This window comes from Pseudomonas brassicacearum (assembly GCF_918698105.1).
Taxonomy (GTDB): domain Bacteria; phylum Pseudomonadota; class Gammaproteobacteria; order Pseudomonadales; family Pseudomonadaceae; genus Aquipseudomonas; species Aquipseudomonas brassicacearum_F.
In genome coordinates this window covers 1-55,172 of record NZ_CAKKMI010000031.1, presented here as the reverse complement: position 1 = coordinate 55,172, position 55,172 = coordinate 1, and the positions used below count along the sequence as shown (strand labels likewise).

At 63.2% G+C, this 55,172-nt stretch carries 58 protein-coding genes (1 of these 58 running past the window's edge); 25 read left to right on the top strand and 33 right to left on the bottom strand.

The genetic code is table 11. The features are described 5' to 3' along the window. The 11 genes from sctV to LQ215_RS14535 form a co-directional block, all read left to right on the top strand. A protein-coding gene (gene sctV, locus LQ215_RS14585; RefSeq protein ID WP_230150817.1) for a type III secretion system export apparatus subunit SctV crosses the window boundary here: on the top strand, positions 1-331 show its 3' end. 1,757 nt of this gene lie to the left of the window's left edge; only the last 331 of its 2,088 coding nucleotides appear in the window; the start codon falls outside the window, past its left edge; its stop codon occupies positions 329-331. Between the two features lie 157 nt (positions 332-488). Further along, the gene (locus tag LQ215_RS14580; RefSeq protein WP_230150816.1) at positions 489-1,382 is read left to right on the top strand and encodes an FHA domain-containing protein; all 894 of its coding nucleotides are present in this window, start codon (positions 489-491) and stop codon (positions 1,380-1,382) included. Next, positions 1,382-2,740: a FliI/YscN family ATPase gene (locus LQ215_RS14575; RefSeq protein ID WP_230150846.1), complete on the top strand. Its 1,359-nt coding sequence runs from the start codon at positions 1,382-1,384 to the stop codon at positions 2,738-2,740. The genes LQ215_RS14580 and LQ215_RS14575 overlap by 1 nt, the downstream gene beginning before the upstream one ends. Continuing rightward, positions 2,727-3,146, top strand: a complete 420-nt coding sequence (locus tag LQ215_RS14570; RefSeq protein WP_230150814.1) for a hypothetical protein — start codon at positions 2,727-2,729, stop codon at positions 3,144-3,146. Before LQ215_RS14575 ends, LQ215_RS14570 begins: the two co-directional genes overlap by 14 nt. Continuing rightward, positions 3,139-3,708: a type III secretion protein gene (locus LQ215_RS14565; RefSeq protein WP_230150812.1), complete on the top strand. Its 570-nt coding sequence runs from the start codon at positions 3,139-3,141 to the stop codon at positions 3,706-3,708. Before LQ215_RS14570 ends, LQ215_RS14565 begins: the two co-directional genes overlap by 8 nt. After that, positions 3,705-4,808: a type III secretion system cytoplasmic ring protein SctQ gene (gene sctQ / locus LQ215_RS14560; RefSeq protein WP_230150809.1), complete on the top strand. Its 1,104-nt coding sequence runs from the start codon at positions 3,705-3,707 to the stop codon at positions 4,806-4,808. Before LQ215_RS14565 ends, sctQ begins: the two co-directional genes overlap by 4 nt. Next, on the top strand, positions 4,805-5,458 hold the full coding sequence (sctR, locus tag LQ215_RS14555) for a type III secretion system export apparatus subunit SctR (RefSeq protein WP_063323918.1): 654 nt from the start codon (positions 4,805-4,807) through the stop codon (positions 5,456-5,458). Before sctQ ends, sctR begins: the two co-directional genes overlap by 4 nt. A 9-nt stretch (positions 5,459-5,467) precedes the next feature. Next, a complete protein-coding gene (gene sctS / locus LQ215_RS14550; RefSeq protein WP_003206603.1) occupies positions 5,468-5,722 on the top strand; it encodes a type III secretion system export apparatus subunit SctS in 255 nt (84 codons plus the stop codon). Then, a complete protein-coding gene (sctT, locus tag LQ215_RS14545) occupies positions 5,722-6,519 on the top strand; it encodes a type III secretion system export apparatus subunit SctT (protein ID WP_230150807.1) in 798 nt (265 codons plus the stop codon). Before sctS ends, sctT begins: the two co-directional genes overlap by 1 nt. Positions 6,520-6,534: 15 nt before the next feature. Next, positions 6,535-7,635, top strand: coding sequence for a type III secretion system export apparatus subunit SctU (sctU, locus tag LQ215_RS14540; protein WP_230150804.1), 1,101 nt, complete (start codon positions 6,535-6,537; stop codon positions 7,633-7,635). Positions 7,636-7,751: 116 nt separating this feature from the next. Continuing rightward, the gene (locus tag LQ215_RS14535; RefSeq protein WP_230150801.1) at positions 7,752-8,270 is read left to right on the top strand and encodes a type III effector; all 519 of its coding nucleotides are present in this window, start codon (positions 7,752-7,754) and stop codon (positions 8,268-8,270) included. 177 nt (positions 8,271-8,447) lie between these two features. Here LQ215_RS14535 and LQ215_RS14530 read toward each other — a convergent pair whose 3' ends face one another. The 14 genes from LQ215_RS14530 to LQ215_RS14465 form a co-directional block, all read right to left on the bottom strand. Then, positions 8,448-8,897 (bottom strand): type III secretion system chaperone, encoded by a 450-nt coding sequence (locus tag LQ215_RS14530; protein WP_230150798.1) that lies wholly within the window; start codon positions 8,895-8,897, stop codon positions 8,448-8,450. 222 nt (positions 8,898-9,119) lie between these two features. Then, positions 9,120-9,497 (bottom strand): hypothetical protein, encoded by a 378-nt coding sequence (locus LQ215_RS14525; protein ID WP_230150796.1) that lies wholly within the window; start codon positions 9,495-9,497, stop codon positions 9,120-9,122. A 6-nt stretch (positions 9,498-9,503) separates the two neighbouring features. Next, positions 9,504-9,713: an HrpT family type III secretion system protein gene (gene hrpT, locus LQ215_RS14520; protein ID WP_024619913.1), complete on the bottom strand. Its 210-nt coding sequence runs from the start codon at positions 9,711-9,713 to the stop codon at positions 9,504-9,506. Further along, the gene (sctC, locus tag LQ215_RS14515; protein ID WP_230150793.1) at positions 9,710-11,860 is read right to left on the bottom strand and encodes a type III secretion system outer membrane ring subunit SctC; all 2,151 of its coding nucleotides are present in this window, start codon (positions 11,858-11,860) and stop codon (positions 9,710-9,712) included. Before sctC ends, hrpT begins: the two co-directional genes overlap by 4 nt. Next, positions 11,853-12,290, bottom strand: coding sequence for a type III secretion system chaperone (locus LQ215_RS14510; protein WP_230150790.1), 438 nt, complete (start codon positions 12,288-12,290; stop codon positions 11,853-11,855). Before LQ215_RS14510 ends, sctC begins: the two co-directional genes overlap by 8 nt. Then, complete coding sequence (locus LQ215_RS14505; RefSeq protein ID WP_024618899.1) at positions 12,277-12,501, bottom strand: type III secretion protein; 225 nt, start codon at positions 12,499-12,501, stop codon at positions 12,277-12,279. The genes LQ215_RS14510 and LQ215_RS14505 overlap by 14 nt, the downstream gene beginning before the upstream one ends. 874 nt (positions 12,502-13,375) lie before the next feature. Next, positions 13,376-13,969 (bottom strand): type III secretion system stator protein SctL, encoded by a 594-nt coding sequence (sctL, locus tag LQ215_RS14500; protein WP_230150787.1) that lies wholly within the window; start codon positions 13,967-13,969, stop codon positions 13,376-13,378. Continuing rightward, a complete protein-coding gene (locus tag LQ215_RS14495; RefSeq protein WP_230150784.1) occupies positions 13,947-14,537 on the bottom strand; it encodes a hypothetical protein in 591 nt (196 codons plus the stop codon). The genes sctL and LQ215_RS14495 overlap by 23 nt, the downstream gene beginning before the upstream one ends. Beyond that, positions 14,534-15,421 (bottom strand): type III secretion system inner membrane ring lipoprotein SctJ, encoded by an 888-nt coding sequence (sctJ, locus tag LQ215_RS14490; RefSeq protein WP_230150783.1) that lies wholly within the window; start codon positions 15,419-15,421, stop codon positions 14,534-14,536. Before sctJ ends, LQ215_RS14495 begins: the two co-directional genes overlap by 4 nt. A 14-nt stretch (positions 15,422-15,435) precedes the next feature. Further along, positions 15,436-15,810, bottom strand: a complete 375-nt coding sequence (gene sctI, locus LQ215_RS14485; RefSeq protein WP_230150782.1) for a type III secretion system inner rod subunit SctI — start codon at positions 15,808-15,810, stop codon at positions 15,436-15,438. 52 nt (positions 15,811-15,862) lie between these two features. Further along, on the bottom strand, positions 15,863-16,774 hold the full coding sequence (locus LQ215_RS14480) for a harpin HrpZ family protein (RefSeq protein ID WP_230150781.1): 912 nt from the start codon (positions 16,772-16,774) through the stop codon (positions 15,863-15,865). A gap of 57 nt (positions 16,775-16,831) precedes the next feature. Further along, positions 16,832-16,960 (bottom strand): hypothetical protein, encoded by a 129-nt coding sequence (locus LQ215_RS29595; protein ID WP_356641742.1) that lies wholly within the window; start codon positions 16,958-16,960, stop codon positions 16,832-16,834. 173 nt (positions 16,961-17,133) lie between these two features. After that, positions 17,134-18,057 (bottom strand): sigma 54-interacting transcriptional regulator, encoded by a 924-nt coding sequence (locus LQ215_RS14470; protein WP_230150780.1) that lies wholly within the window; start codon positions 18,055-18,057, stop codon positions 17,134-17,136. 405 nt (positions 18,058-18,462) lie between these two features. Continuing rightward, positions 18,463-19,038, bottom strand: a complete 576-nt coding sequence (locus LQ215_RS14465) for a DUF6436 domain-containing protein (RefSeq protein ID WP_230150779.1) — start codon at positions 19,036-19,038, stop codon at positions 18,463-18,465. Positions 19,039-19,146: 108 nt separating this feature from the next. Here LQ215_RS14465 and LQ215_RS14460 point away from each other — a divergent pair, with 108 nt between their 5' ends. After that, positions 19,147-20,094, top strand: a complete 948-nt coding sequence (locus LQ215_RS14460) for an alpha/beta hydrolase (RefSeq protein ID WP_230150777.1) — start codon at positions 19,147-19,149, stop codon at positions 20,092-20,094. Between the two features lie 96 nt (positions 20,095-20,190). On the opposite strand, the gene LQ215_RS14455 is transcribed toward LQ215_RS14460, so the two are convergent. After that, positions 20,191-20,934, bottom strand: coding sequence for a DUF2059 domain-containing protein (locus tag LQ215_RS14455; RefSeq protein WP_230150775.1), 744 nt, complete (start codon positions 20,932-20,934; stop codon positions 20,191-20,193). Positions 20,935-21,074: 140 nt separating this feature from the next. Between LQ215_RS14455 and LQ215_RS14450 the strand changes: the two genes are divergently transcribed. Continuing rightward, entirely contained in the window at positions 21,075-21,707 is a 633-nt protein-coding gene (locus LQ215_RS14450; RefSeq protein WP_230150773.1) for a 2OG-Fe(II) oxygenase, read from the top strand. Positions 21,708-21,709: 2 nt separating this feature from the next. Beyond that, a complete protein-coding gene (locus LQ215_RS14445) occupies positions 21,710-22,201 on the top strand; it encodes a DUF523 domain-containing protein (protein WP_230150771.1) in 492 nt (163 codons plus the stop codon). A 176-nt stretch (positions 22,202-22,377) separates the two neighbouring features. Here LQ215_RS14445 and LQ215_RS14440 read toward each other — a convergent pair whose 3' ends face one another. After that, positions 22,378-23,751 (bottom strand): GTPase/DUF3482 domain-containing protein, encoded by a 1,374-nt coding sequence (locus LQ215_RS14440; RefSeq protein WP_230150769.1) that lies wholly within the window; start codon positions 23,749-23,751, stop codon positions 22,378-22,380. Beyond that, a complete protein-coding gene (locus tag LQ215_RS14435) occupies positions 23,744-25,111 on the bottom strand; it encodes a DUF2868 domain-containing protein (RefSeq protein ID WP_230150767.1) in 1,368 nt (455 codons plus the stop codon). The genes LQ215_RS14440 and LQ215_RS14435 overlap by 8 nt, the downstream gene beginning before the upstream one ends. A gap of 86 nt (positions 25,112-25,197) precedes the next feature. On the opposite strand from LQ215_RS14435, the gene LQ215_RS14430 reads away from it, so the two are divergent. After that, a complete protein-coding gene (locus LQ215_RS14430; protein WP_230150764.1) occupies positions 25,198-25,710 on the top strand; it encodes a dihydrofolate reductase in 513 nt (170 codons plus the stop codon). 119 nt (positions 25,711-25,829) lie between these two features. Here the strand turns inward: LQ215_RS14430 and LQ215_RS14425 are convergent, their stop codons facing one another. Then, positions 25,830-27,221, bottom strand: a complete 1,392-nt coding sequence (locus LQ215_RS14425; protein ID WP_230150762.1) for an L-cystine transporter — start codon at positions 27,219-27,221, stop codon at positions 25,830-25,832. Between the two features lie 242 nt (positions 27,222-27,463). Between LQ215_RS14425 and LQ215_RS14420 the strand changes: the two genes are divergently transcribed. Further along, positions 27,464-28,519, top strand: coding sequence for a haloacid dehalogenase-like hydrolase (locus LQ215_RS14420; protein WP_230150759.1), 1,056 nt, complete (start codon positions 27,464-27,466; stop codon positions 28,517-28,519). Positions 28,520-28,855: 336 nt separating this feature from the next. On the opposite strand, the gene ilvD is transcribed toward LQ215_RS14420, so the two are convergent. From ilvD to LQ215_RS14400, 4 genes are all read right to left on the bottom strand, one after another. Then, positions 28,856-30,697 (bottom strand): dihydroxy-acid dehydratase, encoded by a 1,842-nt coding sequence (gene ilvD / locus LQ215_RS14415; RefSeq protein WP_223472126.1) that lies wholly within the window; start codon positions 30,695-30,697, stop codon positions 28,856-28,858. A 268-nt stretch (positions 30,698-30,965) separates the two neighbouring features. Then, positions 30,966-32,171 carry an MFS transporter gene (locus LQ215_RS14410; protein WP_230150758.1) on the bottom strand — a complete coding sequence of 402 codons (1,206 nt, stop codon included), beginning with the start codon at positions 32,169-32,171 and terminating at the stop codon, positions 30,966-30,968. Positions 32,172-32,385: 214 nt separating this feature from the next. Further along, positions 32,386-33,582, bottom strand: coding sequence for a class I SAM-dependent rRNA methyltransferase (locus tag LQ215_RS14405; protein WP_060740176.1), 1,197 nt, complete (start codon positions 33,580-33,582; stop codon positions 32,386-32,388). Between the two features lie 122 nt (positions 33,583-33,704). Next, positions 33,705-34,244 (bottom strand): type 1 glutamine amidotransferase domain-containing protein, encoded by a 540-nt coding sequence (locus LQ215_RS14400; RefSeq protein ID WP_230150755.1) that lies wholly within the window; start codon positions 34,242-34,244, stop codon positions 33,705-33,707. 232 nt (positions 34,245-34,476) lie between these two features. Here LQ215_RS14400 and LQ215_RS14395 point away from each other — a divergent pair, with 232 nt between their 5' ends. The 3 genes from LQ215_RS14395 to LQ215_RS14385 are packed head-to-tail and all read left to right on the top strand — an operon-like array spanning position 34,477 to position 36,511. After that, complete coding sequence (locus LQ215_RS14395) at positions 34,477-35,292, top strand: HDOD domain-containing protein (protein ID WP_230150840.1); 816 nt, start codon at positions 34,477-34,479, stop codon at positions 35,290-35,292. Positions 35,293-35,322: 30 nt separating this feature from the next. Next, entirely contained in the window at positions 35,323-36,135 is an 813-nt protein-coding gene (gene mutM / locus LQ215_RS14390; protein ID WP_230150753.1) for a bifunctional DNA-formamidopyrimidine glycosylase/DNA-(apurinic or apyrimidinic site) lyase, read from the top strand. Between the two features lie 55 nt (positions 36,136-36,190). Beyond that, complete coding sequence (locus LQ215_RS14385; RefSeq protein WP_018609455.1) at positions 36,191-36,511, top strand: hypothetical protein; 321 nt, start codon at positions 36,191-36,193, stop codon at positions 36,509-36,511. A 150-nt stretch (positions 36,512-36,661) separates the two neighbouring features. Here the strand turns inward: LQ215_RS14385 and LQ215_RS14380 are convergent, their stop codons facing one another. From LQ215_RS14380 to LQ215_RS14360, 5 genes are all read right to left on the bottom strand, one after another. Continuing rightward, positions 36,662-36,913: a YfhL family 4Fe-4S dicluster ferredoxin gene (locus tag LQ215_RS14380; RefSeq protein ID WP_003206534.1), complete on the bottom strand. Its 252-nt coding sequence runs from the start codon at positions 36,911-36,913 to the stop codon at positions 36,662-36,664. A gap of 135 nt (positions 36,914-37,048) precedes the next feature. Next, entirely contained in the window at positions 37,049-37,528 is a 480-nt protein-coding gene (gene coaD, locus LQ215_RS14375) for a pantetheine-phosphate adenylyltransferase (protein ID WP_003177462.1), read from the bottom strand. Positions 37,529-37,643: 115 nt separating this feature from the next. Further along, a complete protein-coding gene (locus tag LQ215_RS14370; RefSeq protein ID WP_230150751.1) occupies positions 37,644-39,239 on the bottom strand; it encodes a GMC family oxidoreductase in 1,596 nt (531 codons plus the stop codon). A gap of 143 nt (positions 39,240-39,382) precedes the next feature. Further along, entirely contained in the window at positions 39,383-39,928 is a 546-nt protein-coding gene (locus LQ215_RS14365) for a twin-arginine translocation pathway signal protein (protein ID WP_230150749.1), read from the bottom strand. 27 nt (positions 39,929-39,955) lie between these two features. Next, positions 39,956-41,386, bottom strand: coding sequence for a coniferyl aldehyde dehydrogenase (locus LQ215_RS14360; protein ID WP_230150747.1), 1,431 nt, complete (start codon positions 41,384-41,386; stop codon positions 39,956-39,958). A gap of 148 nt (positions 41,387-41,534) precedes the next feature. Here LQ215_RS14360 and LQ215_RS14355 point away from each other — a divergent pair, with 148 nt between their 5' ends. Beyond that, positions 41,535-42,212, top strand: coding sequence for a TetR/AcrR family transcriptional regulator (locus LQ215_RS14355; RefSeq protein WP_230150745.1), 678 nt, complete (start codon positions 41,535-41,537; stop codon positions 42,210-42,212). Positions 42,213-42,239: 27 nt separating this feature from the next. After that, positions 42,240-43,094, top strand: a complete 855-nt coding sequence (locus LQ215_RS14350; protein WP_230150744.1) for a sulfurtransferase — start codon at positions 42,240-42,242, stop codon at positions 43,092-43,094. Between the two features lie 78 nt (positions 43,095-43,172). On the opposite strand, the gene LQ215_RS14345 is transcribed toward LQ215_RS14350, so the two are convergent. The 6 genes from LQ215_RS14345 to LQ215_RS14320 all read right to left on the bottom strand — a co-directional run bounded on the left by LQ215_RS14345 (position 43,173) and on the right by LQ215_RS14320 (position 50,596). Then, complete coding sequence (locus LQ215_RS14345) at positions 43,173-44,165, bottom strand: hydrolase (RefSeq protein WP_230150742.1); 993 nt, start codon at positions 44,163-44,165, stop codon at positions 43,173-43,175. A 78-nt stretch (positions 44,166-44,243) separates the two neighbouring features. Beyond that, positions 44,244-45,704, bottom strand: coding sequence for a M16 family metallopeptidase (locus LQ215_RS14340; RefSeq protein WP_230150741.1), 1,461 nt, complete (start codon positions 45,702-45,704; stop codon positions 44,244-44,246). Then, on the bottom strand, positions 45,697-47,034 hold the full coding sequence (locus tag LQ215_RS14335; RefSeq protein ID WP_230150739.1) for a M16 family metallopeptidase: 1,338 nt from the start codon (positions 47,032-47,034) through the stop codon (positions 45,697-45,699). Before LQ215_RS14335 ends, LQ215_RS14340 begins: the two co-directional genes overlap by 8 nt. Positions 47,035-47,140: 106 nt before the next feature. Next, the gene (gene rsmD / locus LQ215_RS14330) at positions 47,141-47,758 is read right to left on the bottom strand and encodes a 16S rRNA (guanine(966)-N(2))-methyltransferase RsmD (RefSeq protein ID WP_230150737.1); all 618 of its coding nucleotides are present in this window, start codon (positions 47,756-47,758) and stop codon (positions 47,141-47,143) included. After that, positions 47,758-49,248, bottom strand: a complete 1,491-nt coding sequence (locus tag LQ215_RS14325; protein ID WP_230150735.1) for a M16 family metallopeptidase — start codon at positions 49,246-49,248, stop codon at positions 47,758-47,760. Before LQ215_RS14325 ends, rsmD begins: the two co-directional genes overlap by 1 nt. Continuing rightward, positions 49,241-50,596, bottom strand: coding sequence for a M16 family metallopeptidase (locus LQ215_RS14320; protein ID WP_230150733.1), 1,356 nt, complete (start codon positions 50,594-50,596; stop codon positions 49,241-49,243). The genes LQ215_RS14325 and LQ215_RS14320 overlap by 8 nt, the downstream gene beginning before the upstream one ends. Positions 50,597-50,940: 344 nt before the next feature. Between LQ215_RS14320 and ftsY the strand changes: the two genes are divergently transcribed. The 4 genes from ftsY (at position 50,941) to rpoH (ending at position 55,030) form a co-directional block, all read left to right on the top strand. After that, entirely contained in the window at positions 50,941-52,374 is a 1,434-nt protein-coding gene (gene ftsY / locus LQ215_RS14315) for a signal recognition particle-docking protein FtsY (protein ID WP_230150732.1), read from the top strand. Then, on the top strand, positions 52,371-53,042 hold the full coding sequence (ftsE, locus tag LQ215_RS14310; RefSeq protein ID WP_003177474.1) for a cell division ATP-binding protein FtsE: 672 nt from the start codon (positions 52,371-52,373) through the stop codon (positions 53,040-53,042). The genes ftsY and ftsE overlap by 4 nt, the downstream gene beginning before the upstream one ends. After that, positions 53,039-54,061 carry a permease-like cell division protein FtsX gene (gene ftsX / locus LQ215_RS14305; protein WP_230150729.1) on the top strand — a complete coding sequence of 341 codons (1,023 nt, stop codon included), beginning with the start codon at positions 53,039-53,041 and terminating at the stop codon, positions 54,059-54,061. Before ftsE ends, ftsX begins: the two co-directional genes overlap by 4 nt. A 114-nt stretch (positions 54,062-54,175) precedes the next feature. Beyond that, positions 54,176-55,030, top strand: a complete 855-nt coding sequence (gene rpoH, locus LQ215_RS14300; RefSeq protein WP_003177476.1) for an RNA polymerase sigma factor RpoH — start codon at positions 54,176-54,178, stop codon at positions 55,028-55,030. Positions 55,031-55,172 lie beyond the last annotated feature (142 nt).

The window sequence follows — 55,172 nt, the reverse complement described above, 5'->3', positions numbered from 1 at the left end:
CCTGCACGTGTGGCTGTTGACGCCGGAAACCGAAGGCCTGTTGCGCGATGCGCTGCGCCAGACCCAGACGGAAACCTTCTTTGCCCTGGAAAGCCTGCATACCCGCGCATTGGTGATGCAGTTGCGCGAAGGTTTCCCGTTGCGCGCCAAGCGCGTGGCCGTGCTGTTGGTGGCGCAAGACCTGCGGGCGCCGCTGCGCGATCTGTTGCGCGACGAATTCAATCACGTGCCCGTGCTCGCCTTCAGCGAGTTGCACAGCAACGCCCAGGTCACCGTGCTGGGGCGCTTTGACCTTGAGCAGGAACAACTACGGATGGAGGATGCCGCGTGACGGGCTTGTCTTGGCACGCCAGCCGCGGTGCCTCCACGTAACGATGCAAACCCAGGTGCGTTCGCTGGCCTGGCTGTGACAGAAGACGGGGGCCGCCGGTGCCTCGTCGTACTACCGGATCGTGGGCGAGCGTCTGGCGCCCCTTGAGGAATTGACCATGTTCGAACTGCGAGTCTTGAGTGGTCTGCACCGAGGTGCGGCGTTGCCGCTGGTGGGTGAGCAATGGGTGGTTGGCGCGGCGGAAGAGGCCGACCTGGCGCTTTACGATCCGGGCATCTGTGGGCGTCACGTGGGCCTGCGGCAGGTGCAGGGCCAGTGGTTGCTGGAACGGCTGGAGGGCACGGTTTGCGATGGACAAGGCCAGCCTTGGGCTGCGGCCGAGCCCTTGCAGAGCAATGTCCCGTTTGCGGTGGCAGGCGTCTGGCTGTGCCTGGCCCCGGCCGATCAACCCTGGCCCGAAGAGGCAGCGCTGGATGATGCCGCGCATCTGGCGCCGGAGCGGGAAACCCCCAGGCCCGCCGTGCGGCCGTCGTGGCCCAAGCGCCTGGCCATTGCCGCGGCGGTGATCACCGTTGCCTCCAGCGCCTGGGCCTTTACCAGCCAGCCGGCGCAGACCGTGGCGCGCAGCCCGGCCCAGCAGCTCAAGCAGAGCAAGGTGGCCTTGGACAATGTCGAGTCGGTCCGCCTGGAGCTTGATCGCATGCTCCAGGAACGTGACTTGGGCGCCGGTGTGCGGGTCGAGAGCCAGGGCGACCGGCTGGTCCTGGTGGGCGAGTTGCCGCGCCAACGCCTGGCGATGGTCGAACGGCTGATCGAGCGCTTCCACGACCGCTACGAAACGCAGATCGGGATCGCGGCCAACGTCAAGGAACGGCTGACGAAGCTGCCGTTTCAGATCGCCCAGATCGTGGGTGGCAAGCATGGCCATGTGGTCACCGCCGACGGACGTCGGTTGTTCCTGGGCGACCAGATCGATGGCCTGCGCTTGACCGCCATCGACAGCGGCAAAGTCACCTTCGAGGGCGACCAACGCTACGAGGTCACTTGGTGATGATGCAGGCGGCCAGTGCGCGGCTGGAGGCCTGGGAGGCCGGGCAACTGGCGCACTTGCGTCGCTTCGCGCCGGTCATGGTGCGCGGGCGGGTGCAGCGGGTCAGCGGCATCTTGCTGCAGTGCCGACTGCCGGGGGCGCAGATCGGCGACCTCTGCCGGGTCGAGCGCGACGCCCGCGAGCCGCTGCTCGCCGAAATTGTCGGCTTCGACCAGCACGATGCCTTGCTCAGCGCCCTGGGCGGCCTGGAGGGCGTCCGGGTCGGTGCGGCGGTGGAGCCGCTGGGCATGCCCCATCGGGTGTGCGTGGGACCGCAGCTGCTGGGCCAGGTGCTGGATGGCTTCGGCCGGCCGCTGGTGGACGGCGGCGCGGGAGCCTTCGCCGACGCGCACGTGCCGCATGCAGCACAGGTGATTGGCGAGGCCCCGGCGCCCACCGCCCGACCGCGCATCCAACGACCCTTGATGACCGGCGTACGGGCCATCGACGGCCCACTGACCCTCGGCGAAGGCCAGCGAGTGGGGCTGTTCGCCGGCGCCGGTTGCGGCAAGACCACGCTGCTGGCGGAGATCGCCCGCAACGTGGACTGCGATGTCATCGTGTTCGGCTTGATCGGCGAGCGTGGGCGCGAGCTGCGCGAATTCCTCGACCATGAGCTGGATGACGAGCTGCGTGCCCGTGCGGTGCTGGTGTGCGCCACCTCCGACCGCTCCAGCATGGAACGCGCCCGTGCGGCGTTCACCGCGACGGCATTGGCCGAGGGTTTTCGTGCCCGGGGCCAGCGCGTGCTGCTGCTCATCGACTCGCTGACCCGCTTCGCCCGGGCCCAGCGTGAGATCGGCCTGGCCGCCGGCGAGCCGTTGGGGCGCGGCGGCCTGCCGCCGTCGGTCTACAGCCTGCTGCCGCGCCTGGTCGAGCGGGCCGGGCTGACCAACGAGGGCGCCATCACCGCGTTGTACACGGTGCTCATCGAGCAGGATTCCATGAACGATCCCGTGGCGGACGAAGTGCGTTCGCTGCTCGACGGTCACATCGTGCTGTCGCGCAAGCTCGCGGAGCGCGGCCACTACCCGGCAATCGATGTGCTGGCCAGCCTGTCGCGCACCTTGGCCAACGTGGCCGAGGCGGAGCACCTGCGGGCGGGCATCAATCTGCGTCGATTGCTCTCGGCTTATGAGCAAATCGAACTGATGTTGCGCCTGGGCGAATACCAGGCCGGCGCCGACCCCTTGACCGACCTGGCGGTGGAGTCGCATGGCGCCCTGGACGCCTTCCTGCGCCAGGACCTGCGTGAGCCGGAGCCGTTTGCGTCCACGCTCGCCCACCTGCAGCAGTTGACCGCTTATGTCCCGGGCTGATCTGGACGCCCTGGCGCCGATACGCCGCCACCGCGAAGCGCAAGCCGAGCGGGCGTGGCGCCAGCAGCGTGAGCTTTTGCGTGAGCGCGAAGCCGCGGTTGCCGCCGCGCGCGCGCAGATGCAGGCGACTCGTGAGCAGCAGGTGGTGCAGCGCGAGGCGTTGTACGGCGAGCACCGTGGCCGGGCGTTGAGCGTGTGCGAACTCAATGCCTGGAGTACCCAGGAACTTCGTTTGATCGGCGAGCTGGCCGAGCAAGCGCGGGCCGTGCAGGCACTGGACGCTGAACAGGCGCAACAGGCGCAGCACACGGCCGCTGCCCAGCAGCGGCTACAAGGGCGCCGGCGAGATCTGGAAAAGCTCAGCGCAATGATGGAGTACTTGGTGGAGACCCCCAGCGATGAATGAACGCAGCGTGCGCGGTGGGCCGACACCGCACGGCAACACTTCGTCGACTCCCGTCCGGCATCCGCCGCGGGCGTATGAGCAACCGCCTGCCCAGGTGAGCCGGGCAAGGCTTCCGGCGGCGCGCGAGTCCGCCCCTGCCACCGGGCGCGACCCCGACGTGACGGCGCAGCGCAGCGATGGCTACTGGTTTCGCCAATGGGTCGATGCGCCACGGGGCGGCACGCAGGATGACAATGCCGGCACCGGTTCGCTGTCGGGCCTGGTGAATCTTTCGAGCGGCGAAGAGGAGGCGTTTGTCGACCAGCTCACGCCACGCTTGCGCGCCACGCTCGATTCGCAATTGGACCTGCTGCTGCATCTGCCCAACCTGGGCCGCATCAAGGTATCCGCCCGGCGGCTGGGCGCGGCGTGCGGGTGGGACATCGGCCTGAGCAGCGAAAGTGCAGACGTACAGGCGCGGCTGTCGAGTCGATCCGGTCGTCTCGAAGACACACTGAGCCAAAGCCTGGGCCAGCCGGTGAGCGTGCGCGTGGCGCGCGAAGAAGAGGTGAGCCCGACATGACCGTCCATGCATTGGCGCTGCCGACTGTAAGCAGCGAGGACGCCACCGCCCGGCGACTATTAGGCATTGGCGTCCGGTTGCCCTTCGAGGTGGCGGGCGAGGCGGGCCTGCTGGAACTGACCCCGGGTGGCACCGCTGGGGGGACGCCGTGTGTGCTGGCGTGCGCCCATGGTGTCTTCGCCCTGGAAGAGCCCGGCGCGGTGCTCAGCCTGTTCGGTGAATGCCCGGTGGTCTTGCCTGCCGAACCCGGACCGGATGACGCGTGGTTCTGGTCGCTGTTCCAGCAGACCCTGAGTGAGCCCCTGCGCCAGGCATTCGGTTTTATCAAACCAGCGGCCGGGCCCGCGGTGCAGGGCATTGCCTGCCGGCTCGACGTGAGCGTGGGTGCGGCCCGCGTCACGAGCTATCTGGAAATGACCGGGGCGGGCCTGCTGGGACTGCTTCGCGCTGCGCCCTGGCAGAGGCCAGCCGCGCCAGGGATCGCGGGCTTCGTGCTGCATGTTCCGTTGGAACTGGGACACCTGGCGCTGGCCGCCGGGCAGTTGGCGACGCTGCGCCCCGGTGATGTGTTGGTGCCGCAAACCGCTCTGTTCGATTCATCCGGCCAAGGGCTGATTCGCCTGGGCCGGCATTGTTTGCAGGTGCGGGTACACAGCCGTGCCGCGCCGTTGCGCCTGACCTTGCTCGCTCTGGAGGAGACCGTTATGAGCACCACCGCCGACACCGACATCCTGACGCCGGACTGGGACGATAGCACCGGCTACGAACCTGACGCCCACGCCGCCGAGGCGGCCGAGCACCCGCTGTCGGCCTATGCCGCCGCTGAAACCGAAGAGGCGCCAATGACGGAGCCGGTCGCGGCCGAAATCCCCGAGCGCTTCGACGACCTGCCGCTGGCGCTGACGATACGCTGCGGTCATTTGCACCTGACCTTGGGCGAGCTGCGCACTCTGGCGCCTGGCGCGGTGCTGCAAGTGCAGGGCGTGGCACCGGGGACCGCGGCGCTGTTCTATGGCGAACGTGCCCTGGCCCATGGCGAGCTGGTCGAGGTCGATGGCCGGTTGGGCCTGCAAATCGCACACGTGGATGTGGCTGGATGAGCTTCCAGGGGGTCGACCCCTTTCTGCTGGCGCTGTTCATCGGTGGGATATCGTTGGTCCCTCTGCTGCTGATCATCTGCAGCGCCTTTCTCAAGATCGCCATCGTCTTGACCATCACCCGTAACGCCATCGGTGTGCAGCAGGTGCCACCCAATATGGCCCTGTATGCCATTGCCCTGGCCGCGACGTTGTTCATCATGGCGCCGGTGGGCCACAACATCGCCGAACAGCTGAAGGAGCAGCCACTGGATTTCAGCAGCACCGAGGCGTTGCAAGGTTCTGCACTGAACGCGGTGAAACCGTTGCAGGCCTTCATGTCGCGCAATACCAACCCGGACATCCTCGCCCACCTGCTGGAAAACACCCAGCGGATGTGGCCCAAGGAGCGCGCCGAGCAGGCCAGCCGCGATGACCTGATGCTGCTCATCCCTGCCTTCATGCTGTCGGAGCTCGAGGCCGGCTTCCAGATGGGATTTTTGATCTATATCCCGTTCATTGTCATCGACCTGATCGTGTCCAACCTGCTGCTGGCGCTCGGCATGCAGATGGTCGCGCCCATGACCATTTCGTTGCCGCTCAAGCTGCTGATTTTTGTCCTCGTGCAGGGCTGGACGCAATTGCTCGACAGCCTCTTCTATTCCTATCTTTGAGGACGTGCGATGGACGCGCTGACGTTGTTTAAGGAAGGCATGCTGCTGGTGGTCCTGCTCTCCGCACCGCCCTTGATCGTGGCGGTGATCGTCGGTGTGCTGACGTCCCTGGTGCAGGCCTTGATGCAGATCCAGGACCAGACCTTGCCCTTCGGCATCAAGCTGGTGGCGGTCGGGTTGACCTTGCTGGTCACGGGCCGCTGGATCGGCGTGGAGTTGCTGGGACTGCTGCGCCGGGCATTCGAAATGATGGCCAACACCTGATGACGGCCCAGGCTTTCGGCCCGTACTTCGACTTGCTGCTGTCGATCGCGCTCGGCATGGCGCGCATTTACCCGGTCGCATACCTGGTCCCGGTGTTTTGCTTCCAGCACCTGCGAGGCTTGCCGCGCCATGCCGTCGTGTTTGCCTTGGGCATGTTGCCGGCGCCCGGTATTCGCCAGGCGCTGATCGACGCCCAGGTCAATTGGTTGTCGCTGGTCGGGTTGATGTTCAAGGAGCTGGTGCTGGGCTTCTTGCTCGGGGTGCTGTTGGCGATGCCGTTCTGGTTATACGAATCGGTGGGCGCCTTGCTGGACAACCAGCGCGGTGCGCTGATCGGTGGCCAGTTGAACCCGGCGCTCGGCAGCGACACCACGCCCCTGGGCCTGCTGTTCAAGGAGATGACGATCTTGCTGCTGGTCGCCACCCTGGGCATTGGTACGTTGACCCAGGTGATCTGGGACAGCTACCTGGTGTGGTCGCCCACCGTTTGGTTTCCATTGCCTGGCGCGGATGGCTTCGGCGTGTTTCTCGGGCTGCTCGGCGAAATGTTCATGCACATGATGCTCTACGCGGCGCCCTTTATCGGCTTGCTGTTGCTGGTGGAGTTCAGCCTGGCGCTGCTCAGCCTGTACAGCCCGCAATTGCAGGTGTTCGTCCTTGCCATGCCGGCCAAGAGCCTGATCGGCCTGGGCTTCCTGCTGTTCTACCTGCCCACGATGTGGGACGCGATGACGGGCCGGCTTGGTCGCTATGGCGAAATCCGGCATCTGCTGCACCTGTTGTTGCCGTCACCCTGAAGGAGGGCTTCGGCCATGAGCGAAGACAGTGGCGAAAAGACCAAGCGGGCGACACCGAAGAAGATTCGCGACGCGCGCAACAAGGGCCAGGTCGGCCAAAGCCAGGACTTGAGCAGCCTGCTGGTGCTTGCCGCGATCACCGAAGTGGCATTGACCCAGGCCGACGACAGCATGCAGGCCCTGGGAGACATGGTGGCGTTCCCGCTGCATCGGCTGGATGTCGACTTCGTGCGTGCCTTCGAGGAAACCTTGGCCCATGCCGGTGGCGTGCTGCTCAATTTCACCTTGATGACCGTGGGGTTGGCGATCGTCACGCGCCTGGTGGCCGGTTGGATTCAGTTCGGTTTCCTGTTCGCCCCCGAGGCCCTTCAGCCGGACCCGAACCGCTTGAACCCGATGAACCAGGCCAAGCAGATGTTCTCCGGCCAGGCGCTGATCAACCTGTTCATGGGGCTGGTCAAGGCCGTGTTCATCGGCACCGTGATTTACCTGGTGACCCTGCCGGCACTCGGCTCGTTGATCAGCCTGGTGAACGGCGACCTGCACAGTTATTGGCGTGGGCTGGCCAGCCTGTTTCGGCACATCATGCACGTCTGCCTGGGCGTATTGCTGGTGCTGGCGATCCTCGACTTCGGTCTGCAGAAATATTTCTTCGCCAAGCGCCTGCGCATGAGCGAGGAGGAGGTGCGCAAGGAATTCAAGGAAATGGAAGGCGACCCTCACGTAAAAATGCATCGCCGCAGCCTGGCCCGGCAATTGGTCGACCAGCCCGCCAACAAAGAGACCAAGCCGGTGGAAGACGCCGACATGCTGGTGGTCAACCCGACCCACTTTGCCGTCGCGCTGTTGTATCGCCCCGAGGAAACGCCGCTGCCGCAGTTGATCGTCAAAGGCGTCGATGCCGAGGCCCGGGCGCTGATCGAGCGGGCCAAGGCGGCGCGGGTCCCGGTCATCCAGTGCATCTGGCTGGCGCGCACGATCTACCGCGAAGACGTCGGTGGTTATATCCCCCGGGAAACGCTCCAGGCGGTTGCCCACATTTATCGGGTGTTGCGCGAACTGGATGATGAGGCCAAGGGCGAGGTCATTGAGATCCCGGAGTTGAACCAGCGTTGAGGTCGATGGAACCGATGCGCATGCGCGTGCCACTCAGGGAATGAGCCAGGCTCGCCTGGGCGATGCCAGCTTGCCGACAGTATCCGCCGCAAACTATCGACTCATGGAGATCTCCCATGCCTGAACCCAACGCATTGACAAGCCCCTTGAGGGGCACTGGTGCCCTGCACGGCGCCGACAGCTTATCGCCATCGCGCTCACCCTCGCTGAGCCAACGCCCCCGCGAGGCGCAGCAGCGCGAAGGCACCCAAAGCCTGCATGGCCGGGGGCGTTCCTCCTCGACGCCACCGGCGGTGCATCAGCGTGGCCGCACCCGAACGCGGGACACCAATCACTCGGCGGCGCCGAATGACACGCAACCGCTGGATGACGCACAAACGTCCAACCGCACTTCGGAGTCTCGCACGCCGGACTCTTTCATGAGCGAAATGGAAACCCGTCAAAAGCAGTTGATGGAAAAGCAGTTCCAACTGCAAATGGGCATGGAAGAACGCCAGAGCGCCATGTTGCTCGTTAAAAGCTCCGCCGACATGGCCAAGCTGATGAGCGATACGGTGACGGAGGTCACCAAGGGCTTCATGGACAGTGCAAGGAAAGTCATGCAGGAGGGTGGCGAGGCGATGAAGCTTCGATAAAGCGATGAGCCTGCATAAACCTGTGTAGGAGCTATGTAGGAGCTGTGTAGGAGCTGTCGAGTGCAACGAGGCTGCGATCTTTTCAACGACACTTGAGTCTCAAGCGAAAGATCAAAAGATCGCAGGCTTCGCCAGCTCCTACAGAGCCCAACGGTAATAATTCCAGGCCACGGGCGCCTATCCCAATCGGGTGCGGCTTGTGTTAAGTGAGGCCGGACGCGGACCGCCCGGCATTGCAGGCACCGCCAAGCGCGCCCGAATGTCGCCGACCTGGGCGATGAAGCCGACGATCCAATGGCAGAACCGCGCCTCGTCGAGCATCGCCAGTGGACAATGGGCACACAGGCGAACGCTGCCCTTATCGTCCAGGGCCAGCCAACTGCCACCGAGCAGATCCAGTCGAAAGTTGAGTTCCAGCAAGCGCTTGTGCAAGCCGGGCGCATGGGCCGGTACGTCGATCGAGCTATGGAGGATGGCGACATCGCCGTGATCGGGCAACTCGATGACCACGGCTTCGCGGTTGCTCGCGTCATACAGCGCGCACACGCCACCTTCCAACTGCAAGTGCGCATGCAAATGTTCCGCGAGGGCCGAGATCAAGCGCTGGGCAAGCGGTGCGACGGTCATGGAAAACCTCCCTCATAAAGTCTCTGTATGAATCGCTGTGGCCAGAGATTGCTCCCGCTGGGCCGTACGAGCTTTGCAGGAGCTGCGTAGGAGCTGTCGAGTGCAACGAGGCTGCGATCTTTCCCCACACACCTGAATCTCAAGCGAAAGATCAAAAGATCAAAAGATCGCAGGCTTCGCCCGCTCCTACAGACCCAGCGCAAGCAGCCTCTGACCGCAGGTTCAATACGTGGCCGAGTAATCGTCGAGGTCTTCCAGGCCCAGCAGCGACAGCTGACGGGACTGGATTTCATCGAGCAGTTCAGTGGATAGCGGCGGGTCGGGCAACGCCTGCCAGACCACGAGCGCTCGCTGCGGATCGAGAAATACGAACAGCTGCGCGTAGTCGGTCGGCTGGGCGAAACGCCGTTCCAGTGCATGCTGGATCTGGTTGGCATGCAGCGCCTGGCTTTGTATTTGTAAGGCGAGCCCCACGCTGTGAGGCTCGCGCCGCAGGCAGAACTCGATGCCTGGGGCTATTTCCCAATACGTCGCGATGCCGGCGATGATGTTCTTCTGGAAGGCCTGGCGAGTGCTTACGCTGTGTACCGAAAAAGACATAGCGTTTCAGTTCTCCAATGGGACGACCGTATGGTCCAGTGGGTGTTCGGGGGAGCCAAGACCGCCGCGCATGCCGGGTGACCACCAGATCACCAGCCGACCGTTGTCCGGTTCGGCGCGGCTGCAGGCATCGCCCTGGCAGCCCGAACGGTTTGCGCAGCCGGCGAACACCGGCAGGCTCAGCAATAAAACGAGCAGCAGTGGCGTGCGACTCATGGCAGGGTCCTCGCGCTGGTTTGCAGGAGAGAAGGGCGCTCGCCGCCTGGCGTGCGCGTGGGTTGCTTCATGACCACGAACACTTCCGTCTCCTCACCGGGCTCAAGCCACACCTTCGGCCAGGCGGTGGTGGCCAGGGTCCAGCGGCTGCCGCAGCTTGCCTCGTCGAAACGCAGGCGCCGCTGCTCGTCGTTGCGTATCACACCCACGGCAATGCCGTAATCGGGGCCGGCGAACCATTGGGCCCGGGCGGCGTCCAGCGATAATCCGGGTTGCAACGCGCACAAGGTGTCGGGCGAATAAGGAATCGATGGGGCTTGCTTGAACGTGGCTGGAATGTTGCCGTCGGCGAGTTGGGCGAGCACGTCGCTGACCTCGATACGACCGACGGGACGGGTGCCGTTGCGACGCTCTTCCAGGCGGGCCATGGCGCTGTCGACCTGTTCGCGGTCAAGGGCGGAGATGTAGCGGGCCGGGTCGACCTGGTCACCGATCAGGCGCGGCGTCAGGATGAAGACCCGCTCGCGGCGGCTGGTTTCGCGGGTGGTCGAGGAAAACAGCAACGGCCCGATCAGCGGGATGCGACCCAGCCATGGCACCCGTTCGAGGTTGTCGCCGGTCTCTTCGGTATGAAAACCGCCTACCACCAATGACCGGCTTTCGCCCATGACGGCCTGGGTGCTGACCACGCCCCGGCGCACGCTGGGCGTCTGCTGGCCGACTTCCGAGGGTTCGATGCGGCCGTCCTCGATGTCCAGGGACATCTGGATCTGGTTGCGGCCCCCGGTCTCGATGGCATGGGGCACGACTTGCAAGCTGGTGCCTGCCGTGATGGGTTCGACGGTGGCTACGCGCTCGCCGATGGCGGAGATGTACTCGGTGCGGCTGAAGTCGATGACCGCCGGCTGGTTCTCCAGGGTCAGTACCGACGGGTTCGCCACCACCGAGGCCAGGCCACGGCCCTCCAGGGCCCGCAGTTGCGCGGAAAAATCGCCGTAGTCCTGAATGAACACCGTCGAGCTGGCGCCAGGTCGAATCATCGAGGCGCCGCCGATCAGATCGCCGCTCTCGACGTTCCAGTTCGAGGCCAGCTCGGCCAGTTGCGTGCGGTCGATGTCGAGGATGATCGCATCGATCTCCACCAGCTTGCGCGGCACGTCCACATCGCGAATCAGCGGCGTGTAGATCTCCCGTCGCTTGGGCGCGTCGTAGATGAGCACCGCGTTGTTGCGCACGTCGGCTTCGACGCGGATCTTGCCCCGGCCACCTCCACCGCTGTTCGCGCCGGACGGTACGCGGCTGGTGTTCGGCCGACCCATGCCGTTCATGGCCAACTGTTCGATATTGCCCATGGTCATGGACTGCTGGTTCTGCATGTTCTGGAACGACGCCTGGGGCGAGGCTGTCTGCATGCCCCCCGACACGGCGCTGCGACTTTCCAGCAAACCTTTCAGGATGCTGGCGACCCCGGGAATGACCAGCGTTTCGCCGCGGTACTTGACGTTGCGGTCGGCGGCGGTGGCATAGCGCAGCGGGAAACTGATTACTTCTTGCTTCTCTTCGGGTGTCTTGCGCACTTCGGCAAACTGCGCCACCAGGCGCACATAGCGCTCCGGGCCGGAGACCAGGACCACGCCTTCGTCGGGCAATTCACCCCAGCCGAAACGCGGATCCAGCAGACCAATGTCGGTCAAGGCTTGCTTCATGTCCGGCACGGCATCGGCGGACACTTCCAGGCGCGTGGAGTCCTGGTTCTGCAAGGGACTGACGTACAAGGTGTTGCCGTACATGAACCACTGGAAGCGATTTTCCAGGCCGAGCCTGTCGAGAAATGCCTGGGGGCTTTCGGCGCGCATTCGCCCGTCGACGGTGCCTTTCACCGTGCCGTCGATCACCAGCTGCACGGCGAAGGTATTGGCAAAGTCGCCGAGTACCTTGGCCAGCGGTGTGCTCTGGGCGTCGTAGGCATAAGGCGTGTTCTTCCAGTCGGTCGGTATGGCCGCCTCTGCCGGCATGCCCGCGCCAAGCGCGCCGGCCAATGCCAGTGCGATCAGCGAAGGTTTTGCCCAGCGGCGTGCGATCAACGGGCGAAGGTGTACCTTGCCTGCGGTCATCAAGCGGTACGGTGCAAGCCACCTGTTAGGCATGGCGGATTCCTGTTCCGAGCAAATGAGGGTGCGAGAGGCGTCGCGCCACTGGCGCGGCAACGGCACGTTGGTCTTTATTGAGAATCGATTGCCAGGTGTCACGCTGGTTGAGCAGTGCTTCGAGCACCTCGATCAAGTCGTCGATGTGCCCGTCCAGCGGCACTTGCGCCAGCAGCCACAACCGGCCGTCTTGTGGCGAACGGGCCAGCGCGCCGGGAAACCGCGAGAGGCTTGGGTGCGCCAGCCGAAGCAGGTCTTCCAGGGCCATCTCGTGGGTCACCGGGGCGGTCAGTTCGACCGCTGCCAGCAAGCCTTCGTCGAGCTTGCTGAACGTTGCTTCGCCATCGTCGATGACCACGGTGAAGTGCTCCGGTCCGTCGACGCTGGCGCTCCAGCGGGTGAGCTGTGTGCGCAGCTCATGGCATTGCATCGATGATCGCCTTGGCGAGGTTGTGATGGGCCGTGGTTTGTTGGGTGGCGGCGTTCACGGCGACGGACATGCCGTTCATGCTGGTCACGAATGAGTGCATGTCGTCGAGTGACTGACTTTCTGCGGCGTTCATCGCGGCGTTGTTGACGTTGTCGGTCGCGCGTTGGAAGTAGGTGTCGAGGCGGCGCTGGACGGCATCGGTGGAAGACATGGGCGGTTCCTCTGGGCTGGGCATGTTCACGGTGTGAGTGGTGGCTATGCCGTTGGTGGTTCCGCGCGAATGAGGAAAAAATGGGCGTCGGGATGTGAGGGGGCGTTTCTCCTGTGCGAGCTTGCTCGCGATGGCAAACTGGCCGGGATTTTGTTGATTGGGTACATATCCGTTGCTGCGGTAACGGCCACTTTGGGTTCCGCCCTGACGGCGGCTCACTTTTGAGAAGCGCAAAAGTAAGCAAAACGCTCCTGCCCCACCACTCGGCACCTCGCCTAGGCTCGGTGTGCCCTCACTCCGGCATTGCTCCGTGGGCCCGCCGCGAAGGGCCATCCATGGCCCAGCGCGGCTAACCCGGCATCCATGCCGGGTTGCCCACTCCACAATGCCTGCGTTCGGCCATCGTGGTTAACGGGGCGCTGAGATCAACGTCCGTTCCGAGGCGGCCTAGTAGCCGACCTGGCTCTTGCGGCCGCACACCCATCAGACTTGTGTGAGCAGGGCCTGTGGGAGCAAAGCTTGCTCGCGAGGCGGCCTGACAGCCGACCTGGCTCTTGCGGCCATACACCCATCAGACTTGTGTGAGCAGGACCTGTGGGAGCAAAGCTTGCTCGCGAGGCGGCCTTATAGCCGACCTGGCTCTTGCGGCCGCACACCCATCAGACTTGTGTGAGCAGGGCCTGTGGGAGCAAAGCTTGCTCGCGAGGCGGCCTGACAGCCGACCTGGCTCTTGCGGCCGCACACCCATCAGACTTGTGTGCGCAGGGCCTGTGGGAGCAAAGCTTGCTCGCGAGGCGGCCTGACAGCCGACCTGGCTCTCCCGGTCGTACTTCGATCCATTTGTGGGAGCGAGCCTGCTCGCGAAAGCGGTGGGTCAGCTTGCGGTGATGTGTTGTGGTTCGGGCAGGCGCAGGGCTTCGACGGCGGTGGGCCAGTCGAGCAGGTAGGTGCCGCCTGGTGTTTCCAGCTTCAGTTGATGTCGTTCCATGTCGGCATCGACCATCGGTGTCCAGGGCCGTCGGCTGTCGGTGCCCAGGCTCTGGGTCAGGTTTGCCAGGTCTTCAGGATGACAGCGCAGGGTGGCGCTGATCGGGTCGTCCTGACGCGACGCCAGTTGGCGGACGAGTGCATCGATGCGTGCCTGCTCCGGGACCTCGTTCAGCAGCGTCCCCAGGGCCTCGTTGACCAAATGTGCAGCACTGGTCTCGATCCGCTCCCACATGGCTTGGCGCTGGGCCTCCCACGCGGCGAGCAGGGTTTCGGCCTTTTCCCAGAATTGCGCTTGAGCCTCGAGCACGGCTGCGTCCGCCTCTGCGCTGGCGCGTTCAAGCAGTTGCGCAGCCTGCGCCTGGGCCTGTTCGAGGACGACCTGTGCGCGGGCACAATCAACCAGGGTTTCGCGCGCGATGTAGGGCTGCGACAGGCCCTGGCCATCGGGGCGCAGTTCAAGCGAACGCCGAGCGAGCATCGTGTCTCTCCGTTTGGATAGGGGCCGAAGGTGCCAGGCTTTGCTCAGCTTTCCAGCAGGCGGACTGCCAAAGCGTGTTCAGTTTGGCGGCTGGCGGTTGAAGGGCGGGTGCCGACTCGATGGCGATGACTCTGTCGCGCGGGAACGCCAGGCGCGCGCGTTCCCAGGCCCGTTCGCCCAGCCAGGCGCGCAGCAGGGCGAGCGGATCCTGGTCTTGTTCGAGCCAGTGTCCCGGGCGCAGGGCTTTGGCGGTGCGCTCGCACCAGGCCCGGTCCTGCGCCGACAGTGCTTGTGTTGCCGTTAACGGTGCGCAAGTGCTCGCCACCAATTCGCAGGCAAGGACCAAGGTCCGGGGCGTGCCGCAGAACAGCGATTGCAGCGTCGGGCTGGGTGGTGGTGGCGTGCAGGGCGTCATACCAAAGCTGCGCGCAAGCGCGGCATGCTGCCCTCGGGCCAGGGCGTCTATCTGCGGCGCGGTCAGCAGGCCAAGCGCCGACGGATACCAGCCCCGGTCTGCTTCACGCCACGCGAGGTTCCACCAGCGAACCCATGCAAGCTCTGCCGTCATGCGGCGGTCCCGTTACTGTCGGGTTTGGTCCCCGGGTTTTTCACGGCGAACAGCCCAGGTGTCGCGCTGCCTTGGGGGGAGGCTGGTGTCCCGGCTGGTTTGGTAGGCTTGCGATCGAGCAATCGTGGCAGCACCAACACGCCGTTGCGCCACAGCCGATAGAGGCCATACAAGGCGCCCATCAGGATGGCGAGCAAGGTGATGCTTGCCGTCACGGTCACCGCCCGCCAATAGCCGATGTCGTCGGCCTGCATGAGGAAAGGGCCGAAATACGCCATCTTGCGCCGTTCCTGATACGGCGCGGCGGGAACGAATACCACCGATAGCTTGGCCGGGTTCTGAGCGGCGTCGGCCATGCCGGGAATCCCGCTGGCGACCAGGTTGCGCACGCGCGGGGTAATGCTGTCGGGGTCCAGGGCACGGGTGTGCTTGATAAACACCGAGGCCGATGCGGGCTGGACCGGCTCTCCCGGGGCCACCCGCTCCGGCAGGACCACATGGACCCGGGCGAGCACCACGCCGTCTATTTGTGAAAGCGTCGATTCGAGCTCCTGGGACAGCGCATAGATGTAGCGGGCACGCTCTTCCATCGGCGTGGAAATGACCCCTTCCTTGCGGAAGATCTCCCCCAGGCTGGAACGTGAGCGGCGCGGCAGGCCGGCGGCTTCGAGTACCTGGACGGCGCTGTTCATGTCGGCAGGCTCGACCAGCACGGTCAATCCGTCTTTGTCGACTCGCTTGCTCGCCTCCACGTTCTTGTTCGCCAGCTCGGCGATCACTTCGTTGGCATCCTGCTCGGAAAGATGGCTGTGCAGCGCCGTCCGTTCATCGCAACCGGTGAGCAGCAGGCACAGCAACAGTGTCGAGAACGCGCGCATGGACATGACCGGCCTTCCCTTTACTGAAGATTGGTGAGCTTCTCGATCGCCTGGGAGCCTTTGCTGACCACTTTCGCGGTCATCAGGCTTTCCAGGTGAAAGGACGACAACGACCGGTTCGACTGCAACATGTCCTGCGGGTCGGCGGTGCGGATAGCCTTGAGCATGTCCCGGTTGGCGCGATCATTCAGGCGCTGCAATTCGCCGGAGCGGCTCGACAACGAGTCTATGATGCGTGCCGCGACATTGTTTTCGCTGTTCGGGACGGGGGCTTTTTCGCGCATTTGTGCGTTGAACCAACTGACGTCGCTGGTCTGGGCGTCGGCCTGAGGCCTGGCGCTCGTTTTGGCGGACGTCGCGGCGAGGTTGCTGGGGTCGATGGCTTGAATGTCCACGGAATGTCTCCTGTTTCAAAGGTCGGTTCGAAAACTCAAAGGGCCGGCGCCTTCAGGCGCACATCAGCCTCAAGACGTTGCGAGCGCTGCCGGTGACGCTCAGGTGAAACTCGATTTCTTGCCGGTTGCGCCGGGCACGCTGACGCGGCGGGGCCGGCTGGCCGGCCAGGCGGGCGAGGGCGAAGTCCAGTTCTTCCAGGGCAAGCTGGAACAACCGGGTTTCGCGAGCATCCAGCGCTGTGCCGCGGGCTATGCGTTCGGTCCATGTCCACCGTTGTGCGTCGAGGGTTGCCGGTGGGGGATAGCGCGCCGGGTGTTGGTCCATGAATGCGGCGATCTCGAACAACAGGTCCTGGTCGTCTGGTTCGTACCGCGCCTGGCCGTCACCTTCGTCGATGTCCAGCAGCGTCAGCAGTTTCCTGCGGCCCAGGACCGCGATGATCTTGAGCAGCAGCGACAGGCTCGCGTCATGACGACTGCGCCGCGTGGCGTGATCGCCGTCCATCTCCCAGGCGCCGAACAGCGCGCCACAGAAGGGGTTGTTGGCATTGCCGAAATCACTTTGGCTGTCGACATCGTTGTCACCGATGGGCTGCCGGCGATGGGCAAACATCTGAGCCAGATCGTTGAACAGGTCTTCGTTGGAATAGGCATCATCGATGTCGACGTCGAGATTGGAACCGGTACCGCCGTTGATTTCCTCCAGGATGTCTTCCAGCACCAGGCGCAAAGGGTCGTCGGTCTCGGCGGCCAATCTATCCTGGGGGCTCGTCCAGCCGAACCGAGACTGTCCGCCCGTCGAACCGTGTTCGGCGCTCCACTGGACGAGCGACTCCCTCAGCCGGTCGCCGGCCCCGTGCAGCGCCAGGTGCAGGTCTGGCGGCGTCGATGCAGGGCGCCGCGTGGGTTCGTCTTGGGGCAGGTCTCTGAGAGCACGAAGGCTGTCTGGCAAGTCGATGTGCATAGGGCCTCCTCGCATCGCGCTTGAAGTTCCCCGCCGGAGCGGGGCTGGAGCGAGAGGTCAGAATCGTATGTTCTTCGACGCCTCCCCCATGGCGGTGATGGCCTTGGTGGCGGTGTCCATCGACCCTGCCGCGATGGCGTTCATGGTGTCGGCGACCAGTTTCTTCTGGTCGAATTCGGATTTCATGGTTGTCATCGCAGCCGAGGTCGCGTCCATCTGCTGCATGGCAGCCGTGGAAGCCGCGAGAGAAAGTCCACCAAAACTCATAGTCGTATCTCCGGGTTGTGGAAGGGCGAGACGATCGTGAACGTCTCGCTGGTTAAGTGGCGACCGTTGCGCAAACGGTTCCACCGATCCACTCAGCTCGTCGATATTTGCAGGCACTTCATCCGGTAATACAGCGTGCGCCGGGCGATACCCAATTCGGCGATGACCTTGTCGATGCAATGATGGTGGCGGCGCATGCAGTCCTCGATGAGGATTTTTTCGAACTGCTGCAGATGTTCTTTCAGCTTGAGCGTCGAGCTGCTGTGCTCCAGTTGCTCGGCACGGGGCAACGCCGGCAAGCCAAGCACATAGCGCTTGGCGGCCGATTGCAGCTCGCGGATGTTGCCAGGCCAGGCGTAGCCGATCAGTTGGCGTAGAAGCGCCGGCGACGGTGCGACGTAGGGCCGGTCAAGTGCCTGGGCCTCGCGGCGCACCAGCGACTGGAACAGCGGCACGATGCGCTCCTTGCGACTGCGCAGTGGGGGCAGCTTGAGGCTGATGATGTTCAGGCGAAAATAAAGGTCCCTGCGAAATTCACCACGTTCGACCATTTCTCCCAACGGGCATTGGGCGGAGGCGATCACTCGCATGTTCACTGGGATGTTCTGGGTCGAGCCCAGGCGCTGGACCGTCCTGGATTCCAGGACGCGTAGCAGCTTGGCTTGCAGGCCCAACGGCATGCTGTCGATTTCGTCCAGGTACAGCGTGCCGTTATGCGCGGCTTCGACGAACCCCGCGCGATTCTGGCTGGCCCCGGTAAACGCGCCGGTGTTGGCCCCGAAGAGCTGGCTCTCGGCGAGGGATTCGGGAATGGCGGCGCAGTTGATGGCAACGAATTTGCCGGAGCAGCCGGACATGCGATGGATCTTTTCTGCCAGCGTGTCTTTACCGGTCCCCGTCTCGCCACGCAGCAATACGTCGATCATGAGCGGAGCGACACATTGCACAAACGCCTCGAGGTTGAGGGCATCTTCATTAGAGGGATTGGAAAGTGCAGCGCATAGCAGCTTTTGCATCACTGACGATTCCATTTTTTGTTTGGTTTAGGAGGGTCGACAAGTAAAACGATGAAAAGGCGTGAATAACTTCCTCGATATATAGCGCCGCCGCGCAACCGCAGGGAAATCAACATCTGCTGTACGAGGTTTAGAGAAGAGATTAAAAAAAAGTTCACGAAGCGCTGACGGTTGTTAATCGATTCAGCTCAACGGTCAGACGGCCTCGAAAAGCGCTGCGCGACCCGTCTGGCGCGGGGGCGCAGGTAAAAATCGAGGCGTATCGGCCGTCCGCGCGGAAATTGGATCCGACAAACGGTTCAGCCGCTCGGCCCACTTTGAGCAAGGACTCTAGAAATAAACACGTGTTTTAACTTTGCGTAAGTGCAGTTAATGGCTGGCTAATACGCATCGTAGTGTTATGGGTCAATTGGAAGTCGACCACGGACAATAACAACCCACCGCCAGGGTATGGGTCGCGTTAACTTGTCGGTTAATACTCAACGCCTCGAGAATCGGTTCAATGAAGCTATTGCTCGAATTGCAGGTCAGGCCTTCACTGTAGGGGCCGAAGTACGCCAGTTTGCCGCTGCGATCCCAGATCGCCACGGCCGGGCTCGCAGGAATCTGGCTTGAACCGGGGAGCGCCGGTAGGATTTTCAAGTGGCTCAAGGTGGCCGGCAGCTGACCTTGGCTGCCGGCTTTTTGTACTGCATAAAACTCGACGCCTTGCGGCCCATATTTATCGACCAGCTCGGCAAGGTGTTGCTGGTTGCCGACGTTGCACGGGCACGCCGGGTCCCAGAAATGCACCAGGCGTATTGCGCCGGGGCCGGCCAGATCGGCAGGCAGGCGCAGCGGGTCGCCGGAAAACACCGCCGTGTGTTGGCTGAAGGCCCGCAGGAAACGGTCTTGGAACCAGTCGTAGGCCATCCACAATACGACGGCGCATCCGAGGGCGAGCAGGCTGGCGAGCAAGGTCGTGCGGTGGGACGGGCGCATGGAGTCGATCCTCTGAAGCCGCGTAGCTTGCCATGCCTGCCGCGACAGATGAATATCGCAGGCCTACAAAGTCTGTTTCGCGCGATGCGCTTATGCCTGGAAATCTTGATGCCTGCCACTTTCGACCCCGATCTCCTGCGTGCCAGCCTGCAACCGCTGGCCCAGTGGCAAGCCCTGTCCGAGCAAGCCCAGGCCTACCAGCGGTTCTATGGCCTGGACTTTCCCCAGCGCAGCGTGCGCAAGGGATTGGGGCGTTTCGAGGTGGGTGGGTATGAGCTGGTCAGCCAGGTCTGGTGGCCGGAAAAGGCCGTGGCGACCTTGTTTGTGTTCCACGGTTACTACGATCACATGGGGCTGTACCGGCACTTGATCGAATGGGCCCTGGAGCAGAAATTCGCAGTGATCGCCTGCGACCTGCCGGGCCACGGCCTGTCCAGTGGCGAGCGCGCCAGCATCGGGGATTTTGCCGAGTACCAGGCCACCTTGCAGGGCCTGTTGGCCGAGGCCGGGACGCTAGACCTGCCGCAACCCTGGCATCTGTGCGGGCAAAGCACCGGCGGGGCCATCGTCGTCGATCACGTGCTCAACCAGGGCGCGCAGAGCCCGGCCCAGGGCCAGGTCATCCTGCTGTCGCCCCTGGTGCGGCCGCGGGCCTGGGGCTGGTCACGCCTGAGTTATTACCTGCTCAAACCCTTCGTGAGGGGGATCGCCCGGCGTTTCAGCGAGAACTCCACCGACCCGGACTTCCTGCCATTCCTGCAAGCCGACCCGCTGCAACCCCTGCGCCTGCCCACCGCCTGGGTGGGCGCGTTGGGGCAATGGATCAAACGTATCGAAGCCGCCCCGAGCAGCCCGCGCCAGCCCTTGATCGTGCAGGGGCAGGCGGACATGACGGTGGATTGGGTGCACAACCTGCAAGTGCTGCGCAGCAAGTTCGATCGGCCGCAGGTGTTGATGTTGCCCGAGGGACGCCATCATTTGGCGAATGAGGCGCTGGCGATGCGGCAGGAGATGTTTGGTTTTCTGACGAAGCGGATGAGCCGGGTTCGGCGGTGACCGGGCTATTGCTATCGCGAGCAAGCTCGCTCCCACAGGGTATTGAGCAGCGAGATCCAATGTGGGAGCGAGCTTGCTCGCGATGGCGGCGCTGAACTACTGCCCGAGATCCTGCCCCACCGCCAACCCCGCCCGAATCGCCGCCAAAGCCGCTTGATAATAAGCCTGGCCCTCGCTCGATTCGGCGAAAGTGGCGAACTCTTCCAGCTCGGTATCCGTCAGGTCACGGTAGACGTACAGCAGCGTGTTGTTCAGGTCCGCGCCGATCTGTTCCATTAACCGCTGGCGCTGGCCGTTGAGCATGCCCTGGGCCTGGCCGGCGCCCAAGAGGCCCGGGATCATCGAACTCAGGCTGTCGGCCGCCACGCCGGCGATCGCGAGGCTGACTTCGGCGCCGGCCTCGCGGGCGGGCAGGGCCTGGGCCAGGTGGCCGATGATCAACAGGCGGTTGTCGCTGGCGGGCATCTTCGGCAGGCCCTTGGCGTTTTTCGCCAATTGATCACGCCGGGTCGCCAACAGCTCGGCCGCCACGACCTTGCGGCCCAGGGGCGACTGGAAAAAGCTCAGGGCCGGGTTCGGGTCAGGCAGATTCTTGCGCATCTGCGCCTCGGCCCGCTGGTCCATGGCCTGGGGGGCGAATCGTTGATTGCTGTTGTTCACCAGGGCCTGGAACACCGCCGGCGGCAGGCTGCTCTGATAGCGCTGCTGGGCGGCGCCCAAGGCGTCACTGAAATGCGCCCGCTGTTCCGGCCAGCCGGCGACCTTGTACAACTGGTCGTAGCTGTCTGCCCAGGCGGGCAAAACGCAGAACATCAACAGTGAGAAAAGCAAACGGCGCATAGGGACTCCTGTCAGCAGCCGACTATTCTCCGTGGGGTGCGGGGTCTTGTCGAGAATTCGTATCAAGTTCGTACGGCGGTGCTATTTGACGCAGCGAACCCGCTGCGTGGCGCTGTCGGTTTTGCAGGCACAGGCATACTATGCGCGCCATGCAAATACCTTCTGATCACCCGCTGCTGTTACGTATCGTCGACGACCTGGCCGAGCGCGGCTGGTCGCAGCAGAACCTGTTCCTGCCGGATGCGCTGACCCGCGCCCTGGCGGCCGAATGCCGCCAGCGGGCCGCCGAGGGCGAACTGGCCCCGGCAGCGGTCGGGCGCGGGCCGTTCTCGGAGATCCGCGAAGGGATCCGGGGTGATCACATCCAGTGGATCGAACCCGGCCAGGCGCAAGCCTGCGACCATTACCTGGCGCTGATGGACAGCCTGCGCGAGGCGATGAATCGCGGGTTGTTCCTGGGCCTGGAAGATTTCGAAAGTCACTTTGCCCTCTACCCACCCGGTGCGTTCTACCTCAGGCACGTCGACCGCTTCCGCGATGACGACCGACGCATGGTGTCGGCGGTGCTCTACCTCAATGACGACTGGTTGCCCGAACACGGCGGCCAGTTGCGCATGTACCTGGATGAAAGCCTCGAACAGGACGTGGTGCCCATCGGCGGTTGCCTGGTGGTGTTCCTGTCGGGGGACATTCCCCATGAAGTACTGCCGGCCACGCGCAATCGCTTGTCCTTGACCGGTTGGTTCCGCCGTCGCGGCAACGAGTTGTTCTGAAGATGGAAAAGATCCTGGTCAGTCGCTGCCTGCTCGGGCATCGCGTGCGTTACGACGGCGGTGCCAGCGGGCCGTTCGATCAACTTCAGCAGTGGCTCGACGAAGGCCGGATCGTGCCGCTGTGCCCGGAAGTCGCCGGCGGCTTGCCTACGCCTCGGGCGGCAGCGGAGATTCCAGGCGGGCAGGGCGGGCAAGTGCTCGACGGCAAGGCAGCGGTCATCACCACCGACGGCGAGGATGTGAGTGCGCAGTTCCTGTCAGGCGCGTATCAAGCGTTGGAGCGAGTACGTGAACACGGCATCCGCATCGCCGTGCTCAAGGCCAACAGCCCGTCGTGCGGCAACCTGCTGACCTATGACGGAACGTTCAGCGGGGTGAAGGTCAGCGGCGAAGGCGTGACGGCGGCGTTGCTCACGCGGCATGGCGTAAAGGTGTTCAGTGAACTGGAGTTGGCTGAAGCGGCGGCGGCCCTCAAGGCCTTGAACAACGAGTGATGGATTGCTTTTGTGGCGAGGGGATTTATCCCCGCTGGGCTGCGTAGCAGCCCCCAAGAGCCGCGCAGGTGATCTGATACACCGAGGTGTTTTATGTTGGGGTTGCTTCGCAACCCAGCGGGGATAAATCCCCTCGCCACAGGGGTTTGTGTACTTGGCACAAGGCTTTGTGTCGTTCAGAGCTGCTCGGCCAGTTGCTCAACCTGCTCCTGCCGCTCTGCCTGGCTCAAGCGCGGTTGAGTATTCAAGGATGACCATTGCGGATGCGCCCGCGCCTTGTTCAACGCTTCGGGCAGCTTGCCCTCGCGCCAGGTCTTGTCCTGGGGCGTGGCGATGCGGATGCTGTCCATCGCCGCATGGCCGCGCTGGTTGAGGGCTTGCAGCAGTTGGCGTTGGCGCAGGGCCAACAGGCGCAGCACGCTGTCGTCCACCGTCAATTCCCGTTGGCCCTTGAGCTTGCCCATCAACCGGTTGCCATAGCTGCGGGCGGTTTGCAGGGTGCCGCCGACAATGGCCCCGGCCAGGGCGGCGGCACCCAGGGTCAGGCCGCCCACCAGCAAATCGACGCCGGCCCCGGCCGCCGCGCCCGCCGCGATCCCGCCACCGACGCGCACGCCCAGTTGCTTGAGCGTCTCGGGGTTGAACAGGTCATCGCCCCAACGCCCGTCGAGCAGCGGCAGGTCGCTGGCGGCAGCGTCCTGGGGGCGGAAGGCGTAGAGCTTGAGCAGGGCCTCGACGCAACGCTGCTCGCGCTGACGCACGGCGGTGCGCAGTTCACTGATGGCCTCGCGTTCCAGTTCGCAATCGCTGGCGACGCTGCGTCGGCAGGCGGCGCAATCGATCAGCAGTTCGGCGATCAAGCGCGCCGCGCTCTGCTGGCGGGCCAGGCGTTGGGCCTGTTGGTCGGCGACCAGGCGTTCCAGTTGCCCACGGGCGCTTTCCAGCAACAGCGCAAGGCTCTCATACAGGCGTCGCTCGCCGTCCTCGGGCGGGGCGACGCTGTCAAACCGTACCAGGGCGTGCAGCCCCAATCGCGCCAGGGCTTCGCGCCAGTCGGGCTCGCGATGGTGGGCGCTACTGACGAAATTCAACACCGGCAGCAGCGGTTTGCCACAGCTGGCGAGCACTTCCAATTCATCGCGGTACTTGGCCAGCACCGGCTCCCGGGCATCGATTACATACAGCCCGGCATCGCTGGCGAGCAGTTGCCGCAGCACCTTGGCCTCCTGCTCGAAGCGTTGCCGCGCCTCGCTGCCCTCGAGGAAGCGGGCCAGGCGCGCCGGGCCATCCAGGCGTTCGCCAGGACGCTCCAGGCGCTCGAGGTAATCGAGCAGGGCGATGGCGTCCTCCAGGCCCGGCGTGTCGTACAGCTCCAGCAGCGCTTCGCCGTCCACCGACAGGCGCGCACCCTCGACATGCCGGGTGGTGCTCGGGCGATGGGACACCTCGCCGAAGCCGACGTCGCGGGTCAAGGTTCGCAGCAGCGAGGTCTTGCCCACGTTGGTGTGGCCGACCACCGCCAGCTTCAGCGGCTTCAAGGGCTCAGTCATGGCCGGTCTCCAGCCAGTTCAAGGGCATGCAGTCGGCGAAGGGCAACTGCAACTGTTGCAGTGCGGTGTGCCAGTCGCCCAGGCGCTCGGCGTCCAACGCTTCGCCGGGCGGCGCCTGCAACAGCCAGACGCGGGTGGCGCTGGCGCTGCGGGCCAGCTCGGCGATCAGCGCCAGGCTGCCGCGGTCCGGCGAACGGCGTGGGTCGCAGGCAATGGCCAGGCGTGCAGGGGGAAAGCGTGACAGTTGTTCCAGGAGTTTGTGGCGAGACTCGCGGCTGTCGAGAATACCGGCGCTTTTCACGGTCTCGGGCAGCTTGGGTGGCCAGGGTCGATTGTCCAACTCGATTGCCACCAGCAGCGCGCCGTCGCTGTCCATTGCACTGACAGCACTTTCGACTCGATGCAATTGCGCGGGGGCGGCGTCGTTGACGCCCAGTCGTTCGCTGCTGGGCATCAGCCGTTCACGCAATTGGGCGTAGCCCGGCAGGTTCAAGTCCAGGCGCAGGGTGGTGCGGCCGCGCCGCCAGCGCCACAGGCACAGCAGTGCCAGGCACAAGCGCGGCAACAGGCCATAGACCAGCAGCACGCCCACCAGCCAGGCGGCCCAGGCCTGGCGGGCGCTCTCGATGTTCAGGGCGCCGTCGCCACTGGCGCGGATCATTTCCACCGTTGGCACGCTGAAACCCAGCAGGGCGGGCAGCGCGCCGAGGGCCTGGGTCATGGCGACGAAGGTTTCGCCGCCGAGGAGGGTGGTTTCCCAGACGAAGCCATAGCGCCGGGTCGCCATCAGCAGCAGGACAATGACCAGCGCGCTGAGCATCGCCAACAGCCACAGGCCATTGACCAACACGCCGAGGGCCCAGCGACTGAGTTTGTGCCGTTGCAGCAACAGCAGCAGGGCCGGCGCCAGTTGGGCGGTCTTGGCGTCGCGGGCAAGTTTTTCGCTGAGCCACAACCACAGGCGCCCCAGCGTGGCACCTTGCTCGCCAGCGAAGATCAGGCCCAGGGCCCAGCCGATAAGCAGGATCAGGTTCAGCCCCAACAGACTGCCCAAGGCCCAGAACACATTGACCGGTGCCTGCCCGTCGCCGAGTGCGGCAAAGCCCAGGCCGGCGCCGCTGATGATGGCGAGCAGCGCCAATGCGAGCAGCGCCAGGCGCGCCCCTTGCAGCCAATGGCGCAGGGCTTGCGTGAGGCCATCGCGATCGGCCAGCCAGCGGGCGCGGTGGTGGATGCGGGTGGCTAAGTCGCCGCCTGCCGCACGGGCCAGGCGATTGGCTTCCTGGTCCTCGAGGGGGCCGGCGTGTTCTTCACGCAGGCGTATCGTCTCGGTCAACCAGAGGTTCTGCAGTGCTGTCACGGGTGCTTCCGTTGCTCGAATGAGGGTTGAGCATAACCGCTGTGATGCCTGTCGGGGTACGCCGGGCCTCTGGTATCCTCGCGGCCATGAACAAAACTCTCCCTTTAAGCCTGATCGCAGCCCTCGGTGAAAACCGTGTGATCGGCATCGACAACCGCATGCCCTGGCACCTGCCGGGGGATTTCAAATACTTCAAGGCCACCACCCTGGGCAAGCCGATCATCATGGGGCGCAAGACCTGGGATTCTCTCGGTCGACCGCTGCCGGGACGCCTGAACATCGTGGTCAGCCGCCAGTCGGGCCTGGTGCTGGAGGGCGCGGAAGTGTTCTCCACCCTGGAGGCTGCGGTGGCGCGTGCCGAGGCGTGGGCGCTGGAACAAGGCGTCGACGAGTTGATGCTGATCGGCGGCGCCCAACTGTACGCCCAGGCCCTGGAGCAGGCGGATCGGCTGTACCTGACCCGCGTGGCGCTGAGCCCGGAAGGGGATGCGTGGTTCCCGGCGTTTGAGGCGAGCCAGTGGACGCTGGTGTCGAACCAGCCGAACCCGGCCGAAGGGGACAAGCCGGCCTACAGCTTTGAGGTGTGGGAGAAGCGCTAAAAGCATCGCGAGCAAGCTCGCTCCCACATTGGGTTTTTGGTGAGCGCACTCTCTGCGATCACCGCCGGCCACTGTGGGAGCGAGCTTGCTCGCGATGGCGATTCAGCGGGTACATCCCATCAAGCGTGCACCAACGCCCCATGCTCCTCGGCATCGAGCAACGCCTTGTCAGTCTGCTGCATCACCTGGCTGGTAATCGCCCCGGCGGTGATCGAGCCGCTGACGTTCAACGCCGTACGGCCCATGTCGATCAGCGGTTCGACGGAAATCAGCAACGCCACCAGCGAGACCGGCAAGCCCATGGCCGGCAGCACGATCAGCGCGGCGAATGTCGCGCCGCCACCGACCCCGGCCACCCCGGCCGAACTCAACGTCACGATCGCCACCAGCGTCGCGATCCACAACGGATCCAGCGGGTTGATGCCCACGGTCGGCGCGACCATCACCGCCAGCATGGCCGGATAAAGGCCGGCACATCCGTTCTGGCCGATGGTGGCGCCGAACGAGGCGCTGAAGCTGGCAATCGCCCGCGGAATGCCGAGGCGGCTGGTCTGGGCTTCGATGCTCAACGGGATGGTGGCCGCGCTGGAGCGGCTGGTGAAGGCGAAGGTCAGCACCGGCCAGATCTTGCGGAAGAAGCGCAACGGGTTAATCCCGGCAGCGGACACCAGCAGGCCATGGACGACGAACATCAGGCCCAGCCCCAGGTACGACACCACGACAAAGCTGCCGAGCTTGATGATGTCCTGCAGGTTGGAACCGGCCACCACCTTGGTCATCAGCGCCAGCACACCGTACGGCGTCAACTTCATCACCAGGCGCACCAGGCGCGTCACCCAGCTTTGCAGGGTGTCGATGGCGTTGACCACTTTCTGGCCTTTCTCCACGTCGTCCTTGAGCAACTGCAACGCCGCGACCCCGAGGAACGCGGCGAAGATCACCACGCTGATGATCGACGTTGGCTTGGCCCGCGCCAGGTCGGCAAAGGGGTTCTGCGGGATGAATGAAAGTAGTAATTGCGGGATGTTCAGGTCGGCGACCTTGCCGGCGTAGTCGCTCTGGATCACTTGCAGGCGCGCCAGTTCCTGGGTGCCGGCCACCAGGCCCTCGGCGGTGAGGCCGAACAGGTTGGTCAGGCCGATGCCGATCAGCGCGGCGATGGCGGTGGTGAACAGCAGCGTGCCGATGGTCAGCACGCTGATCTTGCCCAGGGACGAGGCGTTATGCAGGCGGGCCACGGCGCTGAGGATCGAGGCGAAGACCAGCGGGATCACGATCATTTGCAGCAACTGCACGTAGCCGTTGCCCACCAGGTCGAACCAACCGATCGAGGCCTTGAGCACCGGGTTGCCGGCGCCGTAAATGGTGTGCAGGGCGAGACCGAACACCACGCCCAGCACCAGTGCCAGCAGCACTTTCCTGGCCAGGCTCCAGGTGCGGTGACGGGTTTGTGCCAGGCCGAACAGCAAGGCGAGGAACACCAGCAGGTTGAGGATCAGCGGCAGATTCATCAAAAAAGACTCCGATAAGACGTGCCAGTCGCCCGAAGCCGCGACTGTGAGCCGGGAAGCCTAACAGCCTGATAACTAATGATTTAATATTAAAAACGCATGAATATTGTCGTTTATGGAATAAGGCGGCGACGTTTATGGATATGTCGCTGGCGCTATCAAGACGCAAGCGGTCGCGGGCAGGCGAGGACTGTCACAAGCATTTGTTAGCGTCGGGTTCTTTGCACCTGGGAGAAATGCCGATGAAGCTCGCACCTCGTTTTCTCGCTATCGCCTTGAGCCTTGGCCTTGCCGGCCAAGCACTCGCCACCGATCTCAAACACTGGCCGGCGGAACAGGCCAAGGCTCTGGAGACGATGATCGCGGCCAACGCCAACAAGGGTAACTACGCGGTGTTCGACATGGACAACACCAGTTACCGCTACGATCTGGAAGAGTCGTTGCTGCCGTTCCTGGAGAACAAGGGCCTCATCACCCGGGAAACCCTGGACCCGTCCTTGAAGCTGATGCCGTTCAAGGACACCGCCGACCACAAGGAAAGCCTCTTCAGTTACTACTACCGCCTGTGCGAGATCGATGACATGGTCTGCTACCCGTGGGTGGCCCAGGTGTTTTCCGGCTTCACTCTCAAGGAACTCAAGGGCCACGTCGACGAGCTGATGGCGTCCGGCAAGCCAGTGCTGACCACCTATTACGATGGCGACAAGGTGGTCCAGTACAACGTCAACCCGCCGAAAGTCTTCACCGGCCAGGCCGAGCTGTACAACAAGTTGATGGAGAACGGCATCGAGGTCTATGTCATGACCGCCGCTTCCGAAGAGCTGGTGCGCATGGTCGCCTCCGATCCGAAGTACGGCTACAACCTCAAGCCGCAGAACGTGATCGGCGTGACCACCCTGCTCAAGGACCGCAAGACCGGCGAGCTGACCACCGCGCGCAAACAGATCACCGCCGGCAAATATGACGAGAAGGCCAACCTCGACCTGGAGTACACGCCTTACCTGTGGACCCCGGCGACCTGGATGGCCGGCAAGCATGCGGCGATCCTGACGTACATCGACGAATGGAAAAAACCGGTGCTGGTGGGCGGCGACACCCCCAGCAGCGATGGCTACATGCTGTTCCACGATGTGGACGTAGCCAAGGGCGGCATCCACCTGTGGGTCAACCGCAAGGACAAATACATGACCCAGATTAACGGCATGATGGCCAAGCACGCCGCGGCCCAGGCCAAGGAAGGATTGCCGGTGACGGCGGACAAGAACTGGGTGATCGTCAAGCCGGAAGATATCCAATAAGACCCACACCCCCCCTGTGGGAGCGAGCTTGCTCGCGATTGCGCTAGATCAGCAGTATTTTCATTAGCTGACACACCGCTATCGCGAGCAAGCTCGCTCCCACAGGGATACCAAGGAACCCTGTGGCGAGGGGATTTATCCCCGTTGGGCTGCGAAGCGGCCCCCACCAGGCAACTCGGTGTGCCAGGGAGATGAGTTCACTGCTTTAGGGCTGCTGCGCAGCCCAGCGGGGATAAATCCCCTCGCCACAAAAGATCACTTGGCTCCAAGGGGCCGAACAGGAGCCAAAAAAATGCCCCGCACTTGGCGGGGCATTTTTATGGGCGGTTGCAGCGCTTACAAGCCGTCAAGCATCGCCTTGTTACGCACCGCGCCCTTGTCGGCGCTGGTGGCGAGCAGGGCGTAGGCCTTGAGGGCCGTGGTGACTTTGCGCGGACGCACTTCCACCGGTTTCCAGCCCTTGTTGTCCTGTTCGACACGGCGTCCGGCCAGTTCTTCGTCGCTGATCAACAGGTTGATCGAGCGGTTCGGAATGTCGATCAGGACCTTGTCACCGTCCCGCACCAGGCCGATGGCGCCGCCAGCGGCTGCCTCCGGCGAAGCGTGGCCGATGGACAGGCCCGAGGTACCGCCGGAGAACCGGCCATCGGTCAGCAAGGCGCAGGCTTTGCCCAGGCCCTTGGACTTCAGGTAGGAGGTTGGGTAGAGCATTTCCTGCATGCCCGGGCCGCCTTTCGGGCCTTCGTAGCGAATGATCACGATGTCGCCGGCCTTCACTTCGTCAGCGAGGATGCCGCGCACCGCGCTGTCCTGGCTTTCGAAAATCTTCGCGTTGCCTTCGAACACATGGATCGACTCGTCGACGCCGGCGGTTTTCACCACGCAGCCATCCAGGGCGATGTTGCCGTACAGCACGGCCAGGCCACCTTCCTTGGAATACGCATGCTCGACGCTGCGGATGCAGCCGTTTTCACGGTCGTCGTCCAGGGTTTCCCAACGGGTCGACTGGCTGAACGCGGTTTGCGTCGGGATGCCCGCCGGGCCGGCCTTGAAGAAGTGATGCACGGCCTCGTCGGTGGTCTGGGTGATGTCCCACTTGGCGATGCCTTCGGCCATGGTCTTGCTGTGCACGGTCGGCAGGTCGGTGTGCAGCAGGCCGCCACGGGCCAGGGAGCCGAGGATGCTGAAGATCCCGCCGGCACGGTGCACGTCTTCCATGTGGTACTTCTGGATGTTCGGCGCGACCTTGCACAGTTGCGGTACGTGACGGGACAGGCGGTCGATGTCGCGCAGGTCGAAATCGATCTCGGCTTCCTGGGCCGCGGCCAGCAAGTGCAGGATGGTGTTGGTGGAACCGCCCATGGCGATGTCCAGGGTCATGGCGTTTTCGAACGCCTTGAAGTTGGCGATGTTGCGCGGCAACACCGACTCGTCGTTCTCACCGTAGTAGCGCTTGCACAGCTCGACGATGGTCCGCCCGGCCTGCAGGAACAGCTGTTCGCGATCGCTGTGGGTGGCCAGGGTCGAACCGTTGCCCGGCAGGGCCAGGCCCAGGGCTTCGGTCAGGCAGTTCATCGAGTTGGCGGTGAACATGCCGGAGCACGAACCGCAGGTCGGGCAGGCGCTGCGCTCGTACTCGGCAACCTTCTCGTCAGAGGCGCTGGAATCGGCGGCGATGACCATGGCGTCGACCAGGTCGAGGCCGTGGCTGGCGAGCTTGGTCTTGCCGGCTTCCATCGGGCCGCCGGAGACGAAGATCACCGGGATGTTCAGGCGCAGGGCGGCCATGAGCATGCCTGGGGTGATCTTGTCGCAGTTGGAAATGCACACGATGGCGTCGGCGCAGTGGGCGTTGACCATGTATTCGACGGAGTCGGCGATGATCTCGCGGCTCGGCAGCGAATACAGCATGCCGTCGTGGCCCATGGCGATGCCGTCGTCCACGGCGATGGTGTTGAATTCCTTGGCAACGCCGCCGGCGCGTTCGATTTCCCGGGCAACCAGCTGGCCGAGGTCCTTGAGGTGGACGTGGCCCGGTACGAACTGGGTGAAGGAGTTGGCAATGGCGATGATCGGCTTCTTGAAGTCGTCATCCTTCATCCCCGTGGCGCGCCACAAGGCACGGGCGCCGGCCATGTTGCGGCCATGGGTGGATGTTTTCGAGCGGTAATCAGGCATGGAGCACTCCGGGCGGCTAAACAGGTACTTATCAGGTATCAATGGGGAAGTGAGCTTCTGTCGACGTCTGGAACACCCGGGTTTGGCCGTGTGTCCGGAAGTGGCTGATGACTTTGCAGGATCACTGCGCGCCTCAGCATGAGCTCATAAACCCGCCGGGGATGAATGGCGATGAATGCCACGATTCTACACCGCTGGCGCCAGGATGAAATGACGCAAAGCGCTGATCGGGCGCCAATGTCGTGCGCGGGATGACGACTGGCAGGGTTCAGCCGGGCAACAACGCCTTGCCACGCTGCCGGACCAGGGCATTGAGGGCCAGCCCCAACAGGCTGAGCAGGACCAGGCAGAGGGCCAGGGTGACCTGCAAATCCAGCGGGGTAAGGCTGATCGCGGCGCTGGTCAACCCGCCGACGATGAAGATCAGCACACTACCGGCCGAGGCCGATGTGCCGGCTTGCTCGGGGAATAGATTCATGGCCCGGGTGTGGGCCGCCGCACGGGCAATGGTCGTCCCGGCGGTGCACACGATCATGGGCAGCAGCAGGGTGGTGACCGACAAGCCAAGGTGACTGGAGAGCCCCAACATCAGGATCCCCGCCGCGAGGATCAGGCCCAGGCCGGTGATGATTTGCGTCTGCGGGTCGATGCGATTGCTCAGCACGGTCGCCACCGCGCCCCCGCCGATGTAGGCCAAGCCATAGCCCAGCAGCGCCAGTGAAAAAGCCTCGGGCGAGAGGTGCAACTGGTCGATCAGGACCAGCGGTGAAATGACGATGAACGAGAAATGGCAGGAAAAAGCCAGCGCCGAGGTCAGCCAATAGGCCATGAAACTGAAGTCGCGGCAGACCTTCCGATAGGCGGCGATGAGATCCAGGCGCCTGGGTTGGCTGCCTGCCGCGCAACGTTGAAGTAAACGACTGGCGCCGATGAATGCACCGATTGCCAGGGCAATGAACACCAGGAAACTGCCTCGCCAGCCCATCCAGCTTTGCAGCCCGGTGCCGGCCAGGGGCGAAACAGAAATGAAAATCCCCCCGCAGGTGACCAGGAAAATCCGCAGTCGCTGCTGTTCCTGGCCAGTGAACAGGTCTTGGATCAGCGCCTGGGACAGCACGAAACAACCGCACCCCAAGGCCTGGACGACACGGAAGAAGAGAAAGGACCAGTAACTGTCGGCGAGTACGCAACCTGTTGCTCCAACCGCTGAAACGGCGATCCCGATCAACAGCAGGTTTTTTCGTCCCATAACGTCGGAAAGCGGACCGATCAGCAGTTGCGAAAGGGCGATGCCCACTGCGAACAGGCTGACAGACAGGGCAATGTCTGAGGATGGACGTTCAAACTGCGCGGACAGGGCGGGGAACGAGGGTAGCACGACGTCGATTGGAAAGACGCCGAGCAATGTCAGGGCCAGCAATAGGCCGACGGTGGCCGGTTTGCGGGCGGCCAGGTGGTTTTGCGGATCAGTCATGAGGCGTTCCAAGGCATACCTGAGGGATCGCTTTCAATCCTAATGCGTCATCCCGGCCAGGCGCGGGGTGATTGAGTAGGAAGACTCTGGTAATTGCGTGGGGGGTTTCCTAGAGACTTATTCACGCACGCAAAAAAAATCGCAGCCAAGGCCGCGATCAGGATGCAATTGGAGTGTGCGGGGCACAGCGCTACGGCCCTGGCCCCGCCCGGCCTCAGCTGTTGGGCAACAACCGGCAGGTGATGCTCTTGATGTAGCGGGTTTCGGCGATGGCCGGGTGTACCGGATGGTCTGGACCCTGGCCGCCGCGTTCGAGCAGTTGAATGTTGCGGTCCAGGTGGCGAGCGCTGGTCAGCAGGATGTTTTGCAGGTCGTCTTCGGGCAGGTGCATCGAGCACGACGCGCTGACCAGGATGCCGTCCTTGCTGAGCAGGCGCATGGCTTGTTCGTTGAGGCGGCGATAGGCGCCTTCACCGTTCTTCAGGTCTTTCTTGCGCTTGATGAAAGCGGGCGGGTCGGCCACGATCACGTCGAAACGTTCTTCGCTGGCCTTGAGCTCCTTCAGGGCCTCGAACACGTCGCCTTCGATGCAGGTCAACTTCTCGGCGAAGCCGTTCAACGCGGCGTTGCGCTCGACACCGTCGAGGGCGAAGGCCGAGGCATCGACGCAGAACACTTCACTGGCGCCGAACGCCGCGGCTTGCACGCCCCAGCCGCCGATGTAGCTGAACAGGTCCAGTACACGCTTGCCCTTGGCGTACGGGGCCAGGCGTGCGCGGTTCATGCGGTGGTCGTAGAACCAGCCGGTCTTCTGGCCTTCCATGACCGGCGCTTCGAACTTCACGCCGTTCTCTTCCAGGGCGACCCATTCCGGCACCAGGCCGAACACGGTCTCGACGTAGCGGTTCAGGCCTTCGGCGTCACGGGCCGCGGAGTCGTTCTTGAACAGGATGCCGCTGGGCTTGAGCACCTGGGTCAGGGCGGCGATCACGTCGTCCTTGTGGGCTTCCATCGTGGCCGAGGCGATCTGCACCACCAGGATGTCGCCGAAACGGTCGACCACCAGGCCTGGCAACAGGTCGGAATCACCGTAGACCAGGCGATAGAACGGCTTGTCAAACAGCCGCTCGCGCAGGGACAACGCCACGTTGAGGCGATGCACCAGCAGGGACTTGTCCAGCGGCAGCTTCACGTCGCGGGACAGCAGCCGGGCGCAGATCAGGTTGTTGGGGCTCATCGCAACGATGCCCAGCGGCTTGCCGCCGGCGGCTTCGAGGACGGCCTGGTCGCCGGCCTTGAAGCCGTGCAGTGGGGTGGCGGCCACATCGATTTCGTTGCTGTAGACCCACAGGTGGCCGGCGCGCAGGCGACGGTCGGCGTTGGCTTTGAGGCGCAGGCTAGGCAGGGACATGACGTCGCTCCGGAAAAAAGAGCGGGAGTATACCGTGTTGCAACCTTGGCGGGGCTTGCGGTAGACATGTGGTGGACATGTGGTGAGGGAGCGTGCTCCCTCGCCACGGTGTCGGGCAGGCTTCAGGCGGACAACGCGCTGATCAACTCGCGGTTGAACGCCGGAATGTCATCGGGCTGGCGGCTGCTGATCAACGTGCCGTCCTTGACCACTTCCTTATCGACCCAGTTCGCGCCGGCGTTGACCAGGTCATCCTTGAGCGTCTTGTAGCTGGTCATGGTCTTGCCCTTGACCAGCCCGCTCGACACCAGCAGCCAGCCGCCATGGCAAATCACCGCGATGGGCTTGCCCGCCGCCTCGAAGCCCTTGACCAGTTCCTGGGCGTCGGGGTCGATGCGGATGGTGTCGGAGTTCTGCACGCCACCGGGCAGCACCACGGCGTCGTACTGCTCGACATTAGCGGCCTTGAAGGTCAGGTCGATCGGAAAATCGTCGGCCGGCTGGTCATGGTTCCAACCTTTGACCTGGCCTTCGCGGGCCGAAACGATATCAACCTTGACGCCGGCCTGTTCCAGGGCCTGTTGGGGGCCGGTCAGTTCGGCCTGTTCAAAACCGTCGGTCACGAGGATGGCGACACGTTTGTTGTTCAGGGAGCCAGGCATGAAAAATCTCCTCAAGCTGAGTGGCTGGGTTGCCGACTCAAGCCTTTATGCAGGCTTGAATGTCGGCCCTGTAAAGTCCGAAGCCTGCGCCTGAAGGAAAGTTCCGCCGATCTACCCGGCGGTGTATCGGATCCATCTTTAAGGGTTAGAATCCCCGCCTGACCCGGAGTGTGTACTCATGTCCCAAGAACTTTCCGCCGAACAGATCCAACAGTCCTTGCAAGGCATCAGCGTGCCGCCCCAGCCGCAGATCATGGTGGATCTGCAGATGGAGCAGTACATGCCCGACCCGGACCTGGAGGCCATCGCCAAACTGATCTCCCAAGATCCTGGCCTCTCCGGGGCGTTGCTCAAGATCGTCAACTCGCCGTACTACGGCCTGCGCAACAAGATCACCTCGATCCAGCGCGCGGTGAACCTGCTGGGCAGCCGTTCGATCATCAACCTGATCAATGCGCAGTCGATCAAGGGCGAACTGCACGATGACGCCATCGTCACCCTGAACCGCTTCTGGGATACCGCCCAGGATGTGGCGATGACCTGCCTGACCCTGGCCAAGCGCGTCGGCCTGGAAAATGGCGACGAAGCCTATGCATTGGGGTTGTTCCACGATTGCGGCGTGCCGTTGATGCTCAAGCAGTTCCCCACCTACATGGGTGTGTTGGAAGAGGCCTACGCCAATGCCAGCGCCGAGTGCCGGGTGGTGGACACCGAGAACCGCGAGTTCAACACCAACCATGCGGTGGTCGGTTACTACACCTCCAAATCCTGGCGCCTGCCGGATCACGTCAGCCAGGCCATCGCCAACCACCACAATGCCCTGGCGATCTTCAGCGACGAGTCTTCACGCAATAACAGCCAGCTGAAGAACCTGCTGGCGATCCTGAAAATGTCCGAGAACATCTGCGCGTCCCACCGGGTGCTCGGCAATCAGGCCGAAGACCACGAGTGGGATTGCGTCGGCAGCCTGGTGCTCGATTACATCGGGTTGTCGGAATACGACTTCCAGACCCAGAAACAGGAAATTCGCGACCTCGCCACTCGTTGAGTGCACGGTGTCGCCTGACGCGAGAACCTCATGCCAGAACTGCCGGAAGTCGAAACCACCCGTCGCGGCATCGCGCCCCATCTTGAAGGCCAGCGGGTCAGCCGCGTGGTGGTCCGCGATCGCCGCCTGCGCTGGCCGATCCCGGAAGACCTCGACGTGCGGCTCTCGGGCCAGCGCATCGTGCAGGTGGAGCGGCGGGCCAAGTACCTGTTGATCAATGCCGAGGTCGGCACGTTGATCAGCCACCTGGGCATGTCCGGCAACCTGCGCTTGGTGGAAATCGGCATGCCCGCCGCCAAGCACGAGCACGTGGACATCGAGCTGGAGTCCGGCCTGGCCTTGCGCTACACCGACCCTCGCCGCTTCGGCGCGATGCTCTGGAGCCTTGACCCGTTCAATCACGAACTGTTGATTCGCCTGGGGCCCGAGCCGTTGACCGACCTGTTCGATGGCGAACGGTTGTTCCAGTTTTCGCGAGGGCGTTCCATGGCGGTCAAGCCGTTCATCATGGACAACGCGGTGGTGGTGGGGGTGGGCAATATCTACGCGACCGAGGCCCTGTTCGCCGCCGGGATCGACCCACGTCGGGCCGCCGGAGGCATTTCCCGGGCGCGTTACCTGAAGCTGGCGATCGAGATCAAGCGCATCCTCGCCCATGCCATCGAGCGCGGCGGCACCACGCTGCGAGACTTTATCGGCGGGGATGGCCAGCCGGGCTATTTCCAGCAGGAACTGTTCGTCTACGGCCGGGGCGGGGAACTGTGCAAGGTCTGTGGCACGGGGCTGCGGGAAATCCGCCTGGGCCAGCGTGCGAGCGTCTGGTGTCCACGCTGCCAGAGCTGATTTGTCCTACGGTCTATAGTCAATAGTCATAGTGATTTAGCCGAAGGATCGCCCGATGAAACTGCTTCGACCTGTTGTTCTCGCGCTGCTGCTGAGTGTCGGTTTGCCTGCCCTGGCAAGCGACGGCAGCGGCGACCCGCGCTACACCATCCAGAACCCGCCGGCCTTCGCCATGATCGGCGACCTGCTGATCGCCCGTCCGTTGCTGCTGGCCGCCACGGTGATCGGTGCCGGGGCATTCGTGGTGTCGTTGCCCTTTACCGCACTGGGCGGCGGGGTCGGCGATGCGGGCAAGGCGCTGGTGGTGGACCCGGCGAAGGCCACGTTTGTGCGGTGCCTGGGGTGTATCGGGGAGGGGTTTGAGCGGCAGGAGTGACGCCTTCAGTGCGGCTGCTGGCCTCATCGCGAGCAAGCTCGCTCCCACAGGGATCTATTGAGTACACATAATCTGTGCCCTGGGCAAATCCCTTGTGGGAGCGAGCCTGCTCGCGATAGGGCCGGATCAGACGCTACAAAACCATCCGGCTCAAGCCTTGCCAGTAATCTTGCGATATTTCGCCATCAACTGTTCTTCAGTTTCCGGATGCGCCTCGTCCAGAGGGATGCAATCCACCGGGCAGACCTGCTGGCACTGGGGTTCGTCGTAATGGCCGACGCACTGGGTGCACAAGTTCGGGTCGATGACGTAGATCTCTTCGCCTTGGGAAATGGCCTCGTTCGGGCATTCAGGTTCGCAGACGTCGCAATTGATGCAGTCGTCGGTGATGATCAGGGACATGCAGGCTCCTGCCGGGGCGTTGGGCCCGGGCATATGAAAAACGTATGGGCGCAATTGTGCCGCATTGGCGAGCGCAGTGCACGCGGGCGCGATGGACTGCGCTGTGTTGGGCGGCAGCGGGTCGCAGCCCGCGGGTTATTTCTTGAAGCGCAGGGTCAGCGCATCGGCCACGGCCGGGTGGACGAACTTGGTGATATCTCCGCCCAACGCCGCGATTTCCCGGACCAGGGTCGAGGAAATGAAGGAATAGCGCTCCGACGGCGTGAGGAACAGGCTCTCGACGTCCGGTGCCAGTTGCCGGTTCATGTTGGCCAGTTGGAATTCGTATTCGAAGTCCGAGACCGCCCGCAGGCCGCGCAGGAACACATTGGCGTTCTTTTCCTTGGCAAAGTGCGCCAAAAGCGTCGAGAAACCGACCACTTCCACGTTGGGCAGGTGCTTGGTGACCTCGCGGGCCAGTTCCACACGTTGCTCCAGCGGGAACAGCGGATTTTTCTTCGGGCTGGCGGCGACGGCAATGATCACATGGTCGAACAGGCGCGCGGCGCGTTCGACCAGATCGCCATGGCCCTTGGTAATAGGGTCGAAGGTACCTGGGTACAACACTCGGTTCATCGCGTCGTCCTGGCGGGAGTTCGTTGGGGAGTCGGATGGTATCGCAGCCTTCTCGGTCGGCCAAGTCGGCTGTTGCGTAAGAAAGCACTATAGACGCTGCGAATAATCCGCAAATTCATGGGTTTTTCAGGCGTTCGGCCAGGGCCGTCGCCAATTGCGCGGTCAGCCCGTACACCGATAATTGCGGGTTGGCACCGATGCTGGTGGGGAACAGCGAGCCGTCATGGATCGACAGGTTACCCAGTTGGTGATGGCGGCCAAGGCTGTCGGTGACGGCAGTTTTCGGGTCCTCCCCCATGGCGCAACCGCCCATCACGTGGGCGCTGCCCAGGCGTGTGCGGTACAACGCCAGGTCGAGTCCATCGATCAGGGTGCGGGCTTCGGCCAGGGTCTTTACGTAGCGGGCATCGTTGTGCAAGGGCAAGACCGCCTTGGCGCCGCCGGCAAACTGGATCTCGGCCATGCTGTGGAAGGCCCGGCGCAAGCCATCCCAAGCATACGGCGTCACGGGATAATCGAGCACGGGCGTGCCGTCGCTGCGCAACTCGACACTGCCGCCGGGGCTGTCTGGATGAAAACCGTCGCGCAACAGCGCCAGCATGGCGTGGGTGTGGGGCAGTCGGGACATGTGCAAGGCGTTCTCGGGGCCGAACCCGCCCAATAGCGTCGCGGCCAGGGCCGGGTGCAAGGGCGGGACTTCAAGCTTGTAGGACATTTTGCCGGTGGTGCCGTCCTGCCATTGGAAATGATCCGAATAAATCGATTGCGGCGCGCCGTAGAACGGGTTGATGACTTCGTCGAATTGCCCGGCGGACATGTTCACCAAGTGCAGGAAGGTGCGCTTGCCCAGGCGTTGGTGCGGGTCTGGCGCATCGGAGCGCAGCAGCAATCCGGGGCTATTGATGCCGCCGCCCGCCAGCACGTAGTGCCGCGCCTTGACGGTGATGCGCCGCCCGGTCGGCGCCACGCAACGTTCGTCCATGGCTTGGCACTCGAGGCCGATGACGGCATCGTTCTTGATCGTCAGACGCTCGGCCCGCGCCAGGTAAAGCAGCGCGCCGCCCTTGTCCAGCGTGGCCGGGATGGTGGTGACCAGCATCGACTGCTTGGCGTTGGTCGGGCAGCCCATGCCGCAATAGCCCAGGTTCCAGCAGCCGCGTACATTGCGCGGGATGACGTGCCAGGCGTAGCCCAGTTGCTCACAACCTTTGCGGATCACGTCGTTGTTGGCATTGGGCGGAACCAACCACGGCGCCACACCCAGGCGTTGTTCCATTTGTGCAAACCAGGGCGCCATTTCAGCGCGACCGTGGCCTTTTACGTTGTGCTCGGCGGCCCAATGGTCGAGGGTCTGGTCGGGTGTGCGGAAGCTGGAGGTCCAATTGATCAGCGTCGTGCCACCGACGGCCCGGCCCTGGAGAATGGTGATGGCGCCGTCCTTGCTCATGCGCCCGAGGCCTTCCTGATACAGGCTGCTGTAGGCCTGGTCTTCGAGCAGCGTGAAGTCATGACTGGTCTTGAGCGGACCTTCCTCGATCAGTAACACGCGGTAGCCGGCGGCGCTCAGAATTTCTGCCGTGGTGCCGCCGCCAGCACCGCTGCCGACGATGGCCACGTCCGCTTCCAGGGTCAGGTCCTGGGGCAACTGCGCGCCGTTGTAGGTGGTCCAGCCACGGGCCAGGCCTTCGCGGAAGGGATCGGGTACGGGCATGTTCAGGGCTCTCTTATTGTTATGAGTTTGCGGTACCCCTGTGGGAGCGAGCTTGCTCGCGATGGCATCGGATCATCAGCAACTGTATTGACTGACACGCCGCAATCGCGAGCAAGCTCGCTCCCACAGGATCTCACTGGCTTTCAAATCTTGGGCGGTCCTGGATAGCCGCAGTGCGCCCAGGCTTCGGATTGGGTGTACCAGGCCATCATCACCAGTTGCAGCAGGGAGCTGTGGCCTTGTCGCAGCAGGTCCAGCGAGCTGTTTTCCCACCGTTCGAGGAACTGGCGGATGTCATCGGCGCTGGCGTTTTCCCACGGGCCCCAGACGCCGGTCAGTGGCCCGCGGGTAATGCCCAGCGTGAGCACGTCGAACAGCTGGCGCGTGAGCTTGAGCATGGCGGGGGACAGGTGGGCCAGGCTGCTGTCCAGGCTTCGCAGGGTCGCGTCAGTGGCGGCGGGGATCTGTCCGACGGCCACTGCGCCATCCAGCATCACGGGGATGACGCTGCGTAAAAATGGCAGGTCGCTGTCGCGCAGGGCCGCCAGGCCGTTGGCCGGTTGGCTTGGCGAGCAACCGCTCAGGCTGGCGCCCACACCGACGGTGGCCAGGAAGGCGCTGGCGCCGAGGCTGAACTTCAGCAGGCCGCGCCGTGACAGCGCGGGTGTATCGGTGAGGCTTGGGTTCATTATTGTGATTACCCGGCAAGAGACGCGTCAGCGGACAAACAGCTTCTGGATCAGTTTCTGCAAAGGCTTGCCGTAGGGCGGATAAATCAGCTTCGCGGCGTTGAATCGCTGTTTGGTCAGCACGCCCTTGGCCTTGCTGAAGGTCAGGAAACCTTCATGCCCGTGGTAATGCCCCATTCCGGAGGGGCCGATGCCGCCGAACGGCAGGTCGTCCTGGGCGACATGCAGCAGCGTGTCGTTCAAGCAGACGCCGCCGGAATGGGTTTCGTGGAGCACGCGATTCTGTTCGGCCTTGTTGTAGCCGAAGTAGTAGAGCGCCAGCGGGCGGGGTCGCTGATTGATGTAGGCAAACGCCTGGTCCAGATGCTCATAGGGCACGATGGGCAGCAGTGGGCCGAAGATCTCGTCCTGCATGACGGTCATTTCATCGCTGACGTTGAGCAGCAGGCTGTGGGCCATGCGGCGGTCCTGCCCCTGGTCGAACAGTTCGATCAGCAGCGCGCCCTTGCTGGTGGCGTCGCTGATGTAGCCGTTGAGCCGCGCCAGCTGCCGTTCGTTGATGATTGCGGTGTAGTCCGGGTTGTTCGCCAGGGTCGGATAAAACCCGCGAACCGCCTCGCGATACGCCTCGACGAACTCGCCGACGCGGTTCTGCGGCACCAGCACGTAATCCGGAGCGACACAGGTTTGCCCGGCATTCAGGGTCTTGCCGAAAGCGATGCGTTCGGCGGCGTCCTTGAGTGGCACGTCGATAGATACGATGGCCGGTGACTTTCCGCCCAGCTCGAGGGTGACCGGGGTCAGGTTTTCGGCAGCGGCACGCATGACATGCTTGCCGATGCTGGTGGCGCCGGTGAACAGCAGGTGATCGAAGGGCAGCTTGGAGAACGCCATGCCGACCTCCGCTTCGCCAAGCACCACGCAGACCAGGTCCTGGGGAAAGACCCGGGCCAGCAATTGCTTGAGCAGCAAGCCGGTCGCCGGTGTCGATTCGCTGAGCTTGAGCATCACCCGGTTGCCCGCCGCCAGCGCTCCCGTCAGCGGCCCCATGGCCAAAAACAGCGGGTAGTTCCACGGCACGATGACCCCGACCACGCCCAGCGGCTGGTACACCACTTTGGCCGAGGCCGGCTGGAAGGCCATGCCGACCTTGCGCCGCGAGGGTTTCATCCAGCCCTGCAGATGCCGGCTGGCGTAATGGATGCCGTGCAGGCTTGGCATTAGCTCAGCCAGCAGTGTTTCGTCGGCGCTGCGGTGGCTGAAATCCTGGCTGATGGCGTCGATCAGGGCTTGTCGTTCGTTGCTCAACACCTCGCGCAATGCCTTGAGCCATTGTCGGCGTTGTTCGGCCGGTGGCATCGGTTGGACGGTGTAGGCCTGGCGCTGGGCATCGAAGAGCGACCGCAGCTCGTCCAGTTGTTGTTGAGACTCGTGCAGGTAGGCAACGTCGGCAGGCATCGTCGGGTACCGGATATTATTAGAGTGGATGTTTTTTAGAGCTTATACTCTAGAAAGTCAATGGCATCCGTAACGGCGATGGGTTTTTCCTGTGACCGATAGGTCGTAAGATGCCGATCAATGCCTTCGTCGAATTAAAGCCCAAACCATGGCCCCACGAATGAAAACCAGCGAGCGCATCGTGCAAAACAGCCTCGAGCTGTTCAATCAGCAAGGCGAGCGTAGCGTCAGCACCAACCACATTGCTGCCCACATGGACATGTCCCCTGGCAACCTCTATTACCACTTCCCCAACAAGCAGGCGATCATCGCCGTTTTGTTCAGTGAATATGAGGACCTGGTGGACAGCTTCTTGCGCCCGCCCCAGGGCCGTGCGGCCACGGTGGAGGACAAGCGCTTCTATTTGCAGGAGCTGCTGGCGGCCATGTGGCGCTACCGTTTTCTGCACCGGGACCTGGAACATCTGCTCGACAGCGATCCGGACCTTGCGGCGCGCTATCGACGGTTTTCCCAGCGCAGCCTGATCCACGGCACTGCTATTTATGAAGGCTTCGTTGCCGCCGGCATCCTGAAGATGGACCGGGTGCAGATCGAGTCCCTGACCCTCAATGCCTGGATCATCCTCACCTCCTGGGTGCGATTTTTGTGCACCACGCGGGAAAACTTCAGCCACCTGAGCGAGCAGGCCATCAAGCGTGGCGTGTATCAGGTGCTGGTGCTGGAGGCCGGTTTCGTGACCGATCAGGCCCGCGAAGAGGTGGATGCATTGTTCAAAGAATATTACGTCCCCCTGGCCCAGACCCTGGAGGAAGGGCAGCAGGACTGATCCCCGACTTAGCCACAGGAGTTCACCATGCCCATTGCGCAACTCATCAGCCCTCAAGCCCTCGAAGAGCGGCGATCACAGCCAGGGCTGGTCATCCTCGATTGCCGTTTTGCCCTGGAAGACCCCGATTATGGTCCGCGCAGTTATGCCGAGGGCCATATCGCCGATGCGTCGTTCGCGGACCTTGAGCGCGACCTGAGCGGGGCGGTGACCAAAGGCGTGACCGGGCGTCATCCGCTGCCCGAGCCCGAGGCCTTGATCGAGCGCTTCAAGGCCTGGGGGATCGATAACGATAGCGATGTCGTGCTCTACGACGACGGTCCCGGCGCCTATGCCGCGCGGGCCTGGTGGTTGCTGGCCTGGCTGGGCAAGCGCGATGGCGTGTACATCCTCGACGGTGGGCTCAAGGCCTGGCACGCCGCCGGCTTGCCTTTGAGCCTGGATCCGCCACAGAACAGTCGTGGGACTTTCAGCGGGACGCCGGATGCCGGCTTGGTACTCAATGCCCAAGCGCTGCAACAGCGCCTCGGCCAAGCGGACATGACCCTGCTGGATGCCCGGGCGTTGCCGCGTTTCAAAGGTGAAGTCGAGCCGATCGATCCGGTGGCCGGGCATATCCCGGGCGCCCAATGCGCGGCGTTCACCGACAACCTGGGCGCCGATGGCCGCTTCTTGCCGGCCGACCAGCTCAAGCAGCGCTTCGCCGAAAAACTGGGCGAGCGCTCGCCCACCGATCTGGTGGCCTATTGCGGCTCCGGCGTGACGGCGTGCCATAACCTGTTTGCCTTGTGCCTGGCAGGCTACCCGTTGGGAAGGCTGTACGCCGGCTCGTGGAGTGAGTGGATCAATGATCCCCAGCGGGGCGTGGCGAAGGGCGAATAAAGTCCCCCCCGGAAAACTGTGGGAGCGAGCTTGCTCGCTCCCACAGGGGATTTGTGTGGGCTGTAAACTTCCTCATGCTCACCCTTGCCCCAGGCTGGCCAGCCAATCGGGAATCCGCCGCTCCAGGTAATACCCCGGGCGCCGCAGGGTTCCGTCGACAAACCCCACATGTCCGCCCTGGGCGTGCAGTTCAATCCGGGTCGAGGCGGATAATTCGTCCGGTTCTGGCAAGCTGTGAGGAAACACAAAAGGATCGTCGGCGGCCTGGATGACCAGGGTCGGCGTGCTGATGCCGGCCATGAAATAACGGCTGGAGGCACGGCGGTAGTAATCCGCGGCATCGGAGAACCCGTGCAGCGGCGCGGTCACCCGGCCGTCAAAGTCCCAGAAGGTGCGCATGTTTTCCAACGGGCCAAGCGCTGCCAGGGTCGCCAGGCCTTCGTGGCGTCCGTCGTGCTGGAACTGGCGTTGCTTGTTGCGCACATAGGCCACGAGCTGGCGCATGAAATGCGCCTGGTAGAACCTGGAGAATCCCTGGCCGATGCGATCGGCGCACTGGTCGAGGCGAAACGGCACCGAGACCGCCACCGCCCCTTGCAACTGGCTGTCGCGGCCGGTTTCCCCCAAGTGCTTGAGCAGCACATTGCCGCCCAGTGAATAACCCACCGCAAACAGTGGCGCCAAGGGTCGTCGGGCGCGCAAGTGGGTGATGGCGGCGGCCAGGTCTTCGCTGGCGCCCGAGTGGTAGCTGCGAGGTAGCAGGTTCGGCTCACCCGAGCAGCCACGCCAGTTCAAGGCCACACTGGCCCAGCCCTGGCGAGCAAGGGCCTGTTGCAGCCCGGCCACGTAAGGCGAATTGGAAGAGCCGGTCAGCCCGTGCAGCACCAGCACCAATGGCGCCTCGGCGCTGTGGGGGCCATGCCAGTCAAGGTCGAGGAAATCACCGTCTTGCAGCCAAAGCCGCTCACGTTCACGACTGATGGGGGACAATTTTCGCCACAATGGCCCCCATAGCGTCTGCAGGTGGGGATTGGTCAGGCCGAAGGCCGGTGTAAATGTTTGGCTGGACATGGGAGTCTGCACGCACGTCTGATCCTGTCATTCAAGCATAGGCACCAGGCGCAAAGCTGCGCCTGGTGCTGTGTGAGTCTAACTGGCTTCAACCGTCTGCGCAGCGGGGCACGAATGCGCAGAGATTGCGCCGGCCGACGGCGGTACGGGCAATGGCAAGGGTTGCTGCTCAACCGTGGGGCCTACCGTCACCACATGCCAGCGGTCGTCTGCTAAGTGCCGGTTCAGTGCGTCCTTGATCTGCTTGAGCGACAGGCGTTGCATTTGCTGGGCGCTGTAATCCAGGTCCAGGGGCAGGTCGTATCGATTGATTTCGACCAGCCGGTGAAGAATCTGCGCATTGTTGGTGCTGTTGTGAGCGTTCGAGCTTTGCATCCGGCGTTTCAGTTGGTCAAGTTCCTGCTGCGTGGGTCCGTCGCGCAAATAGTCATTGAACATTGAACGTATCAATCCCTGAGTGCCTTGGCTGAATTTCGGACTGGTCCGAAGGGTAATGACCGTCACGCCGTTATCGATCCAGCCCCAGTGTTGGATATCGGCGCCATACACCAGGCCGCGCTTCTCCCTCAGCTCGGTCATCAGCCGTGTTTCAAGGATTCTGGTTGCCGCATCCAGCGCGGGGTAGTCGACATGTTTATTGGACACGCTGAGCTGGGCAAGCAGAAGTTGAGTTTGTTGGTCCGCGCGCTCGATATGGCTGGTCCTCGGCGTGCCTGCCAGTGAGGTCGCGTTGGGGCTGGCCAGGGTGGTGTGGGGCAAGGCATCGCTGATCTGCCGGCTGATCAGTTGGGCCTGTTCCAGCGTGAGGTCGCCCACCAGGGTGATTTGCGCGCTTCGTGCCGAGTAGGCTTGCCGATGGAAGTCCTGTACCGCCTGGCGTGTCAGTGCATCGTTCGTGGTAAACACCGGCTGAGCATAGGGTGTCTGGGGAGCCAGTTGTTCCTTGAGACGTTGGGTCACGATTTTTTGCGGGTTCCGTTTTTCGTGCAGCAGTATGTCGTTCGACTCGTTTTTTACCCTCGCTAATGCTTCATCGCTGAGCAATGGCTTGCCCAGCATTTGCGAAAACAGTTGCAGGGCAGGGCTGCTCTTTTCCACTGCGCTCAAACTACGCAGGGAGAATGCACTGCGCTGGCTATCTATATGCATGTCGAGTTGCGCGCCCAGGGCCTGGACGGTCTCGATGATTGCCTGATGGTTTTCCTTACCCGGCGTGCCTTCGTTGATCATGCTGAAGGTGACGGCGGCGAGACCGGGAGTATTGCTTCGGACGCTTCCCGCGTCGAAGCTGACATGGATATCGAACATGGGCGACGCCGTTGTGCGGATGAACAGCACTTTGCTGCCTGACGTAGTCTTCCAGCCCTTGATGGATAGTGGGCGCGGTTTGGACGCGATATTGTCCGGTTCAAGCAGCGATTGCAGACGCCCGGCGGAGCCGCCCGGCACGCTATCGGCAAAGACCAGGGTGGGTATGAAATGGCCCAGCAGTGCGATGCCGAGCAGCGCCTGGCGGATAGGGTGGGCTGATTTATTCATCGGTTTGGCCCCCGTGGACGTGAGCGATGGACATGCGATCCCGGGTCAGATACGTCGCGGCTGTCTGTTGGATATCTTCAGGGGTTACTGCTTTCAGCTCGGCGATTTCTTCATCCATCAATCGCCAAGGCAGGCCGCTGCTCACCAGGGCACCGAGGTAATGAGCTTGTCCTTCTATCGAATCCTGGCTGTAGATATTCTGCGCGATCAGTTGCGTGCGAGCTCGCTCGAGCTCATCAGGGGCGGGGGGATGGAGGCGCAGCTTCTCCAGCTCTTGCCACACACGCGCCTCGGCGTCATCGAGCGAACCGGTGTAGGCGTTGGTGAGGTTTGCGTCGATCAACAGAAGACTGTCGCCACGTCCCAGCCATATGTACTCGGAGAACACGCTGGAGAACAGCGGAGCCTTGAATTGAAGCTGCGCTTGTAGCCGGGCGCTATTTGAGCCTGCCAGCAACACCTGGAGCAAGCGCAGGGCATGCACGGTCCGTGGGGATTCGGCGGTGAGCAGCGCTGGGACATTAAATGCCATCAGCAACTCGGAATGGGTGCTGGGAACGGTGAGCATGAGCCTGCGTTCCCCCGGTCGGTCCAGTTCCAGCGGTGTGCGCGGCGCAGTGAAAGGGCGGGCTTCCAGCACACCGAAGTAGCGCTGCGCCGACGATTTGACCTGTTCTAGCGTGACATCGCCCACCACGACCAGTACAGCGTTGCCGGGCGCATAGCGGGTTTGATACCAGTCGCGAAGGTCGGCGACGTCCAGACGGTGCAGATCGTGCATCCAGCCGATGGTGGGCGTGCGATAGCCACTGGAAAGATGGGCCAGGCTAAGGAAACGCTCCCGTGCCAGCATCTCAGGCTGATCTTCGCCCTCGCGCCTCTCTTCACGAATGGTCGCAATTTCGGGCACCCAATCCTCCGCGCGCAGATGGGCAGTCGACATGAGGTCGGCCATCAACTCGAACGCGACACTCAGATACCGGGGCTCCAGGGTTTGATGATGGACGGTGAAATCTTCGCCGGTAAACGCATTGTACGCGGCGCCCAGGGTGCCGAGGATCGACATGGCTTCGCCCGCGCAAACCTTGCTACTTCCCTTGTAGACCATGTGTTCCAGTGCATGAGACAGCCCCGAACGGCCCGGCGCTTCATCGGCTGAGCCAACCTTGAACCAGAGCTGCGAGTTGACCAGTGGCGCACGATGATCTTCGCGTACGACCACCTTCAAGCCATTGTCCAAGGTAAATTCATGCGTGGGTGGGGAGTCGGCTACCGCCATTAGCGGTGCCAACCCGAAGAAAAGCAGCATCCTGCTGCGCAAAATGTCCATGAGTGAATTGCCCTCAGTGATTTACAAAGTTGTGTCATTCACTGTGGCGTTTTCGAGATGGCGAAGTGCGGTAACTATGTATCGCACCTTTGAAGCGTTCTTCGGTTCAGACAGGGGCAACTGTTCCAGCGGTGCGTTGCCACAGTGCGTAGAAGACCCGGCCGGATTTCTGCTCGCGATGCAGGCGCCAGCCGCTCGGCAGGCCGAGTGTCGAGGGCGCCGTCTCACTTTCGGTGTAGACCCAGGCGTCCTCGGCCAGCCATTGCCGGTCTTCAAGCAATGCACAAACGGCCGGCAACAGGTTCTGGTTGAAAGGCGGGTCGAGGAACACCAGGTCGAAAGGCGTCGCCGGTTGGCTGTCCAGGTAGCGCAGCGCGTCGGCGGTTTGCACCTGGCCGACGGTGCAGCGCAGGGTGCCCAAGTGTTCTTTCAGGCTGGAGACCGCCAGGTTGCTGGCGTCCAGCGCCTGGCCCATGGCGGCGCCACGGGACAGGGCCTCGAGAAACAGTGCGCCGCTGCCGGCGAACGGGTCGAGCACCCGGGCACCCGCTACATAGGGCGCGAGCCAGTTGAACAGGGTTTCGCGCACGCGGTCGGGAGTGGGGCGCAGGCCCGGGGCGTCCGGGAAGCTCAAGCGCCGGCTGCGCCATTCGCCGCCGATGATGCGCAACTGGTTCACACCGTTGTGCACGGGTTTCTTGCTGGAATTCGATGGGCGGGCCATTAGTGCTCCGGAACCCCGAGCGGCTGCTCGGCAGGTTTGTCAGTGGGGGGCGGCAGCGGCTTTTGCGGCACGCTCGGGCCAGCGGTGACGATGACCATTTTGTCGGTGCTCAGGTGCTTGTTCAGCGCGGCCTTGACCTGCTCGACCGTCAGCTCCTGGGACTGGCGCATGAAGTCCTCCAGGTAGCTCAGCGGCAAGTCATAGAAACCCATGGCGCCGAGCTGGCCGACGATGTCGGCATTGCTGGCGGTGGACAGCGGGAAACTGCCGGACAACTCACGCTTGGCGTCGTCGAGTTCTTTCTGGGTGGGACCGTTCTTGAGGTAGTCGGCGAACACGTCCTGCACCAGTTTCAAGGTGCCTTCGCTCATCTCCGCGCGGGTCTGCAGATTGATCATGAACGGGCCGCGGGCCTGCATTGGCGTGAAGCCGGAATACACGCCGTAGGTCAGACCGCGCTTTTCCCGCACCTCGGTCATCAGCCGAGTGCCGAAGCCGCCACCGCCGAGGATCTGGTTGCCCAGGGACACGGCGGCATAGTCCGGATCGTCGCGGTCGATGCCCAGTTGGGCGAGCATCAGGTTGGTCTGCTTGGACGGGAATTCGATGTGGCCAATGCTTGCCTTCGGCTCCACCGGTGCCGGCGTTTTCGCCAGGGCCGGGCCTTTGGGCAGCGCGCTGGACACCTGGTTGGCAACCGCTTCGGCTTCGGCGCGGGACAAATCCCCCACCAGCGCAATCACTGCGTTGCCGGCGGCGTAGGCCTTGGCGTGGAAAGCCCGGGCCTGGGCCAGGGTGATCGGTGGAATGCTCTCGGCGCTGCCGTCGCTGGAATGGGCATAAGGATGATCGCCGTACAGGCGCTTCATCAGTTCCAGGCCGGCCAGTTTGCCCGGGTTCTGCTTCTGGTATTCGAAACCGGCGAGCATCTGGTTCTTGATGCGGGCGAAGGAGTCGGCAGGGAAGGTCGGTTTGCCGACGACTTCGGCGAACAGCTGCAATGCCGGCTCACGCTTGTCGGCTGCGCTGAGGCTGCGCAGGGACGCCACGGCCATGTCACGGTAGGCGCCGTTGCCGAAGTCTGCACCGAGGCTTTCAAAGCCTTGGGCAATGGCGCTGACGTCCTTGCCGGCCACGCCTTCGTTGAGCATGGCGTTGGTCAGCAGCGCGAGGCCGGGAGCGTCGCCGTCCTGGCTGCTGCCGGCGGCGAAGGTCAGGCGCAGGTCGAACATGGGTAATTCCCGGGCCTCGACGAACAGCACCTTGGCGCCGTCGGCGGTTTTCCAGGTCTGCACGTCGAGCTGGCGGTGGCTGGGGGCCTTGCCGTCCAGTTCCGCCAACGATTGCAGCTTGTTGCCGGACTTGGCGTTATCCAACGCCTGGCTGGCGGTGACGTCGGTGGACGGCGACAGATAGAACGCCAGGGAACCGGCCAAGACGATGAGCGCCAGGCCGATCAATACCAGGCGCCGTGATTTGCGCTCACTCATGAGCTTTCTCCTCGGGCAGGACATGCGCAACGCTCAGGCGCGAGCGGGTGAAATACAGCTGGGCTGCCTTCTGGATATCTTGCGGGGTCACGCTTTGCAGTTCAGCGAGTTCGGTGTCCATCAGCTTCCAGGACAAACCGACGGTCTCCAACTGGCCGATGGCGGTGGCCTGGCTGGTGATCGAGTCGCGCTCATAGACCAGGCCGGCGATGACCTGGGCACGCACACGCTCCAGCTCCTGGGCTGTCGGCGCGGTGGTTTTCAACTGTTCAAGCAAGCGCCACAGACCGGCTTCGGCCTGGGCGATGGTTTTGTTTTTCTGCGTGTTGGGCGTCGCCGACAACGTGAACAGCGTGTCGCCACGGGTGTAGGCGTCGTAGCTCGACGAACCGCCGGACACCAACTCCTCGCCGCGCTCCAGCTGGGTCGGGATCCGCCCGCTGTAGCCGCCGTCCAACAGGGCCGAGATCAGCCGCAGGGCGTTGACCGACGTTTTGTCCGTGGCGGTGGCGAGGCTGGGCACATTGAAGGCCAGCATCACGCTGGGCAGTTGGGTCTGCACATGCAGGGTGATCTGGCGCTCGCCGGGTTCGGCCAGCTCCAGGGGGATTTTCGCGACCGGCACCGCGCGCCGTGCAATCGGGCCGAAATAGCGCTGGGCCAGGGACTTGACCTCGTCCGGCTTCACGTCGCCGACCACCACCAGGGTCGCGTTGTTCGGGGTGTACCAGGATTCGTACCAGTGACGCAGCTCCTCGACAGTCATCCGGTCCAGGTCGGCCATCCAGCCGATGGTCGGCGTGTGGTAGCCGCTGGCCGGGTAAGCCATGGCCTTGAAGCGCTCGTAGGCCTTGGACATGGGCTTGTCGTCGGTGCGCATGCGGCGCTCTTCCTTGATCACCTCGATCTCGCGGCTGAACTCCTCCGGCGGCAGGCGCAGGCTGGCCATGCGGTCGGCTTCCAGCTCGAAGGCCACGCCCAGGCGGTCGCGGGCCAGTACCTGGTAATAGGCGGTGAAGTCATCGCTGGTGAAGGCGTTCTCTTCGGCACCGAGGTCGCGCAGGATCAGCGACGCTTCGCCGGGACCGACTTTTTCGCTGCCTTTGAACATCATGTGCTCAAGGGCGTGGGACAAACCGGTCTGGCCTGGCGTCTCGTAGCTGGAGCCAACCTTGTACCAGACCTGGGAGACCACCACCGGCGCACGATGGTCTTCGCGCACGACGACCTTCAGGCCGTTGTCGAGGGTAAATTCGTGGGTGGGTTGTGGGTCGGCAGCCAAGGCTGAAAAGGGCAGACAAACTGTGCTGAGCAGCAGGCCTGCGGCGCGGCGGGCAAGAGCATTCATTCGTGTTTAAACCTGTTGGATTGCCCGCTAGGTCTTAGCGTCGGCGGGCGAGAGGGTGCTAGGATAACGGTCCGTTTTACTGGCGGCCACGCCTATCGGGCCTTTTATCGGCCCGGGGTTGTCTGGGTTCCCCGGAGAAACATCGGGTTTGCTCGTTGATCCCGGCGTTTTCGCCGATGATGCCGTACCAGTCCTTCGAAAAAATCGACTTTGGGGTGTCCTTGGGACGTCTCGACAAAATGTTGCGCGTGAACAAGCTGGATGAAACGCAGTCTGTTCAGCATTGAATATTTATCACCGAGGCGCCCTTGTGGCGCTTCGCTACCGTGAGATAGCCGTCCTCCATGTTTGGTTCCAACGACGACAAGAAGACCCCAGCTGCGGCTGGCGAGAAAAAAGGCCTGTTCGGATGGCTGCGCAAGAAGCCGCAGGAAACCGTCGTCGAACAGCCACAACCGCTGCCTGAGCCCGCCGCCGAGGCAGTGGTCGAAGAAACCGCGCCCATCGTCCTGCCGATTGCCGAGCCAGTGCTGCAACCGGTCGAGCCTGAGACTGTTGCTGAGCCGGTGGCCGAGCAACCGCTGACCCCGCCCGTCGAGCCAACCCCCTGGTTGACCTTGCCGGTGGCGGAAGAGCCGGTTGCGCTGGTCGAGGAAGCGGCGCCCCATATCACCCCGCCGATTCCAGCGCCGACGCAGGTTGTCGAGGCGCCCGTCGTCGACGCTGTCATTGAGCCGCCAGCCGCCGTCGTTGCCCCCGTGGTTGCGCCTGCCGCACCCGAGCCGGCACCTGCTGTAGCGCAAACCGTTGCCCCCGTCGAGCCCGTCCGTAGCGCCGAGGAAAACAAGGTCGGCTTCTTCGCCCGCCTCAAGCAGGGCCTGTCCAAGACCAGCGCCAGCATCGGCGAAGGCATGGCGAGCCTGTTCCTGGGCAAGAAAGTCATCGACGACGAATTGTTGGAAGACATCGAGACTCGCCTGCTGACCGCCGATGTTGGTGTCGAGGCCACCTCGGTGATCATCCAGAGCCTGACCCAGAAAGTCGCGCGCAAGCAGCTGACCGACGCCGACGCCCTGTACAAATCCCTGCAGGGCGAGCTGACCAGCCTGCTCAAGCCGGTGGAAAAGCCGCTGGTGATCGCCTCGCAGAACAAGCCGTTCGTGATCCTGGTCGTCGGCGTCAACGGCGCCGGCAAGACCACCACCATCGGCAAGCTGGCCAAGAAGCTGCAGCTCGAAGGCAAGAAAGTCATGCTGGCGGCGGGCGACACCTTCCGCGCGGCCGCGGTCGAACAGCTGCAAGTGTGGGGCGAGCGCAACAAGATCCCGGTGATCGCCCAGCACACCGGCGCCGATTCCGCTTCGGTGATCTTCGACGCCGTGCAGGCCGCCAAGGCCCGTGGCATCGACGTGCTGATCGCCGACACCGCCGGTCGCCTGCACACCAAAGACAACCTGATGGAAGAATTGAAGAAGGTGCGCCGGGTGATCGGCAAGCTCGACGCCGACGCACCCCACGAAGTGCTGCTGGTGCTGGACGCCGGGACCGGCCAGAACGCCATCAACCAGGCCAAGCAATTCAACCAGACCGTCGAACTGACCGGCCTGGCCCTGACCAAGCTCGACGGCACCGCCAAGGGCGGGGTGATTTTCGCCCTGGCCAAGCAGTTCGGCCTGCCCATTCGCTATATCGGCGTGGGTGAAGGCATCGACGACTTGCGCTCCTTTGAAGCCGAGCCCTTTGTCCAGGCACTGTTTGCCGAACGGGAGCATTCATGATTCGTTTCGAACAGGTCGGTAAACGCTATCCGAACGGTCACGTCGGCTTGCATGAGCTGAGCTTTCGGGTCCGTCGGGGCGAGTTTCTGTTTGTCACCGGCCATTCCGGCGCCGGTAAAAGTACCTTGCTGCGCCTGCTGCTGGCGATGGAGCGGCCCTCCACCGGCAAACTGCTGCTGGCTGGCCAGGACCTGAGCACCATCAGCAATGCCCAGATCCCCTACCTGCGACGGCAGATCGGCGTGGTGTTCCAGAATCACCAGTTGCTGTTCGATCGCACGGTGTTCAACAACGTGGCATTGCCGTTGCAAATCCTCGGGTTGTCCAAGGCCGAGATCATCAAGCGCGTGGACTCGGCCCTGGAGCGTGTGGCCCTGTCGGACAAGACCGACCTGTACCCAGGCGACCTGTCCACCGGCCAGCAGCAGCGCGTCGGCATCGCCCGCGCCATCGTCCATCGCCCGGCCTTGCTGCTGGCGGACGAACCCACCGGTAACCTCGACCCGCGCCTGGCGGCGGAAATCATGGGCGTATTCGAAGACATCAACCGCCTGGGCACCAGTGTGCTGATCGCCAGTCACGACCTGGCCTTGATCGCCCGTATGCGTCACCGCATGCTCACCTTGCAGCGCGGTCGATTGATCGGTGACGGGGAGGCCGGCGTATGAGTGCGACCCGCAGCCCGAAAGTGGCCGAACGCGTGGCCCCGAAGGCCTCCGATCCGCAGCCGCAAAAGAAAAAGCGCGACGATGACGACGGCCCGGACTTCGCCACACTGCTGCGCGCCTGGATCGAAAGCCATCGCGCCAGCCTGCTGGACAGCCTGCGGCGCCTGGGCAAGCAACCCATCGGCAGCTTCTTTACCTGCATGGTCATGGCGGTTGCGCTGAGCCTGCCCATGGGCCTGTCATTATTGCTAAGTAATGTGGAGCGCCTGGGCGGCTCCTGGCAGCGCGCGGCGCAGATTTCACTGTACCTGCAGATGGACGCAAGCCCCGGCGAAGGCCAGGCGTTGCGCGAGCAGATCAAGGCCATGCCGGGCGTGGCCGATGCCGAATACATCGGGCGCGAGCAGGCGCTTGAAGAATTCCAGCAGCAGTCCGGCCTGGGCGAAGCCCTCAAGGAACTGCCGGAGAACCCGTTGCCGGGCGTGGTGCTGGTGACGCCGAATGAGGTCGACAAGCCGACCCTTGAAGCATTAAGACAAAGACTTTCCGAGTTGCCGAAGGTACAACAGGCGCAACTTGATCTAGTCTGGGTCGAGCGTCTTGCGGCGATCCTCAAGCTCGGCGACCGGTTTGTCTTCGGTCTGACGGTGCTTTTGGTTTCTGCATTACTTTTGGTGATAGGCAATACCATTCGTCTTCATATTGAAAACCGCCGCACCGAGATAGAAGTGATTAAACTCGTTGGCGGTACGGACAGTTATGTACGCAGGCCCTTCCTTTATATGGGCGCGCTGTATGGCTTCGGTGCCGGGATTCTGTCCTGGGGTGTATTGGCGTTCGGCCTGGACTGGTTGAACGATGCGGTAACAGGGTTGGCCGGTTTGTACGGCAGTGATTTTTCGCTGGCCGGCGTGCCAGTCGCCGACGGTCTGTCGCTCTTGCTTGGCGCGGTGCTGTTGGGTTATATCGGTGCATGGATTGCGGTCGCACGCCACTTGCGTGAGCTTGCGCCAAAATAAGTGTTTTTTTGCGTGTATTGACCTTTCAGCTTTTGTGGGAACTTGTCCTAGGGTTCCCGGTCAATTTTCGCAGTGCTGAACTGCACGAGTTATGTGAGTCGGAGGTTTTTTCGTATGACCACTTCTTTGCAACCTGCTTATGCTCTGGTCCCGGGTGCGAACCTGGAGGCCTATGTGCACACGGTCAACAGCATTCCATTGCTGACCCCCGAGCAGGAGCGTGAACTGGCCGAGAGTCTCTATTATGAGCAGGATCTTGAGGCGGCTCGGCAGATGGTGCTCGCCCACCTGCGTTTTGTCGTACATATCGCTCGCAGCTATTCCGGCTACGGGCTGGCCCAGGCCGACCTGATCCAGGAAGGCAACGTCGGCCTGATGAAGGCAGTCAAGCGTTTCAACCCGGAAATGGGCGTGCGCCTGGTGTCGTTTGCAGTGCACTGGATCAAGGCGGAAATCCACGAGTTCATCCTGCGCAACTGGCGCATCGTGAAAGTCGCGACCACCAAGGCCCAGCGCAAGCTGTTCTTCAACCTGCGCAGCCAGAAGAAACGCCTGGCCTGGCTGAACAACGAAGAAGTCCATCGTGTCGCCGAAAGCCTCGGCGTAGAGCCTCGGGAAGTGCGCGAGATGGAAAGCCGCCTGACCGGCCATGACATGGCCTTCGACCCGGCCGCCGAAGCGGACGACGACAGCGCTTTCCAATCGCCGGCCAACTATCTGGAAGACCACCGGTACGACCCGGCGCGTCAACTGGAAGACGCCGACTGGAGCGACAACTCCAACACCAACCTGCACGAAGCCCTGGAAGTGCTGGACGAGCGCAGCCGCGACATCCTCTACCAGCGCTGGCTGGCCGAGGAAAAAGCCACGCTGCACGACCTGGCGCAGAAGTACAACGTGTCGGCCGAGCGAATTCGCCAGCTTGAGAAGAGCGCGATGAACAAGCTCAAGGTGTCGATCGCCGCTTGACTGCGGTAACGGCCATAAAAAACGCCCCGATCAGTGATGATCGGGGCGTTTTTGTTTGTGCGCTGCAATCCCCTGTGGGAGCGAGCTTGCTCGCGATAGCGGTAGATCAGCCAACTTCAATGTGGCTGACCCGCCGCTATCG

Coding starts and splice junctions, on each gene's coding strand:
- mutM (WP_230150753.1), top strand. CDS start 35,323: ATGCCAGAACTGCCGGAAGTCGAAACCACCCGTCGCGGCATCGCGCCC.
- ilvD (WP_223472126.1), bottom strand. CDS start 30,697: ATGCCTGATTACCGCTCGAAAACATCCACCCATGGCCGCAACATGGCC.
- LQ215_RS14340 (WP_230150741.1), bottom strand. CDS start 45,704: ATGAATAAATCAGCCCACCCTATCCGCCAGGCGCTGCTCGGCATCGCA.
- rpoH (WP_003177476.1), top strand. CDS start 54,176: ATGACCACTTCTTTGCAACCTGCTTATGCTCTGGTCCCGGGTGCGAAC.
- LQ215_RS14525 (WP_230150796.1), bottom strand. CDS start 9,497: ATGTCTTTTTCGGTACACAGCGTAAGCACTCGCCAGGCCTTCCAGAAG.
- LQ215_RS14495 (WP_230150784.1), bottom strand. CDS start 14,537: ATGACGGCAGAGCTTGCATGGGTTCGCTGGTGGAACCTCGCGTGGCGT.
- sctL (WP_230150787.1), bottom strand. CDS start 13,969: ATGCTCGCTCGGCGTTCGCTTGAACTGCGCCCCGATGGCCAGGGCCTG.
- LQ215_RS14535 (WP_230150801.1), top strand. CDS start 7,752: ATGCCTGAACCCAACGCATTGACAAGCCCCTTGAGGGGCACTGGTGCC.
- LQ215_RS29595 (WP_356641742.1), bottom strand. CDS start 16,960: ATGAAATCCGAATTCGACCAGAAGAAACTGGTCGCCGACACCATGAAC.
- LQ215_RS14460 (WP_230150777.1), top strand. CDS start 19,147: ATGCCTGCCACTTTCGACCCCGATCTCCTGCGTGCCAGCCTGCAACCG.
- LQ215_RS14320 (WP_230150733.1), bottom strand. CDS start 50,596: ATGAATGCTCTTGCCCGCCGCGCCGCAGGCCTGCTGCTCAGCACAGTT.
- LQ215_RS14335 (WP_230150739.1), bottom strand. CDS start 47,034: ATGGACATTTTGCGCAGCAGGATGCTGCTTTTCTTCGGGTTGGCACCG.
- LQ215_RS14565 (WP_230150812.1), top strand. CDS start 3,139: ATGAATGAACGCAGCGTGCGCGGTGGGCCGACACCGCACGGCAACACT.
- LQ215_RS14325 (WP_230150735.1), bottom strand. CDS start 49,248: ATGAGTGAGCGCAAATCACGGCGCCTGGTATTGATCGGCCTGGCGCTC.
- LQ215_RS14530 (WP_230150798.1), bottom strand. CDS start 8,897: ATGACCGTCGCACCGCTTGCCCAGCGCTTGATCTCGGCCCTCGCGGAA.
- sctC (WP_230150793.1), bottom strand. CDS start 11,860: ATGCCTAACAGGTGGCTTGCACCGTACCGCTTGATGACCGCAGGCAAG.
- LQ215_RS14570 (WP_230150814.1), top strand. CDS start 2,727: ATGTCCCGGGCTGATCTGGACGCCCTGGCGCCGATACGCCGCCACCGC.
- LQ215_RS14350 (WP_230150744.1), top strand. CDS start 42,240: ATGCCCATTGCGCAACTCATCAGCCCTCAAGCCCTCGAAGAGCGGCGA.
- LQ215_RS14445 (WP_230150771.1), top strand. CDS start 21,710: ATGGAAAAGATCCTGGTCAGTCGCTGCCTGCTCGGGCATCGCGTGCGT.
- LQ215_RS14345 (WP_230150742.1), bottom strand. CDS start 44,165: ATGTCCAGCCAAACATTTACACCGGCCTTCGGCCTGACCAATCCCCAC.
- LQ215_RS14410 (WP_230150758.1), bottom strand. CDS start 32,171: ATGACTGATCCGCAAAACCACCTGGCCGCCCGCAAACCGGCCACCGTC.
- LQ215_RS14450 (WP_230150773.1), top strand. CDS start 21,075: ATGCGCGCCATGCAAATACCTTCTGATCACCCGCTGCTGTTACGTATC.
- sctT (WP_230150807.1), top strand. CDS start 5,722: ATGACGGCCCAGGCTTTCGGCCCGTACTTCGACTTGCTGCTGTCGATC.
- LQ215_RS14370 (WP_230150751.1), bottom strand. CDS start 39,239: ATGCCCGTACCCGATCCCTTCCGCGAAGGCCTGGCCCGTGGCTGGACC.
- LQ215_RS14355 (WP_230150745.1), top strand. CDS start 41,535: ATGGCCCCACGAATGAAAACCAGCGAGCGCATCGTGCAAAACAGCCTC.
- LQ215_RS14510 (WP_230150790.1), bottom strand. CDS start 12,290: ATGCAATGCCATGAGCTGCGCACACAGCTCACCCGCTGGAGCGCCAGC.
- LQ215_RS14365 (WP_230150749.1), bottom strand. CDS start 39,928: ATGAACCCAAGCCTCACCGATACACCCGCGCTGTCACGGCGCGGCCTG.
- LQ215_RS14420 (WP_230150759.1), top strand. CDS start 27,464: ATGAAGCTCGCACCTCGTTTTCTCGCTATCGCCTTGAGCCTTGGCCTT.
- sctR (WP_063323918.1), top strand. CDS start 4,805: ATGAGCTTCCAGGGGGTCGACCCCTTTCTGCTGGCGCTGTTCATCGGT.
- LQ215_RS14425 (WP_230150762.1), bottom strand. CDS start 27,221: ATGAATCTGCCGCTGATCCTCAACCTGCTGGTGTTCCTCGCCTTGCTG.
- LQ215_RS14385 (WP_018609455.1), top strand. CDS start 36,191: ATGAAACTGCTTCGACCTGTTGTTCTCGCGCTGCTGCTGAGTGTCGGT.
- sctJ (WP_230150783.1), bottom strand. CDS start 15,421: ATGTCCATGCGCGCGTTCTCGACACTGTTGCTGTGCCTGCTGCTCACC.
- ftsX (WP_230150729.1), top strand. CDS start 53,039: ATGAGTGCGACCCGCAGCCCGAAAGTGGCCGAACGCGTGGCCCCGAAG.
- LQ215_RS14480 (WP_230150781.1), bottom strand. CDS start 16,774: ATGCACATCGACTTGCCAGACAGCCTTCGTGCTCTCAGAGACCTGCCC.
- hrpT (WP_024619913.1), bottom strand. CDS start 9,713: ATGAGTCGCACGCCACTGCTGCTCGTTTTATTGCTGAGCCTGCCGGTG.
- coaD (WP_003177462.1), bottom strand. CDS start 37,528: ATGAACCGAGTGTTGTACCCAGGTACCTTCGACCCTATTACCAAGGGC.
- LQ215_RS14405 (WP_060740176.1), bottom strand. CDS start 33,582: ATGTCCCTGCCTAGCCTGCGCCTCAAAGCCAACGCCGACCGTCGCCTG.
- rsmD (WP_230150737.1), bottom strand. CDS start 47,758: ATGGCCCGCCCATCGAATTCCAGCAAGAAACCCGTGCACAACGGTGTG.
- sctU (WP_230150804.1), top strand. CDS start 6,535: ATGAGCGAAGACAGTGGCGAAAAGACCAAGCGGGCGACACCGAAGAAG.
- LQ215_RS14505 (WP_024618899.1), bottom strand. CDS start 12,501: ATGTCTTCCACCGATGCCGTCCAGCGCCGCCTCGACACCTACTTCCAA.
- ftsE (WP_003177474.1), top strand. CDS start 52,371: ATGATTCGTTTCGAACAGGTCGGTAAACGCTATCCGAACGGTCACGTC.
- LQ215_RS14400 (WP_230150755.1), bottom strand. CDS start 34,244: ATGCCTGGCTCCCTGAACAACAAACGTGTCGCCATCCTCGTGACCGAC.
- LQ215_RS14575 (WP_230150846.1), top strand. CDS start 1,382: ATGATGCAGGCGGCCAGTGCGCGGCTGGAGGCCTGGGAGGCCGGGCAA.
- LQ215_RS14470 (WP_230150780.1), bottom strand. CDS start 18,057: ATGCAAAAGCTGCTATGCGCTGCACTTTCCAATCCCTCTAATGAAGAT.
- LQ215_RS14465 (WP_230150779.1), bottom strand. CDS start 19,038: ATGCGCCCGTCCCACCGCACGACCTTGCTCGCCAGCCTGCTCGCCCTC.
- ftsY (WP_230150732.1), top strand. CDS start 50,941: ATGTTTGGTTCCAACGACGACAAGAAGACCCCAGCTGCGGCTGGCGAG.
- LQ215_RS14455 (WP_230150775.1), bottom strand. CDS start 20,934: ATGCGCCGTTTGCTTTTCTCACTGTTGATGTTCTGCGTTTTGCCCGCC.
- LQ215_RS14380 (WP_003206534.1), bottom strand. CDS start 36,913: ATGTCCCTGATCATCACCGACGACTGCATCAATTGCGACGTCTGCGAA.
- sctQ (WP_230150809.1), top strand. CDS start 3,705: ATGACCGTCCATGCATTGGCGCTGCCGACTGTAAGCAGCGAGGACGCC.
- LQ215_RS14430 (WP_230150764.1), top strand. CDS start 25,198: ATGAACAAAACTCTCCCTTTAAGCCTGATCGCAGCCCTCGGTGAAAAC.
- LQ215_RS14440 (WP_230150769.1), bottom strand. CDS start 23,751: ATGACTGAGCCCTTGAAGCCGCTGAAGCTGGCGGTGGTCGGCCACACC.
- LQ215_RS14360 (WP_230150747.1), bottom strand. CDS start 41,386: ATGCCTGCCGACGTTGCCTACCTGCACGAGTCTCAACAACAACTGGAC.
- sctS (WP_003206603.1), top strand. CDS start 5,468: ATGGACGCGCTGACGTTGTTTAAGGAAGGCATGCTGCTGGTGGTCCTG.
- LQ215_RS14580 (WP_230150816.1), top strand. CDS start 489: ATGTTCGAACTGCGAGTCTTGAGTGGTCTGCACCGAGGTGCGGCGTTG.